Origin of the sequence: Comamonas sp. A23 (assembly GCF_004522605.1) — a bacterium.
GTDB classification, from domain to species: Bacteria; Pseudomonadota; Gammaproteobacteria; order Burkholderiales; family Burkholderiaceae_C; genus Comamonas; species Comamonas thiooxydans.
This window is the reverse complement of sequence record NZ_RSDT01000011.1, coordinates 57235-113444: the sequence shown is the minus strand read 5'-3', so window position 1 is coordinate 113444 and position 56210 is coordinate 57235. Positions and strand designations below refer to the sequence as shown.

The window sequence follows — 56210 nt, the reverse complement described above, 5'->3', positions numbered from 1 at the left end:
AAGCTAAGTGTGTTGCAGCCAGGTGCCCGGGCAGTCGGCACTGCTAGGCCAAAGAACCCACAAGCCTTACTGCCCCGTGCCACTCTCTGAAGTGGCCCCCCATTCCTCAAAACCCGCATGAATGATCTCTGCGGGTTTTGTCATTTGCTTAACCGAGTTTTCCGGTCGCAGCGCACAGTGCAAAACGAAGGGCATGAAAAAAAGGAGCCTGAGCTCCTTTTTTGCTGAATGCCTGAAAAGGCTTAGTGCATATGCAGGCCGCCGTTGACCGCAAAGTCCGCACCTGTGGAATAGCTGCCCTCTTCCGAAGCCAGCCAGGAGATGATGGAAGCGATCTCCGCAGGCTCGCCCAGACGCTTGACGGGCACGCCCGCCACGATCTTTTCGAGCACATCGGGACGAATGGCCTTGACCATATCGGTACCGATGTAACCAGGGCTGACTGTATTCACGGTCACACCCTTGGCAGCCAGCTCTTGAGCCAGCGCCATGGTGAAACCATGCATGCCGGCCTTGGCGGCCGAGTAGTTGGTCTGCCCGGCCTGTCCTTTGGCGCCGTTGACCGAGCTGATGTTGATGATGCGGCCCCAGCCCTTTTCCACCATGTCTGCCACCACCTGCTTGGTAACGTTGAACATGGAGTTGAGGTTGGTTTCGATGACCGACTTCCAGTCGTCCGGCGTCATCTTGACGAACATGCGGTCGCGGGTGATACCCGCGTTGTTCACCAGCACATCGATGTTGCCGTGCTCTGCCTTGGTCTGGTTGAAGGCTTCGACGGTGGATTCCCAATCCCCCACATTGCCAACCGAGGCATAAAACGTGTAACCCAATTGCGCCTGCTCGTCCAGCCACTTGCGGTAGTCGCGCGATGGTCCGCAACCCGCGATCACCTTGAAGCCATCCTTATGCAAACGCTGGCAGATTGCGGTACCGATACCGCCCATGCCCCCCGTGACGTACGCTACTTTCTGACCCATTCATCTCTCCTGTCAATCAATGGTTATTTCACGATCACACTATCAACGATAAGAATTCTTAGGAATTGCTTATCGTTTTGAACGCCACACACCCTGCACGCTGGCCATGCCAGTATGCAATCGAGTAGGTCCGAATGAGCCCGCTTTCGCCGTGGTTTACCTCGTGATCTTCCCTAGGGTCGACGGGAGGCTGGCATCAGCGGGCTTCCCAGACTGCGCCGATCTTCAGGAGCACCGGAGCAGTCTGCAATCCTGAAGCCTCAGCAGGCTTCCACAGCCATAGCAACACCCATGCCACCGCCAATGCACAGGCCGGCCAGGCCCTTCTTGGCACCGCTGCGCTGCATTTCATGCAGCAGCGTCACCAGAATGCGGCAGCCCGATGCACCAATGGGGTGACCGATGGCGATGGCACCACCGTTGACGTTGACCTTGGCGGTGTCAATGCCCAGATCCTGATTCACCGCGCAGGCCTGTGCAGCAAAGGCTTCGTTGAGTTCGAACAGATCCACATCGGCAGCCTTCCAGCCGGCGCGATCCAGCGCCTTGCGCGTGGCATAGACAGGACCCAGACCCATGACCTCTGGGGCCAGGCCGCTGGTGGCGTAAGACACGATCTTGGCCAAAGGCTTGAGGCCCAGTGCCTTGGCCTTGGCCGCCGTCATCACCACCACGGCGGCGGCGCCGTCGTTCAGACCCGAGGCATTGCCGGCCGTGACCGAACCTGCCTTGTCGAAAGCGGGCTTGAGGGTGGCCAGCACATCGGCATTGGTCTTGCGGTTGACGTATTCGTCACTGTCGAACACGATGGGGTCACCCTTGCGCTGGGGAATGCTCACGGGAACGATTTCGTCCTTGAACTTGCCAGCATCCTGCGCGGCCGCAGCCTTTTGCTGGCTGGCCAGCGCCAGCGCATCCTGCTGCGCGCGGCTGACGTTCTTTTCCTTGGCCACGTTCTCGGCAGTGATGCCCATGTGGTATTGGTTGTAGACATCCCACAGACCGTCCACGATCATGGTGTCCACCATCTTCCAGTCACCCATGCGCTGGCCGTCACGCGAATTGGGCACGGCATGGGGCGACAGGCTCATGTTTTCCTGGCCTCCGGCAACCACGATTTCGCTGTCTCCGGTTGCCACGGCCTGAGCTGCCAGCATAACGGCCTTAAGGCCGGAGCCGCAGACGGCATTGATCGTCAGCGCAGGGGTCTCCTTGGCAATGCCGGCCGCCATCATGGCCTGACGCGCAGGATTCTGCCCGGCCGCCGCCGTCAACACCTGACCCATGATGACTTCACCGACCTGGTCCTTGCCCACCTTGGCACGAGCCAGAGCCTCGGAAATCACGGTCGCCCCCAGCTGGGTTGCAGGAATCTTGGCCAGAGAGCCGCCGAACTTGCCGACCGCCGTACGCACGGCGGAAACGATAACGATGTCTTCCATTGCTGACGAACCTTTCTAGGTTTCTTACAAGTGATGCATGCGTGCGGGTTGCATCCTGTTCATCGTGCCACCCGCCGCTTCCTATCACGGTGCGAGCCTTGTTTGCTGCACCGCAATATGGAACTGATTGTGCCTCAGGCCTCGCTCAGGCTTTTGACAGAACGTAGCGACCCGGAGCATCTTCGATGGCTTCATAGGCACGTGCACGGCCATAGCTCTTGGGAGCCGCGAACTGCTTGCCTGCATGGCTGCCCAGCCAGGCACTCCAGTCCGTCCACCAACTGCCCGGATACTCCGTGGCCTCGGCCAGCCAATCGTTGAACGCCTCGGGAAACTCGCCATCCTCACGCAGCCAGTGGCTGCGTTTGTTCTTGGCCGGCGGGTTGATGACGCCGGCGATATGGCCGGAGGCACCCATCACGAAACGACGCTCGCCGCCCAGTACCTGCGACGAGGCATAGGCCGCAGCGACAGGAACGATGTGGTCCTCGCGCGAGCCGTAGATATAGACCGGCATCTTGAGCTGGCTCATGTCGATCTTCTCGCCGCACACGGTCAGCACGCCGGGCTTGATCAGATTGTTCTCGAGGTAGAGATTGCGCAGATACCAGGCGTAGAACGGGCCGGGAAGATTGGTGGAGTCGCTGTTCCAGTAAAGCAGATCGAATGGCGGAGGTGTCTCGCCCTTGAGGTAGTTGCCCACCACATAGTTCCAGACCAGATCGTTCGGGCGCAGAAAACTGAAGGTAGATGCCATGTCCTGGCCCTTCATCAGCCCGCCTTTGCCCATTTGCATCTCGCGCAGGCGCACCATGTTTTCATCGATGAAGATGTCCAGAATGCCTGTGTCGCGGAAGTCGATCAGCGTGGTCAGCAGCGTCATGCTGGCTACGGGAAAAGCGTGGGCCTCCACCTTGGCCGCAGCAGTTTTGCTGCCTGTCTTTGCAGCCGCAGCGCGGCTGCGGGGCTTGGCAGCTTGCGGCTGTCCATGCTCGCGGGCATGGCGCGCAGCCAGCACTGCCATCGCAGTGGAGAGCATGGTGCCGCCCACGCAGAAACCCAGCACATTGATCTGCGGCGCCTCGCAGATATCCTGAACCGTGCTCACAGCCTTGAGCACGCCATCTTCGATGTAGTCATCCCAGCTCTTGTGCGCCTGGCTTTCATCGGGATTGCGCCAACTGACCACGAAGGTGCGGTGCCCCTGGCTGACGGCATAGCGAATCACGGAATTGTCCGGCTGCAAGTCCAGAATGTAGAACTTGTTGATGCAGGGTGGCACCATCAGAAAAGGTTTCTCGAATACCTTGGCAGTCAGCGGCTTGTATTCGATGAGCTGGAACAGCTCGTTCTCGAAAACCACCGCGCCTTCGGTGGTCGCCACGTTCTTGCCCACGGTGAACAAGCTTTCGTCGGTCATGGAGACATGACCCTGGCGCATGTCGGCCAGCAGATTGGCAATGCCCTGAGCCAAGCTCTCGCCCTTGGTTTCAACAACCTTGTTGAGCGCATCGGCGTTCAGCGCCAGAAAATTGCTGGGCGCCATGGCTGCCACCCATTGCTCGACCGCAAAGCGCACGCGATTGCGTGTTTTCTCATCGCCCTGCACCGCCTCGGCCATACCGGTCAGCATGCGACTGCCCAGCAGGTAGTTGGCTGCGGCCATCGATGCAACGGGATTGGCGCTCCACTCTGGCTTGGCAAAGCGCTTGTCCCTGGACAGCAGGGCCTGAATCTGTTTTCCATCTGCCAACGACTGCACCGACTGCAGGTATTCCTGCTGCAGCCCCTGCAGTTTGGCCGCATCGAACTGCACCGCTTGAGCCGAACCCGTAGCCATCTGGGGCATTGCCGATTGCATGGCATCCATGATTCCTGCCCAAGGGTTGGGTGCGGCCCCCAGACCTGGCATGGCGCTGAGCCCCATGGGAGCACCGGACTGCATCTGCTGAAGCGTCTGGAGGCTCTTGCTCCACTGCTCCTGCCAGAATTGTTGAATGGATTGGCCAGCCTGGCCCCAGCTCGGGTCAAAATTCATGCTTACATCCTAGTCAAGGCAAGCGACCGGCGATCTCAGGGTCTGGGGACGCTTGCGGAATCTGCAATACGGCTCACACGGCGGCATTGTCACCTATGTGCCAGGCAGTTCCGACAAGAAGCGGCCTCATTTTGCCGTTATGAAGCTGTTTTGACACAAAACAACCCGGAGCCAGCATGCTTTCTGGCTCATTACAGAAACACCATGTACCTCATTGCCATCGCCTGGATGTACGTTGTCGTGATGATGACGATCGCCGAGGCTGCCAGCCCCGGCGGCACCCTGCTGGGTGCATTTTTCACCTTTGTGTTCTATGGTCTGCTGCCGCTTTCCATCGTGCTCTACATACTGGGCACGCCGGCCAGAAAGCGCCGCCTCAAAGCCCGGCAGGTACAGGAAGCGCTAGCTGCAGAACACGCGCTCCCCAGCCCCGGCTCAGGCGTCGCGCCAGATGCTGGCAGCCAGCCGCCCGCTGCCGCCCAGACGGGCGGCGTCGCGCCGGTGCGAGAAGAAACGTGATGCATTGCTGACCGTGCACCAGGGCAGACTGCCATCGTTGCCGAAGATTGCAGCAATGCCCAATGCAGCAAGCCTCTGGCGTGCCAGCTGAGCCAGATCGGCCAGATATTTGCCCTCACTGCCCGCTACCGGCACAAAATGCCGCGCAGCATCAGGGTCATGGGCCACAAAGATATCGCGTACCTCGGCCCCCACCTCGAAGGAATCGGGGCCTATACATGGGCCCAGCCAGGCCTGGGTGTGCGCGGCAATCCGGGAGCGCAATGTTTCGCCCCCTGAAAGCGATGGCTGCATCTGCACCTTGCGACAGAAAGCCTCGAAAAGTGTCTCCAGCACACCGCCGGGCAAGGGCCCGTCAGACAGCTTTCTACCGGGCGGCATGCCGGCCAGACCGCGCCAGCCCGCATGGGCCGCGCCCACGACCAGCCCCGAATCATGGGCCAGCAACACGGGCAGACAGTCTGCCACCATGACGGTACAGACCACGCCTGCATCGTCGGTCACGCAGGCATCGAAGGCTGCACCATTGGACTCGGCCACATTGCCTGCGTCCAGCGTCAGCACCTCCACACCATGTACCTGCTGCAAGAACGCCGTGCAGGCACCAGGGGTGCGGGCCTGCAGCGCCGCATTGAACAGTTCACGGTTTTGGCGCACGTGAGCGGGGTTGTCGCTCACGTGGTCGCCCAGGTTCATGCTGCCCCAGGGTGCCTGGCTGACGCCCCCCTCGCGCGAGGTGCAGATGGCATGCACCCCGGGCAGAGCCGGCCAGTCGGGGACCAGCCAGGAGTCAGGCCAGAGGTCCGGTGGACCCGGCCTATAGGTCTCGCTCATGACGCCCTCTTCACTCAGCATCCGGACAGGCCGAAGGATGGGCCTGCTGGAAAGCCGGCAAGGCGTTGCATCGCTCGACCACGTCCATCAGGCGCGGTAGAGCCTCGAGATTCACATTGAAGCGCTGGGCGTTGTAGATCTGCGGGACCAGGCAGCATTCGGCCAGCGTGGGCGCGTCACCCCAGCAAAACGCCGACGGCGCCAGGCCCATGGCCTTGCGTTCGGCATCCAGCAGCGCCAGCTGACGCTCGAAGGCTTCCAGGCCGGAGCGCACCCAGTGCGCATACCAGCCATTCTTGGCCTCGTCGCTGGCCCCCATTTGGTGCACCAGGTACTTGAGCACGCGCAGGTTGTTGAGCGGATGGATCTCGCAAGCCACCATCTGCGCCAATGCGCGCACATGGGCACGGCCCAGTGCATCCCTGGGCAGCAATGGTGTTTCAGCATGGGTCTCATCGAGATATTCGATGATGGCCATGGACTGCGTGAGCCAGTGCCCCTCGTCCGTCACCAGTGCGGGCACCAGCGCGTCACCCACATGGGAGGCATAGGCCGCAGCCTTTTGTTCGCCGCGCACCAGATGCACGGGCACGGAGTCATAGGACAGCCCCTTGAGTTGCAGCGCAATGCGCACACGATAAGAGGCGGAAGAACGGAAATAGGTATGCAGCTTCATGATGTGAGCAGCATAGCGCGAGCCGCGCGGACTGGCATTTTCCCTAGGGCCGGAATACGTAAAAGCCGTCATCAGCCACGCCGTCTCCGGGCCTGCATCGTGGCACACTGCTTGCCACATCAACCATTGCTGATTTCAGCGCGTGTTCCTGCCGAGGACTTCATGAGTTACGTGTTCAATCCCCCTGCCGTTGCCAGCCTGCCTGTTGTGGGCCGCGGCGAGCGCTTTCCCATTCACCGCATCTACTGCGTGGGCCGCAACTATGAGGATCACGCCAAGGAAATGGGCTTTACCGGCCGCGAGCCGCCGTTCTTCTTCATGAAGCCTGCGGACGCGACCGTGACAGTGGAAGCCGGCAGCACCACCACCGTGGCCTATCCCACGCTGACCCAGAATCTGCACCATGAAATCGAGCTGGTCGTTGCCATCGGCAAGGCCGGCAAGAACATCAAGGCAGCCGATGCACTGCAGTACATCTACGGCTATGCCGTGGGTCTGGACATGACACGTCGCGACCTGCAAAACGACATGAAGAAGCAAGGCCGCCCCTGGTGTATCGGCAAGGCTTTCGAGCAATCCGCCCCCATAGGCCCCATCACACCAGCCGATCAGGCGGGAGACATCGTCAACGCCGAGATTTCGCTGCAGGTCAATGGTGACTATCGCCAGCGCAGCCACATCCACAAGCTGATCTGGAATATCGCCGAAACCATTGAGCATCTCTCCAGCGCCTGGGAGCTGCAGCCCGGCGACCTGATCATGACCGGCACCCCCGAGGGCGTGGCCGCCGTGGTCAAGGGTGATGTGCTGGAAGGCGCAGTCACCGGACTTGAGTCCATCAAGATCCAGATCGCCTAAGAATCCCTGGCGCACAGGCAGTTTGCGCCGGCCAGGTACTCCGGGAGTCGCTCCGCAAGGTGTGACTCCCTTTTTCATAGCTGTTTGCGCATGTTGTACCTGCGCTAGCGGCCTGATTTGCTTATAGTTGCGGGATGATTTTTCGCAGCCCCATCAAGTTCTGCCGCAATTGCGGCACCGCAGTCACCTACCGCGTTCCTGACGATGGGGATACGCGCGAGCGTGCCGTTTGCCCGGCCTGCCACACCATTCACTATGAAAACCCGCTCAATGTGGTCGGCACCCTGCCCGTGATGGACGACGGGCGCGTGCTGCTGTGCAAGCGCAATATCGAGCCGCGCCGCGGCAAATGGACGCTGCCTGCAGGCTTCATGGAGCTGGCCGAAACCACCAGCCGCGGAGCCCAGCGCGAAACCGACGAGGAAGCCGGAGCCGACATCGAGCTGGGCAGGCTGTTCAGTCTCATCAACGTGCCCCAGGTAGGACAGGTCCATCTCTTCTATCTGGCCCGCCTCAGAAGTACGCAGTTCTACCCCGGGCCCGAGACCATGGAGGCCCAGTTGTTCGCCGAGGCAGACATCCCCTGGGAAGAAATCGCGTTTCGCACCGTCAAGCTCACCCTGGAACGCTTCTTTGCCGACCGCAGGGCCGGCGTGCTGGAGCAGCCGCAGGTGCACTGCATAGACCTGCTCTGAATCGGCCAGATTGGTTACCCACTTTCTCACAGAAAACACCGCTCTGTCTTGGGGGTACAGAGGAAGTTGTCCGACGCCAGGCTCACTTCTACAGGCCAAAAATTACCAATGAATACAAATTGCGTGTGATCTGACATACCTCCTACGCAATACCGTGAAAGGTCAAGCCATGAGAGCGGGCATCGTGACGGCGTTCTGATCGTCAGCAGGCACATTGCCTTCTGGCTGTTTCATACCAGTCTGCCTTGTCGATGCCCTGACTCATGCATTTACAGTCAATTTACTGGATGAGGCGTCATGAAGGCATCTTTGAGCCCCACACTGAAGTCTCAACAATTGCTGCAGCGCGTCTGGGCTTTTGCGCTCCTGGCACTGATCCTGATGCTCAGCGCCAGCTGCAGCCTCTATCTGCTCTCCGCCGTGCGAGCTTTTGTCAACGGAGAAAGTCTCTGGTCCAAGGCCCAGAAAGATGCGATTTACTCGCTTTCCCGCTACGCGGATGAAGGCAACCCGATCGACTTCGCCCACTATCAGCGGGCCTTGCAGGTGCCGCGTGGCGATGCCGAGGCACGTATTGCCCTCTACGACAAGCCTCTGCGCCTGGACCTGGCGCGCAAAGGCATAGAGCAAGGCCAAAACCACCCCGATGATGTCAGCTCCCTCATCTGGCTGCTGCGCACATTCCGCTATTTCAGCTGGGTGCAGGAACCCGTCGCGTACTGGAAGATGGGTGACGAATACCTGAATCAGCTCGACACACTGGCTCAGGAAATCCGGCAAGGATACGAGGTCGGCAACATCGGCCGCGAAAACATTGCCACCTGGAAGCGCGAGATCGACCTGATCAACCAGGGCGTGACGGCCCTGACCAGAGCCTTCAGCGACTCTCTGGGCCAGAGCTCGCGCAACATCGTCTGGCTACTGCTCGCCCTCAACGGCGCCCTGGCCATTGGCCTGGTGAGCCTGTGGGTCTGGAATACCTGGCGCCTGATCCTGCTGCGAGAGCAGGTTCAAGACGGCCTCAACAGCGAAAAAGAGCGCGCAGAGACCACGCTGGCAGCGCTCAGCGATGCGGTCATCACCACCAATGCCAAGGGCATGGTCAACTATGTCAACCCCGCCGCCATAGGCCTGCTGGGTCTGCAAAAGCAAAGCTATCTGGACAAGCCCATCAAGCAGGTGTTGCAGTTCTATACCATGGACGCCTCCATCACCAGCGAAGGCCTGCTCGCTCAGCTTGTCAATGACACCAGGGAGACCACCGTCGTGCGTGACGAGCAAACGCACTGGGTTCGCCGCACCGACCACAGCATCGTGCCAGTCAAGGTGCTGGGCTCCGCCATGCAGCGCGATGGCCAGGCATCAGGGGCGGTCTTCGTGCTACGCGATGTGTCGCGCGAGCAGCAGTACATGGACCAGATCTCCTGGAATGCACGCCATGACACGCTGACGGGGCTGGAAAATCGCGGGGAATTCGAGCGACGGCTGCAAAAAATGCTGACCCAGGGTCTGCACCAGGTCAAGCCCTACGCTCTTCTCTACATCGACCTGGACCAGTTCAAGCTCATCAACGAAACCAGCGGCCATGCCGCTGGCGATGAGGTGCTGTGTGAAGTCTCTCGCATGTTGCAGGCCAATCTGCGCGAAACCGATTGCCTGGCGCGCATGGGCGGTGACGAGTTTGCCGTGCTGCTGGAGAACTGCCCTCCTTCCAATGTCGCGAGCATTGCCGAGAAGCTGCGCCTGGCAGCCCAGCAACTGCAAACCACCTGGGGAGAGAAGATATTGCGCACCGGTTTTTCCATCGGTGCCGTGCATGTTCCCGGTGATGCGGTCAATGCCTCCGATCTGCTGCGCATGGTCGATATGGCCTGCTATCAGGCCAAGGAGCGCGGGCGCAACAAGGTCTTTTTCTACAAGGCCGAGGACGGAATCTACAGCCGCTATGTCAGCGAGATGGAATGGGCCACACGCATTCGTACCGCACTGGACGAAGACCGCTTCTGCCTCTATGCCCAGAGCATCGCACCGCTACAGGCCCGCAAGCACAGCCGCCACAGCGGCATGCACTTCGAAGTCCTGCTGCGCCTGCGCGATGAAAGCGGCCAGATCCTGGCCCCCGGACATTTCATACCCGCAGCCGAGCGCTACGGCCTGATGCCATCGCTTGACCGCTGGGTGATCACCAGGGCCCTGCAGACACTGGCGCAGCAGCCCGGACACGCCAAGCTGGTGGAAACCTGCGCCATCAACCTCTCCGGTCCCAGCCTAGATGACGACGGCCTGCTGGAATTTGTGAAGGAGCAGTTGCAGCAGCACGCAATTGCGCCGCAAAAGCTATGTTTCGAAATCATCGAAACCAGCGCCATTGGCAACCTCAGCAATGCCACACGGCTGATTCAGTCGCTGCGCGCCCTGGGTTGCCGTTTTGCCCTGGACGACTTCGGCGTCGGCATGTCGTCGCTGACCTATCTGAAGCAGTTGCCCGTCGACTATCTCAAGATCGACGGCGGCTTTGTGCGTGACATGCTCAAGGACAAGGGAGACCACGCCATGGTGGAGATGATCAATCGCATCGGCCAGACACTGGGCAAAAAGACCATTGCCGAGTTTGTCGAGAGCCGCGAGATTGCCGAGGAACTCATGACCATGGGCGTGGATTATGTGCAGGGCTACGCCATCGCCCGCCCCAAACCCATGACCAGCGAATACTTTGCCCCCACGCAGGAAAACCAGCTGCCGCAGTGGTGCGGGGCTCTGGCCATGGGCTGACAGCAGCGCACGCCAATACAAAAAACGACGCATCAAGCGTCGTTTTTTTGTCGGCGGCAGTCAGGCTTCAGCCATCAGCGCGGCTTGCGCGAACCCTGGCCCGCTGGCTTGGCGGGCTTTGCCGCAGTTTTGAAACCGGGCTTGACCTTGCCAGTCACACCCGCGCGCGGCGGCAGGCCGGTATGCTGGGTCAGCAGCTTGCCCGGTTGAGGCTGGCTGCTGCGGAAGCGCACATCGCCCTTGGGCTCCAGGCTCGCCTCTTCGCTGCGGCGTCGCACGGCCACGGCCTTGCCGTCCTTGTTGGTGGTGTAACCAATTCCGCCACCCGCCTTGGACGAGGTGCTGTTCTTCTTTCGTGCACTCTGATAGCTGCCGTCGACCAGGGGCTGGAAGGTCGGGATCAGGTGCTGCTTGCCGTTGCCGATCAGATCGGCGCGCCCCATGGTCTTGAGCGCCTCGCGCAGCAGCGGCCAGTTGTTCGGGTCGTGATAGCGCAGGAAAGCCTTGTGCAGACGGCGGCGCTTTTCACCGCGCACGATGTCCACGCGCTCCTCGGCCTCGTCGCGCATCTGGCGGCGCACCTTGGTCAGCGTGTTGCGGCCGCTGTGGTACATGGCCGTGGCCGTGGCCATGGGGCTCGGGTAGAAGGTCTGTACCTGATCGGCACGGAAGCCGTTCTTCTTGAGCCAGATGGCCAGATTCATCATGTCCTCATCGCTGGTGCCCGGGTGGGCGGCGATGAAATAAGGAATCAGAAACTGCTTCTTGCCGGCCTCTTCGCTGAACTTCTCGAACAGCTGCTTGAACTTGTCATAGCTGCCGATGCCCGGCTTCATCATCTTGGTCAGCGGACCTTGCTCGGTGTGCTCGGGCGCGATCTTGAGATAACCGCCCACATGGTGCTGAACCAGCTCCTTGACGTACTCTGGCGACTTCACCGCCAGGTCGTAGCGCAGGCCGGAGCCGATCAGAATCTTCTTGATGCCGGGCAGCTTGCGCGCGCGGCGGTAGATCTTGATCAGCGGACCGTGGTCGGTGTGCAGGTTCTGGCAGATGCCGGGGAAGACACAGCTGGGCTTGCGGCAGGCCGCTTCGATCTGCGGGCTCTTGCAGCCCAGGCGGTACATATTGGCCGTGGGCCCGCCCAGGTCGGAGATCGTGCCGGTAAAGCCCTTGACCTTGTCGCGGATCTCTTCGAGCTCCTGGATGATGGAGTCTTCGGAACGGCTCTGGATGATGCGACCCTCGTGCTCGGTGATGGAGCAGAAGGTGCAGCCGCCGAAACAGCCGCGCATGATGTTCACCGAGGTGCGAATCATCTCCCAGGCCGGAATCTTGGTGGCGCCCTCGTGGCTGCCGCTTTCGTCGGCATAGACAGGATGCGGGCTGCGCGCGTACGGCAGGCCGAAGACCCAGTCCATCTCGGCCGTTGTGAGAGGAATGGGCGGCGGGTTCATCCACACATCGCGGGCCGTGGTCCCCTCGCCGTGAGCCTGTACCAGCGCACGGGCATTGCCGGGGTTGGTTTCCAGGTGCAGCACGCGATTGGCGTGGGCATAGAGAATCGGATCGCTCTTGACCTCTTCGTAGCTGGGCAGACGCAGCACGGTGCGCTCGCGCGCAGGCAGCTTGGACTTGCTGCGCAGCGAGAGATTGGGCACGAACTGGATGGGCTGGACCTTGGCTACCGATGCGCCGTCATTAGGGCCGTCCGCTTCAGCTTTCGCAGCATCTTCCTTGGAGCAGCTCTGGCCCTGGGCCTCGGCCTGCTCGCTGGTCGTCATATAGGGGTTGATATGGGGCTCGACCTCGCCGGGCTCGTCCACCGTGGTGGAATCGACCTCGAACCAGCCCTCCTCCGAAGCGCGGCGAAAAAACGAAGTGCCGCGCACATCGGTGATCTGCTCCACCGGCTCGCGCGCCGCGATGCGGTGCGCCACTTCGACCAGGGCACGTTCTGCATTGCCGTAAAGCAGGATGTCGCACTTGCTGTCCACCACGATGGAGCGACGCACCTTGTCGCTCCAGTAGTCGTAGTGGGCAATGCGACGCAGCGAGCCCTCGATGCCGCCCAGCACGATGGGCACATCCTTGTAGGCCTCGCGGCAGCGCTGGCTGTAAACGATGGCCGCGCGGTCGGGGCGCTTGCCGGCCACATCGCCCGGGGTATAGGCATCGTCGCTGCGGATCTTGCGATCAGCCGTGTAACGGTTGATCATCGAGTCCATGTTGCCGGCCGTCACGCCCCAGAACAGATTGGGCTTGCCCAGGGCCTTGAAGGCCTCGGCGCTGGTCCAGTCGGGCTGGGCGATGATGCCCACGCGAAAGCCTTGCGCCTCCAGCACACGGCCGATGACGGCCATGCCGAAGCTGGGGTGATCCACATAGGCATCGCCCGTGACCAGAATGATGTCGCAGCTGTCCCAGCCGAGCTGATCCATCTCCGCACGGCTCATGGGCAGGAACGGCGCCGGACCGAAGCGCTTGGCCCAGTACGGCTTGTAGCTGGTCAGCGGCTTGGCATCGCGGTGGAAAAAGGAAACATCAACCGGGGCGTTCATGTGGATGGGCTTTATATGGCCTCATGGCCTATTCGGAGAAACAACCCGTCAGTGTACTTTTCCGCCCTCAGCCTTGCACGAGCAGGGTCTTGCAGAAACAGGGTTGAACTCTGAACTTCATAGCACCCAGCGCTTTCCTTCATTGAAATTCGATGCATAACACACCTTAAATCATTGAAATACAAGCGCCAGTCACTCACTTCTTAATAGCACCAGAATCCAGATAACGCGTCGACTCAGTCCTTTTCCTGCCTCGTCACAGCGCCGGTGGCAGGATCAAGCCTGAGCTTCATGACCGTCTGATCGGCGCGCAGCATCTTGACCTTGTAGCTGGTCTTGCCCCAGTCCGAATCCAGCTGGGCCTCCAGCGGCTTGCCGGGCAAGGTGGCAATAGCTGCATCGACGGCCTGTACCAGCGTGATCCGGGCATCGGCCAGGCGCTTGGCATGCTTGCCCTCGGCTCGCCCCTTGTTCTCCTCCACTGCGGCATCGCCCGTGTTGGCATTCACGCGCAGCTTGATTTCCTCATTCACGGGCGAGATCAGGGTGACCGAGTAATAAGGCACAGCGCCTTTCTTACCCTCTTCCAGCTCGACATCGATCGCTTTTCCGGGAGCAACGGCCTGGGCTTTTTCGACGGCCTGGCTCAAGCCGATCTGCACGGCACCTGTCAAGGCCAGCCATTCGGCAGCCGACTTGGCCAGGGCCGGAGCCGCACTCAATCCACTCAGGCTCAGGGCTGCAGATAGCAGCAAGGTGCTGGGACGCAATCTCATGGACCAATCCTCCTACAGTGGCAATGGCTCCAGTCTGCCTGGATTTCGTGGCACGGCCTTGTCGGATATCAAGCCATATCGATTTGTGGAAAATCCATCTCAAACTATTGATAGACAATGATTATCCGCTATGAAATCCGAGAGTCAGCACGCCGAGAACCCGCCAAGAACGAGCCTGGGCGGGTCGGGCTGACCGCCACGGACAAGCCTTTTGCTTACAGATCTTGCTGGGCCGCCGCAATCATTTCGCCAAACTGGCGGGCATCACCGAGCTGATTGGCGGCCAGCAGCGCCAGCTTGACCAGCAGCAGCTCGGACTTTTCGGCGCCCACGGCATCGATGGCGACAGCCAGCTGGTCGTACACGGTCTCCAGACCGGCGATATCAAGAGTGGTTTGGATCATTTGAATCTCTCCTCAGGCTGGCAAGGCAGCTTTGAATGCGGCTTGCAAACGATTGGCGTCCAGCGCCATCCAGCGCGCACAGACATGTTGATCGGGACGCAGCAGATAGGCAGCGCCGTCGGCCATCACGCCATAGCGTGCGCGGCAACGGCCTTCGGTGTCATCAAGTACCAGATCGGAACCTTCGATAGCGCTTGCAGCGTGGCTGCTGACGGCGATCAGGCGCACAGCAACACCGCGAGCTCTGACCCCGGCCACGACCGCCTGCAGTTCGGCGGGAATCGCCTGGCCGCTCGTGAAATACAGCAGATCGAAGCCGCCACCCAGGTGGTCTAGCAGATAGCTGTCCGGCGCAAAGCGCACGTTCAGAGGCGGCGCGCCGTGGGCGGGGCCGGCCTTGAACAGCAGGTTGTCGTCACCCACGCTGTTGAGTGGCGAGTTGCCGTACTCATGCGGGCGCGAGGTGCGCCAGTGGTAGAGCGGGCCGACAAAGGGCTGGCTCAGCGACAGGGACAGCACGGCATCGCGCAGCAGCCTGAAGCCTCTGCTCGGCGGCGCCATGAAACGTGTGCTCTTGCCGGCCTCTTCCACAATCTCGCGGGCCGCGCCCACTCGCTCGCTGCTATAGCTTTGCAGCAGCGCTGCGCTGGCCGCGCCCTTGGCGACGAGTGCCAGACGCCAGCCCAGGCCCTGAGCATCCTGAAAACCGGTGTTGGCGCCGCGCACGCCGAAGATGGGCAGCATATGGGCTGCATCACCCGCAAAGATCACATGGCCATGCACATAGTCGGGCAGGGTCAGCGCGCGGGCCGAGTAGACGGAGCTCCAGTCCATCTCCCAGGGCGTGCCGCCAAAGCCTATCATCTCCAGCTGCGCATCGATGCGCGCCTTCAGCGACTCGGGCCTGAGCGCATCCTCGGGATCTTCGCCAGCAGGCAGCTGGTAGTCCACACGCCAGATGCCGTGCGGCTCGCGGTGCATGAGGATGGTGTTGCCCGGGTTCCATGTGGGATCGAAGAATGCGAGACGTTCGGTGGGCAGAGGCAGGTCGATGCGGATATCGGCAATCACGAAGCGGCCTTCGTAGGAAGCGCCTTCCATCAACAGATTCATGGCCGTGCGAATCCCCGAACGCGCGCCGTCGCAGGCCACCAGCCAGTCGGCCCGCAGCTCGTAGCTGCCTTCCGGGGTATCCACCTCCACCAAAACCTGCTCGCCCTTTTGCTCGACCTTGTTCACGCGGTTGCCCCAGCGCAGCTCGATCAGCGGGTTGGCCTGCACTGCATCGACCAGGTATTCCTCCAGGTACTGCTGCTGCAGATTGATCATGGGAAAGAAGCGATCGTCGTCGGCCCGCGCGTTCTCCATGCGAAACACGCGCTGGCCGCGGTAAATGCTGTTGCCGTAGCACCAGGGCAGTCCGATCTCCGTCACGCGCTGGGCCACGCCCACCTGCTGCAGGATTTCCATGGAGCGCCGCGTGAACACAATGGCACGGCTGCCTTCGGACACCTGCAATTCGGATTCGAGCACCACGCAACGCTGGCCGTGGCGGGCAATCTCCAGCGCCGTGGTCAGGCCCACGGGGCCGGTGCCGACGATGACGATTGGGTGGCTTTGCTCGCCCGGCTTCCGGGACGCAAGCCAGGGCTGATGAACCTGGTACTGGTAGTAGATGGAGCGCCGTGGCTCGGCAAATGGCTGGTGCATGTTCTTGTCTCCTGGGGGCGCTGTCGTGGTCAAACCGGTGCGCTTTCATCCCCTTTCGGTCTGGCTTGAGATGCAGTGTAGAAAAGCAGCTCGAGGCCGATGTCACCAGATGGAGACAATGCCGGCCGGCAACCGATATTCAAGTCGAATCAGCCTCCAGCCTTTACAGATCAACCCCAAGCAGCTATCAAAGTTGACCATCGACAGCTTCAGCGGGCTCCATCAGCAACGCAAACAGCTCGCGCTGCCCCTGCACGCCCAGCTTGGCGCAGACGCGTTTGACATAGGTGCGCGCGCTGCTGACGGTAATGCCCAGGCGCTGCGCCAGCGCATCGGCATCCAGGCCCTGGGCCAGTGCCCGCACCACGTCGAGGTCGCGCGGCGTCAGCTGCTCGAAGCGCCTTGCCAGTCGCGCCAGCACCAACCCGACCAGGTCGTCCTGCAGCGTCTGCCCCGCGTAATGCAGACGCATGGCCTGCATGACCAGGGGCGCAAAGGCCTCGATCCGGGCAATGGCTGCGGCGTCGAAGCAGCCATGCTCCTCGCCCCGGTAGAGGTTCACGGAAAGCCAGCGCGCGTTTTCCTGCAGCATCAGCAGCGATAGCCGCTCGGCAATGCGCGGCAGCTCATAGCAGACATGGCGGTACTCGGGGTGCTGCACATCGTGCGGTCCCTGGCGATGCAGCCAGACGCGCGGCCTGGCATGTGGGTCCCTGGCAAGGCGCGCCAGCTCAGCCTGCATCACGCGCTGCGAACCATCGAGCGGATAGAAGCGCTCGCTGTAATCCTGGGAAATCATGGGCAGCGCCCCCGTGCGCGCCCTGTCGCCCATGCCCACCACACGAGGCCTGGCCATGCCCTGGAAGGAGAAGATCGTGCATTGGGCCAGCGGCACATGGCGCCCCAGCAGTTGCAGGATCTGCTCGGCCACGGCGTCGCTGCTGCTGCGCCCCACTCTTTCCATCATGGCCGTCACATCGGCCAGGGCCACGGGCAGCTGTGCTGCCTGTGCGGCAGCCGGCAGCAGCATCCAGTGCGAAGAATCGGGAAACGGCGCAGAGCTAGCAGTCATGGGCTGCGATTCTCGCCGCTGTATCGTGTCCGCGGACAGGAAAAACCGGCTCTCCCTTTCAGGAGCAGCCGGTCTGGCTTGAGACAGAAAGTGCGGCCGGGCCTACCACTCGCCCACATTGCGTATGCGCTGCAGCAACTCCCATTCATCTTCGGGTGCCGCAGCCTGCAGGGCCTGGGGCTCTGCCAGCTCCTGCGCCAGCGGAGGCGGCGTGAAATGCTCGCGGCCAAAAGTATGTTCGCTCAGGGACTGTGGATGCGGATTGTTCATGACGGCCTCCTTTGCGTAAAGCTTAAGGCTCGAGGCTTGCCGAAATTGTAGGAATTGGCTTAAGGACACTGTCGAGCAATCCCCACAAGCCGCGTCGTCATGTCATGGATAGGTCACAGCTGCCGCTACCCGGCCCATGTACCGCAACGCTGCTCGGCCCCGACTTTGCGGTTATGCTGCCGCCGCTATGCCTCAGACTCTTCGTGCTCCCGTCTCCAGTGAACTGATCATCAAGAAAAGCCGCTTCATCGGCTGCGTTCAGCCGATGACGGACCGCTCCAGCGCGCAGGCCGTGGTGGATGCACTCTGGCGCGAGCACCCGGGCGCCGCCCATGTCTGCTGGGCCTTGCTGGCGGGCGGTCAATCGGCGGCCGTGGATGATGGCGAGCCCAGTGGCACGGCCGGTCGCCCCATGCTGGACGTGCTGCGCCATCAGGACCTGGAGGGCGTGCTGGCCACCGTGGTGCGCTATTTTGGTGGCGTCAAGCTCGGTGCAGGCGGACTGGTGCGCGCCTATACCGACGCCGTGGCACAGGCCTTGCTGCAGGCCGAAAAAGTCGCCATTCAGCGCATGCAGATCCTGCAATGCACGGCTCCCTATCCGCTGGAGGGCCTGGTGCGGCGCATGGCCGATGCGGCGGGTGCCGAACTGCTGGAGGTCGATCACGGCAGTCTGGTGAGCTTCAAGCTGCAGATGCCTGAGCCCGACGCCGCCGAATTTGTCAGCGCACTCAATGAAAACGGTCAGGGCCGCATTGGCTGGCTCAAGCCGGACGAGCTGTAGAACGCAAAGAAAAACCCGCTTTTGGCGGGTTTCCGAGCGGGCAATTTCAGCAATTGCCTTTCTTGGCCTGGCCCGGTGGGCAGCCGTGGGGGTGAGGCTTTTTGTAGCCATCGTCGTAGTATCCGCCACGGCTGTCATAGACAGCGCAGCCGCTCAGCACAAACATGGCTGCGGCCAAAGCAAACATCGTTTTCATGGGGTGACCTTTTCAGATTTTTGAGGGCGTCAGTCTATAGGCGACCCCGCCCGCACTCTGTCAACAATCCTGTACGCGGCTTTCAATTGGCCGGCTGCTGCTGCTCGACCGCCACCTGCAGGTGCAGCAAGGTGAAATACAGGGTTACATCGCCCTGCTGGTCGATGAAGGTGCCTACGGCGCGCTGCAGGCGGGCAGCAATGCACATGCACTCCATGGCCTCTGGACGGCCGCCGGGAATCCGGGCCGTGGTCAGCAATGCCAGCTGGTTATGTCGGCCGAACTCATGCACCACTTCCAGCGCTTGGCCATGCTGCTTGGGAATGGCTTCGTTGGCCCAGCTCCAGACAAAGCTGCCGTCCTGCTCGCTGCTGGTGCCCACAAGGCAGACCGTAGCGATCACCTCATGCAGCGGAGCTTCCAGCGCCAGCAGGGCGCGCTCCAGATCCCAGCGGTAGCTGGGGCTGCCCTGCAAGCCAAATTCCTTGGGCCACTCTGCATTGCGGGCCTGCATCATTTCAACGGCCTCACGGCTCCAGGCAGCCCAGTCGGTGGTTTGTGCGTCGTTGCTCATCGCGTATCCATTGCTTTTCAACAGACCGCATTGTCAGGCAAGAAGCGGGCATGCCCGGGCCCGAAATCCTATGCCCCCGTCGGCCTGCGTTCAGCTCTTCATCTGCTGCTGAATCCAGTCGACCAGAAGCTGCTGCACCGAGCCCGCCTCCCAACTCTGTACGGCCAGCAGACAGTATTGCGAGCCATCGGGTACAAAGCCCAGCGGCGCCACCAGCCGGCCGGCGGCGATATCGTCCTCCACCAGCAGTTGCGGGCCCATGGCTACACCCAGGCCCGCAGCTGCGGCCTGCAAGCTCAGGTAGAAATGCTCAAGCACCAGATCACCGCCTGCTTGCGCCTGCCGGATCTGGGTGGGAGGCTGATCTGGCTGGGTTTTCCACCAATCCTCCCAGGCCTTGGGACGCGTCTTGCTATGCAAGAGCGTTGCATCGCCACGAAGCGCAAGGCCGCCATCGGACTGCAACGCAAAGAACTGCACCAGACTGTCCGGATGGCAGACCGGCCCCATGTGCTCTGCGCACAAGGGCTGCATTTGGACATTGGGCCCCCAGTCAAAGTCGTTGCGCCGAATGGCCAGATCGATGCCGCGCCCCCATTCCACGCTGCCACCGCCCGCAACCAGATGCACGGTGTGCTGCGGGTAGCGCGCCTGGAAGTCGCCCCAGCGCGGAATCAGCCAGCGCATCAGCAACGTGGGCTCGCAGGACAGCAGCAGCGGCCTGCCTGCCACCTGCTGCCGCACCGCCTCGGCAGCACGCGCCATCTGGCCCAGTCCGGCATGCACCCCGTCGAACAACAGCCTCCCCGCAGCATTGAGAAAGACACGGCGATTGCGGCGCTCAAACAGCTGCGCCCCCAAATCTTCCTCCACCGAGCGCACCGCGCGGCTGATGGCTCCATGGGTCAGGTGCAGCTCATCGGCAGCGCGGCTGAAGCTCTCCAGCCGCGCTGCCGCTTCAAAACAGCGTAAAGCGACCAGCGAAGGCATTCGTGGTGGACCGCCAGCAGAAATATGTGAGTTTGAATCACTATTTTCTTGAGAAATCATCGTTATTCAAAAAACTTTGACCGCCCTAGAGTTCACAGCTGTAGAGCACTGCTTGCCATTCTCGTGCAACAGAGCCATCTCACAAACAGATATTTAAACTCAAGCAATACACAGTATGAACGCCTGGCCCACCGTGATTCTCGTTACCTCTCTCGCCGTCATCAGCCCCGGCGCCGATTTCGCCATGGTCACCCGCACCAGCCTGATGGAATCGCGCCGTGCGGGTCTCTGGGTGGCGCTGGGCATCGGCTGTGGCGTTCTGATCCATGTGGCCTACACCCTGCTGGGACTGGGTATGGTCCTGCAAGGACTGCCCTGGCTTTTCAATCTGCTCAAATATGCGGGTGCAGCCTATCTGGTATGGCTCGGAATTTGTCTCTGGCGTGGCACCAGCCGTACAAATGACGATCTGCCAGATTCCCGGTCCAGCGCCGAACCCGGCCAGCGCAATGCACGCAAAGGCCATGCGCCAGGCCGCTCGCTTTTTGTCCTGGGCTTTCTGACCAATGCACTCAATCCCAAGACAGCGCTCTTCATCCTCAGCCTGTTCATGCAAATCGTCGGCCCTGCCGTGCCCATGCCCACCCAGTTGGCCTACGGCCTTTTCGTCGCCATGGCCCACGTGCTGTGGTTTGCGCTGGTAGCCTGTTTCTTCTCGGCCCCGGTGCTCCAGCCCAAGGTTCAAGCCATACGTCCCTGGGTAGATCGCAGTCTGGGCTGCGTGCTGCTTGTCCTGGGCCTGCTGCTGATCGCCACCGGCACACCGGCCACGTCGAATCTGATGGATGCCAGCATCTGACAGGAAAAGCCTGACAGGCCCAATGCCGCAATAGCAGCATCTGCAACGCAAACGACAGCTTTGGAGCGCCCACCCGTGCCATGCTTGTCATGGTTGGTACATATCAGCAAAACTCCAAAGGAGACAGGCACCATGAAAAGCCGCTACCCCTTTCCCGATCTGAACAGCCTGCCTGAAGACATCAGGCAGCGCATCGCCGAGGTACAGCAAAAGTCGGGCTTTATTCCCAATGTTTTTCTGGCCTTTGCTCGCCGGCCAGCCGAGTGGCGCGCCTTCTTTGCCTACCACGATGCGCTGATGCTCAAGGAGGACGGCAGTCTCAGCAAGGGCGAGCGCGAAATGATCGTCACCGCCACCAGCGCTGCCAATCAGTGCCTGTATTGCGTGGTGGCTCATGGCGCAATCTTGCGCATCTATGAGAAAAAGCCGCTGATTGCCGACCAGGTGGCGGTCAATTACCGCAAGGCCGACATCAGCCCGCGCGAGCGGGCCATGCTGGACTTTGCCATGAAGGTCTGTCTGCACAGCGCCGAAATCGACGATGCCGACTACGAAACCTTGTACCCTCACGGTTTTGACGACGAGGATATCTGGGACATTGCGGCCATTACCGCCTTCTTCGGACTGTCCAACCGGATGGCCAGCTTCGCGGGCATGCAGCCCAATCCCGAGTTCTATCTGATGGGCCGGGTGCCGCGCGAGAAAAAAGCCTGAAGCAACAAGCAGTAACTCGTGGGCTGCAATCGATGCAGCTTCCACGGGAATGACGCATCATCCCTCACAGAGCAGCGGCCAACCCGGCAAAACGCTGTTTGCCGGAGGTCATCCAGATGCGCAATACCGTTTGCTGCCTCGCCGCCCTGCTCGCCACGCTCTGCGCCACTGCAGCTCATGCCACCTCGTGGGAGCTCAAGCCCGGTGGTGATAACCGACTGGAATTCACCGCCACTTTCGAGCAAACGCCGGTCACCGGCGTGTTCAAAGACTTCCGGGTTCGCTTTGACTTCGACCCGCAAAAGCCAGACAGCAACAGGCTCAATGTCAGCATTCGCATCAGCAGCGCCGACATGGCCAACCCGGACATCAACCAGGCCATTGCCGGCAAGGACTGGTTTGACTTTGTGCGTTATCCCGAGGCAGTCTTTGATGCCAGGGAGATTCTTGACGCCCCCGGCGCAGCCGGTCATCGGGCACGCGGCACCCTGCTGCTGAAAGGCCGCAGGCAGCCGCTTGTGCTGCCGTTCAGCTGGAAGCCCGAGGAGCGCCGCATGGAAGGCGAATTCGTTACCCATCGCTCGATATTTGATATCGGCACAGGAGAGTGGAAGAGCAGCAATGCCGTGGGAGACGCCGTGACAGTGAAATTTCGCATCCAGCTGCGCGAGTTGCCATGACATTGCGCAGACAGCTGATTGCAGTCCTGCTGGCTCTGATCACAGGCTGCTCGCAACCAGGCATCGAGCCAGCCCAGCCTCCCGGCCCGACGGCAAGGCCTGCGGACTTTCCTGCGGCCTTCTATGCCGATGCTGCTGCACGGGGCCAGTCGGTGCTTCAGATCGATTCATCGCATTCCCTGGTCTCGATCACCGTTCGACGCGCTGGCGCTCTGGCCAGACTGGGGCACGACCATGTGATTGCCAGCCATGAGCTGCAAGGCTATGTGGCCCCCCGGCTTGGCCGGGCCGATCTCTATGTGGCGCTGGACAAGCTATCGGTCGACGAACCCGCTCTGCGCGCCAAGGCGGCTCTGGACACCCAGCCCAGCGCAGCCGATATTGAAGCGACCCGTGCCAATATGCTGAACAAGCTGCTGCAAACCTCGCTCCATCCATTTGCACTGATCCAGGCACATGCATCCCCCGAAGCGGACGGCGATGTATTGCTGGCCCTGGAACTCACTCTTCACGGAGTCACACGCAGCCTGAGCGTACCGGCCCGAATCAGGAGGACGCCGAGCGAATTCCATATCAGCGGCTCGCTGAGTATCGATCAATCGAGTTTTGGCATCACGCCTTTGTCCATCCTGGGCGGTGCAATCCAGGTCCGCGACAGGCTCGAGTTGAACTTCGAAGTACGCGCCGCTCCACCTTTGAAGCAGGAATCCCTGTCATGAGAACAGGGCTTGTCGCTGCCTGCGGCGCAGTTCTGACCCTGTTCTGCGGCGGTTTGCAGGTTTCGGCACAAGAGCTGCGCATAGAGACTGCCGAGCACAATGAGGCCATGACGGTGAACGCCTCGGCCGTCATGCAAGTCAGGCTGGCTACGGCCTGGAGCGTGATTTCCGACTACGAGCATCTGGCCGACTTTGTGCCGGATATGCAAAGTTCGCGCGTGCTGCAACGCGATGGCAACCAGGTGCTGCTGGAGCAAAAAGGCAGTCTGGGGTTTCTGTTTTTTCGCCAGGCAATCGAGGTCAGACTGGCTGTGACCGAATGGCCACAGCAGCGCATTGCCGCGCATGCAATAGGCGGCAATCTCAAGCAAATGGACGGCAGCTATACCCTGGAAACCCAAGCCGACGGCCGGGTACGCTTGGCTTACAGCGCTCGCCTGGTCCCGGCTTTCGCCATCCCGCCGCTGGTCGGGAAGCCAGTGCTGCGCCAGTTGTTGAAACGCCAGTTCAAGGCACTGGTGGATGAAATCCAGCGACGCGAAGCCCTGACGCTTCAAGAGCAGAAGCAGACACCAGGAAATTAGCAGCAGGCCATTACAAGGGCAAGATGGCATTGGACGCATGCAAGCCCGGCCCCTGTGCCTCGGGTTGCCGTCATGACTGCGCAAGCATCTGCAAGAACAAAGACTTAAATCGCAGAGGACCTGAGACGGCGCGTGAACTGCTCGAACTCTGCAGCCATGGGGGCAATGGCTGCCCTGGGCAGTACCAGAGCCTGCATAGCGTCGATGAACAGATAGTAGTTCACGTCATCTTCGGCAAGCGCCAGCACTCCTGACCACGGCAGTATCGTGTCACCTCGAACCGAGGCTACCCTGATGGCGTCCGACGAGAGCGTGACCGTTTGTGGCGACAGAAACGCTCCATCCGGCAGGAGCATGAGCTTGCGCATGGATGCCTGTGACAGGTATGGCATCGTCACGACGGCGATCAAAGCGACGACCAAAAGGCAGGCAACCACTCCCAGCGGGCGGGAGATCTCGGGGAACTCACGCATCAGTCGCGCGTAGGCTGCGCCAGCGAGGCCAATGCAGAGCCACACCACAACCCGCAAGAGGAACGGCCAGGAAAGCATCCCTGCCTTCTGATGCCAGCGCCGCGCAACCATTTTCTGCAGGCGAACGAAGTCGGCGGGAATGAGAGTAAAGCTGGCGGTCATGTTCATGGTTGGCTCATGTGGCAACAGGTATGAGCGACCTGCAGCAGCGAGTATTGATCGAAAGGTGACTGCGGCATCTCACACGGTCGCTGGCTCTGGTTCGTGAACGATTTCATTACCGGCACTGCAGCCTGCACTATAAGCCGGCGCACAGGGCATTACAGGGTGCGATCAGACCTGTGCATGCGATGCAAGCCCGACCCATGCAGCCCGCAAGATGTGAGATTGCAGCAAATCGAGACAGCCGTTGCAATGGCGTGACGGGCTCGATGCATTGATCTGATTGTCTCCCCCCATCAATTTCGCTCCACCTTCCTCGAACTCGCGAATAGTCAAACAGTCTTGCTGCCAGCACTTGGCCCTCAGGCGCTGGCAGCAACTTCAACCTCAAGCCTTGAAAGTCAGCCAAGGCTTCAACCGCACACTCGCACGGATCAGCCCCGCCTCTTCCTGCGCCTGCAGCACCGGCCCTACGGGTTTGTAGGCGCTGGGAGCTTCTTCGATCAGTCGCTCTTCACGCAAGGTGATGCATTGCCAGACGGATTCGACCAGCGGCTGCTTCATGCGCCGCGTGTCCTGCCTGCGCACCTGACGGCCCGCTCCGTGGCTGCAGGACCGCAGCCAGTCTTCATGGCCCAGACCTTTGACGAGAAAGGAGTAATCACCCATCGAGCCCGGAATCAGCGCCCACTGGCCGTCATGCGCGGGAGTGGAGCCCTTGCGGTGCACATTGAACTCGCCCTCGGTCATCACCACGTTGTGGGGCACATCCACAATCAGGCGCGATGCATCGGGCGCGGCAATGCCTGCCAGCTCTTTGCGCACCAGCTCCGCCAGCGCCATGCGGTTGAACCACGCATAGCGCGCAGCCACGCCCATGGCTTGCAGATAGTCCTGCGCCAGCACGCCGCTCAGGCCATACAGACCATGCTGAGGGTGTTTGATGCCTTGCGGCCATTGCTGCCTGGCCAGCTCCATCCAGCGGCGACCGACATAAAAACCGACATCGCGCGAGCCGGTGTGGATCATCACCGTGACATCGCCCTTCTTGAGCCCCGCGGCATAGGCGGCATGACGATCGTAGACTTCCTCGACCACGCAGAACTCCAGAAAGTGGTTGCCGCTTCCCAGATCGGCAGCAGATGGCGGGCGCAGCAGCTCGCGCGCCTGCAACAGGGCTTCAGGCGCGTAGCGACTCCGGCCCGCAAAGCCTTGCAGGCCCACGCACTCGGCCAGTTCGGCCTGCAGCCGGTCGCGGTTCACGCCCTGCCATAGACCCACGTCAGGCAACTGTTCAATAAAGGCCTGGGGGCCCTCATCAAACAGTGCCTTGAAGCCTGCGCTGCGCACGGGTACATCGCGCCCGTTCTGCAAGATGACGCGGGTCAACCGCTGCACGATGGTGCTTTTGTGCAGCTCGGCCTGCGCCTGCGTCAGGCCCGTGCTCAGCAGGCGTATGCCGCAGTTGATGTCCGTGCCGATGGCAGCAGGAATCACGAAGTCTGGCGACGTGGCCACCACCGCCCCCACAGGAGCAATGCTGCCGGGGTGAAAGTCCGGCGTGGCACAGGCTTTGCAGACCGCGCCATGGCCTTGCGGGTCGGCAACCGAGGCGAAGTCCAGCAATTGACTGACGGCTTTGTGCTCCAGCGGCAGGCTGTCGGGCAGCAAAATGGTGGCTGCTGCCTGCTCGTTATGGATTTGATAGATATTGTCTCGGTAGGAGACCTGGATGCCCTGACGTGACAGAGCTTTTTGCAGTCGGGAAAGCTTCCCGGAAGAGTGCGACATGATGCTGAGAAAAACAGGTACGCAACAGCACATCTCCGAATCTGGGAGATGCAACGCACCTTCGAGCAGCAGCATCAAGAAGGACTGATAAGCGGTCTATTCTAATGAGTAAGCGCCGGGCCGCCTAACCGGCGTTGCTAATATGCTGCAATGCGCAATGCAATTCGGTCCTTTCAGATTCCCGCACCGCTGCAGACTTTGTATGACGCAGCCGCGGCCATAGGCCCGCAGTTCGGCCTGTCGCCCGACGCCGTTTTTGGGGACTGCGGCCTGTGGCTGGAGATACCCCCCGTACCCAGCTACATCGGTTGGTGCACGCCGCGCAATGTGATGACGTTTGCGACCACGGGCTGCGACAGCGTTCATTACAGCTATCTGGTCGATGAGCGCCTGCCCGGTAACGTCAGCCCCATCGTCATGACACTGCCCTGCGTGAACGAATTGAGCTGGGTGATTGCCGAGAACTTTCAGGAGTTCTTTGACTACGGCTACTACGTGGGCTGGCGCGAACTGGAGCAGTTGTATTACGAAGATGAAAAAGGCGAAGCCTGCTTTCACGAGGCAAGCCAGTCGTTGAACAAGCTCGGCATGCAGCAGTTGCCGCTACTGCACGATGCATTGAATATGCAGGCTGTGCTGCCGACGCTGCAACGCTTTGGCGAGCTGCAGCAAAAGTACCAAGCCCTATTGAATATTCCGCCCATGCCGCCAGAGCATGCCTGATTGCGTATCCATCAATCGCATTGATCTCCATATTCGCTGAGCGATACCGGTTTTCATCCGAAATTCAGTCCAGAAAGCGGGCTGCCACAGCAGGGTCCGGCATCATGCACTGCTCGCTTTTGCCAAACCAGTGATAGCGGTTTCTGGCAATCATGCGGTAGAGCGCATCGCGCAATGCAGCGGGTATCAACCTGATCACTGCCGTCAGTCGCCACGGCCAGCCCAGTGCGTGCAGCACGCGCAGGATGGCCTCCGTGTGCTGCCAGGAGCTCTGGCCGTCCACCAGCAGCAGGGTCTGCAGACCTTCCATGCGCAAGCCTGCATCGGCCAACAGCTTGCCGCCGACCTCGCCCTGTATGGCAGCGAACAGAAAAATGCCCTGCTTGTCGTGCTTGAGCAAGAACTGCACCCAGCCGTTGCACAACAGACATTGCGCATCAAAGACCACAATCATGCTTTTTCCTCGGGCAGCAATAGATAGCCACGATAACTGGCCACCACGCCAATCAGGGGGACGGCCGCTTCGACATGAAATTGCATATGCTTTCCGGCTCCGGTTTCTTCGGCCACGATGCGCGGAGCCAGCCAGCCCGGGCATGGGAAGCCCAGAAAATACAGACGCTGCAGTCGCATGAGAAGCCGTCCATCCACCGCCTGCAAGGCAAAGCACAATCGCGCCAGGCCAAGGCGCTCGATCAGGCGACCATTGTGCAACTGCATGGTTGAGCGCATGAGCTGAGAGGGGAAGATGCGAATCCAGGTTTCCACCTCGGGACTGGCCTGCAGTTCGAAATGAATCGTCCCCTCGCTGGCCGCGCGTGGCGTGCCCAGCGCCAGCGCCAGCAGCTTGGCCGCCAGAGTCCGGGGGGCGCCGGTCTGCACCCTGCCCTGAAGCTCATGCTCACCCTGCAGGCCGTGAAAGCGCTGCAGGGCGACATCGAGCTTGCAGAACTCATCGCCCATGGCCTGCTGAAACAAAGAAGCACTCTGCATCATCAGGCAAGCTCCCGCATCTGAATATCCAGTCCCTGCGCTTCGGCTGCAAAGTCCTGCAGCGTCAGCAGCCCCATGCAAGACCTGGCGCCGGGCTCCAGCGGTACGCCCGCAGCCAGCTTGCGTACCAGTGCACTGGCGGCCAGCGTGGGAACATAAGGCCCGTCGCCCGAGCCCGCCATAAGCACCCAGCAGCGCTGGCAGGCTTGCGCCTTTGCATCCAGGCCACTGACTGTGACATGCATGGCCCCTGCATCGCTGCCCCAGTTCCTGAACCAATCCGCCATGCGCTTGAGCCTGCGCGCATGTGCAGACCAGTCCTGCACCAGCCCTCTGTGAGCCAGCCAGGCCATGGCATTCATCCCGCGCTGCAAGAACGACAGCTCAAGCCCGGCACCGAAGCTGATGGACGGACTGCCTTCATAGCGAAGCGGTAGCAGTGCGAGATCCGGCACATCGCAGGCCGACAGCAGCCGCCGCCCAACAGGGGCCGGATAGTCATACCCATAGCTGCGCAGCCAGCCAATCACGGCTTGCTGCCCGGAGCCAGGCAGCGGCTTGCCACAATAGCTGAGGATGGCAGCGACGGTGGACAGGCCTCTATCCGTACGATTGCCTGGGCTGATGCCTATGTCGATACGGCTGACGCGAGCCATGGCCGAAGCCAGCTCATCCACGACCGCCGAGGACAGCGCAGGCACCGAGCTGGCACCGCTGAGCAACAGCACGCCCGCAGCTTTGGCCTGCGGATCGAGCACATCGATGCCGCAGACAAAGTCACGCCCATCGGCCAGATCCACATAGTGGACGCCGGCACGGGCGCAGGCTAGCGCCACGCGGTAGTCCTGCCCCTGAAACGGACCCGAAGTGTGAATGAGCGCATCCACCTCCAGCATCTTGAGCCTGTCCTCCAGACCCTGCGCCATCACGTCCAGAACTGCGTGGCTCAGGCTTGAGTAAGCGCCCGGGGCCAGACTTTCAACCAGCGCCTGCGCCGCAGAGGCCGAGCGCCCTGCTAACACGATGCGCAAACCGCTTTGCCTGGCCAGCCTGGCAACCAGCCGGCTGCCAAAGAAGCCATAAGCACCGACGACCATGACCTTGAATTCACGCATGCCTCAGTGTAGCGGGACGCGGGTTTCGCTCCGGAGCGCAAGCCTGGCAACGGCGAGCCTGCTCTGCCGCGCTCATGGCTCGGTCACAGCCCGGTCACAGCCCGGTCACAGCCCGGTCACAGCCCGGTCACAGCCCGGTCACAGCCCGTACTTACGAATCTTGTCGTGCAGCGTTGTCTTGGGGGTGTGCAGCGCCTGGGCCGTGCGTGTCAGGCTGCCTTCGTTGTTGCGCAAGGCTTCGGAAATCAGGGAACGCTCTATGGACTCCATGGTTGCCGCCAACGAAGCCGCTGCCTCGGGCGCCTTACCGGACGGGGACAGGCCTGCATCCAGCCCCAGCGTGATGCGCTCGGCCGTGTTGCGCAGCTCGCGCACATTGCCTGGCCAGTCGTGGGCAAGCAGCGCCTGCAGGCGCGGCGGCGTCAGCTCTGCCACGGGGCGCTGGTGGCGGGCGGCAGCCTGCAACGCGAAATGCTCGAACAGCAGCGCAACATCCTCGCGGCGCTCGCGCAGCGGGGGCAGGTTCACGGTGACCACATTGAGACGGTAGTAAAGATCGGAGCGAAACAGGCCCTGACGGCTGAGTTCCAGCAAATCGACCTTGGTTGCGGCAATCACACGGCAGTCGACGGGAATGAGCGTATTCGAGCCCAGGCGCTCCAGCACTCTTTCCTGCAGCACGCGCAGCAGCTTGGCCTGCATGGGCAAGGGCATGCTTTCGATCTCGTCGAGAAACAAGGTACCGCCGCTGGCATGTTCGATCTTGCCGATGCGCTTTTTGCCCGCGCCGGTAAAGGCCCCGGCCTCGCTGCCGAACATTTCGCTGTCAAACAGCGTCTCCGGCAGGCCGCCGCAGTTGACGGCGACAAAATTGCCGCTCTTGCGCCGGCTGGATTCATGCAGGCTGCGCGCGACTCTTTCCTTGCCGGTGCCGGTTTCCCCCCAGATCAGCACATCAGCCTCGCTGGCCGCAAGGCTTTGCAATGTGCTGCGCAGCTGCTGCATGGGAAGCGAGCGCCCCAGCAACTGGTGCTGCAACACATCCCGACTTTGTAGCTGCTGGCGCAGGCTGCGCACCTCCAGCACCAGGCGACGGCGCTCCAGCGCTCGGCGCACGGCTTCCACAAGGCGCTCGGGCGCAAACGGCTTTTCCAGAAAATCGGCGGCGCCATCCTTCATGGCTTGCACGGCCATGGAGATATCGCCGTGCCCGGTAATGAGAATCACAGGCAGTTCGGCGTCCAGCACGCGCGTGGCGGCCAGCAGCCCAAGGCCGCTCATCTGCGGCAAGCGGATGTCGCTGACCACGATGCCGGCAAAATCCGGGGACAGGTGCTTTTGCGCCTGCTCGGCACTGCTCACGCAGATGCAGTCCAGACCTTCGAGGCGCATGGTCTGCTCGCAGGCCATGGCAACATCGGCATCGTCTTCAACGATCAGGACTTTGAGGGAAGGGTTCATGGGCTGCAGGCAATCAGGACAGCGGCCGAGTATCCACCAAGGGCAGGCTCAGCGTGAAGATGGCCCCGCCTTCCGGATGGTTGCCGCCCGTCAGGCTGCCGCCTGCGGCCTGGGCGATCTCGGCCGACAAAGGCAGGCCCAGACCCAGGCCCAGTCCCTCGGGCTTGGTCGTGAAGAAAGGCTCGAACAGTCGCGCTTGCGCCTGATCACTGAGTCCGGGGCCATGATCGCGCACCGTGATCTGCGCCCAGGCACCGCAACGGTTGCAGGCAATTTCCACGCACCGCGTATTGCCGCCCTGCACGGCGTCCAGCGCATTGCTCAAGAGATTGATCAACACCTGCTGTACGCGATTGGCATCGCACCAGGCGCTCAGCTCAAGATCCGAGGGCTGTCGCACGATCATGACGCCGCTTTGGGCAATGCGCGGCTCCATGAGGGACAGGGCGCCATCGACCACCTTGGCCAGTTCAACCTGCTCGGGCTGGCCTGCGGACTTGCGGGCAAAGTTGCGCAACTGTCCGGTAATACGCCCCATGCGCTCGGTCAGCTCGGCCATGCGCTGCAGATTGCTTTGCACCATCTCGCTCTGACCGCGTTCCAGAAAGCGCTGACTGTTGCCGGCCAGCGCCCGCAAGGCCGCCAGGGGCTGATTCAGCTCATGGGCCACTTCCGTGGAGAGCTGACCGATGACGGCCAGTTTGCCTGCCTGTACCAACTCGTCCTGCGCCGCGCGCAGCGTGGTCTCGGCCTGCATGCGCTCCATCACCTCCTGCTGCAGCGCCACATTGGCACTCTGCAGATCGGCTGTGCGCTGCTGCACCTTGTTTTCCAGCACCTCGTTGGCCTGTTTCAGAGCTTGCTGAGCCGCCAGTTGCTCACGCACATGTCTGCGCCGCTGGTACAGCAAAGCTCCCAGCAAAAGCATCAACGCAATCAACGCCCCCGTCACCCAGGCGCGACTGGCCGCCAACTGCAAGGCAACGCTCAGGGGGGAGAGCACGGTAATCTGCCAGGGCGTGCCGGCCATGGGTCTGGACTGGGCCAGAAAGCGGCCTGCGCTCTGGTCTGCCGCAGCGTCCTTGACATCGGGAATGCTCACCTGCCTGACGCCCGTGACACTGCTCATGCCACGCCAGCCCAGAGGCCGCAGGTTCAGGCGGTTGTATTTCTGCGAAGCTTCCAGCTCGGCACGCCTTGCCTCATCCAGCGGCAGCAAGGTGGCAAAGCGCCAGGCCGGCATGTTGCTGAGAATGACCACGGTATTTTCATCGCTGACCAATACCGGAGACTCTGCGCTGGCCCAGGATTGCTCGAGCTGCGCCAGCCCGACCTTGACCACCACCACGCCATGCATCTCGCCCTGCCCCAAGGTGGTGGTCAGGTAATAGCCGGGCTCGCCGCGCGTGGTGCCCACACCGAAGTAGCGCCCCCGCCCTTCTCGCAATGCCTGCTGGACATAGGGCCTGAAACCGAGGTTCTCGCCCACAAAACTGTCGGCGCGGCGCCAATTGCTGGCAGCCAGCACATGACCGTCGTGATCGAGCATGTAGACGCTGAGGGTGCCCGCACGACGGCTCAACTCCTCCAGATAGAGATTGGCGCGAAACTGCAGACTTTTGTCGCCCGGCGATTGCAGCAGCGACAGGATCTCGGGCTGCAGGGCCACTACATCGGGCAGAAAGGCAAATTTGTCGATCTCGCGCCGCAGGCTGGCAGCATAGAGATCGAGGCGGTTGTTGCCAGCAGCCACCACGGTCTCGAGACCGATCTTGACGAAGCCCTGATAGCCCAGCCAGCCGCCCATGCTGCTTGCAGCCAGCCAGAGCAGGATCAGCAAAGCAGCACGCAGGCGCGGGGGCAGGAAAGCTAACATGGTGCGAACCATGGTAGCAGCGCCCGGCACTGCAGGGGACAGGAATCCGGGCAAGGAGAAGATCAGGCTCGGATGCGAATGGGCTCGGGCATCAGCTGTGGCTCGACAGCCGGATCTGCGCACGACTCCTGCTCTTCGTTGCCTTCCCATTTGGCAACCACGGCCGTGGCAATGGCATTGCCCAGCACATTGGTCAATGTACGGCCCATGTCCAGGAAGTGGTCGATGCCCAGAATCAGCAGAATGCCCGCTTCCGGCAAACCGAACATGGGCAGCACGGCGGCAACCACCACCAGCGAGGCACGAGGCACGCCGGCAATGCCCTTGCTGGAGATCATCAGCACCAGCAGCATGGTCAGCTGCGCGGTCAGCGACATCTCGATGCCATAGGCCTGAGAGATGAAGATGGCCAGGAAGGTGGTGTAGATCATGGAGCCATCGAGGTTGAACGAGTAACCCAGAGGCAGCACAAAGCCTGTGATACGCGGCTTGATGCCGAATTTTTCCAGCTGCTCCATGAGCTTGGGCAGCGTGGATTCGCTGCTGGCCGTGAAAAAGCCCACCAGCACCGGGCCGCGAATCAGCGACAGCAGACGGAAGACATCCTTGCCCAGCACCAGATAGCCGGCACCGATGAGCAGCACCCACAGCGCGGCCAGCGCAATATAGAAGCCCAGCAGGAATTTGCCGAACACCAGCAGCATGCCCAGTCCGTGGGTGGCAATGGTGCCGGCGACAGAGCCGAACACGCCCACGGGCGCAAAGCGCATCACGTACTCGGTCACGCGCAGCATGACATGCGAGGTCTCTTCCATCAGATCGACCATCATGTGCTTTTTCTGGTGGTTCAGGTAGCCCAGGGCGATACCGAAGAACAGCGCAAACACAAGGATCTGCAACACCTCATTGGTGGCCATGGCCTCGAAGATGTTCTTGGGGAAGACGTGGGTGATGAAATCCTTGAAATTCAGCGCACCGGTCTTCAGACCCAGGCTCTCGGCATTCGTGGGAAGCTCCACCGTCAGGCCATGGCCGGGCTGCAACACATTGGCAAAAACCAGACCCAGAAACAGCGAGCAGAACGATGCCGCGATAAACCAGCCCAGCGCACGACCACCCACTCGGCCCACAGAGCCGGCATCGCCCATATTGGCCAGCCCCGCCACCAGCGTGGCAAACACCAGGGGCGCGATGATCATCTTGATCATGCGCAGAAATACGTCGGTGAGAATGCCGAAATAGCCGGCGATGTCTTTGGCTGTCTCCGGTGTCGCGGCGTTGGCGTGGACGAGATAGCCCACAACCACACCCAGAACCATGGCCAGCAGAACCATGATGGTCAGGCGGTTGGATTTCATTTCTTGGAATCTTGGTATGCGTTGTTTGAGCCGCTGCCTGAATCCGGGCCATGCAGGCACCGGGTTCCGGCTGCGACAACAAACCGAGACGGACCGCCGACGGAACCGAGGTTTCGTCAGCAAGGTCCAGCCCCAGTCTCACTTGGTCAGCCGCAGTGAAGCGGCGTGCCGTCCTTCAAGCACATACCGTGCCAGCCAAAAAATCACGTCCAAGTCTTTGATTTGCTTATATTCAAAATACTTTTTTGCATAACAACAATCGGATTTCCGGACGGTATCCGGATTAATGTACGGAATTCCGAACGGGAATCAGGCCGTTACTGCTGCACGTATCCAGTCCGGCAGCGCAGCGGCTTTCTGCCGGGGGAAATCCACCCAGATCACCGTGCCTCCGCCAGCGGCGCAGATGACTCCCGGCTGTGCCACACGCTCCATGGTGGCCCAGGTCTCAAAGGTGGTGCGTGCGGGATCGCTGACAAACATCTTGAGCAGCACCTCGTCGGGATAGGCAAGCTGCTGATAGAAATTGCAAAAGGCGTTGACGATGACCGGCCCCTGCCCTGCGGGGTCCGGATTCAGGCCCATGCCGCGCATCCAGTCGATACGCGCAGTTTCCAGATAGCGAAAGTACTGGGCGTTGTTCACATGCCCCATGGCGTCCATATCGCCCCAGCGTACGGGAAAGCGCGTTTCATAGACCTGCTTCTTCAGCTCTGGCAGCTCGATTTTCATGCCGGTATGTCTCCTGATTGAACGAGATTTGCAACTGCATCACCACCTTGTTCTAGTTTCTTTGAGGGATGGCACGCCCTGGGGCGATCACTAGCCTATGGACTTTGCCGCAACACCGATTGATGCGCTGTCGCCAAATCTGCACGGTCGTGCCGGGCTGTCAGCATAGAATCGCCCGCATCGCGGTTTTTGCAGACGCACCTGCCAAGGCCGCGCACGCCAGTTTTCCCAATCCAATATCAAGCGAGACTTTCCCGATGACAAACGAAGAGATCCTGGCCCAGTACGGCCCGCGAGAGGCCATGGAATATGACGTGGTGGTGGTGGGCGGTGGCCCCGGTGGCCTGGCCACTGCCATTCGCCTCAAGCAACTGGCGGCCGAAAAAGGTCAGGATGTCTCCGTAGTCGTGCTGGAAAAAGGCTCCGAGCCCGGCGCACACACGCTGTCTGGCGCCATCATGGATCCTCGCGCGCTGACCGAGCTGATCCCCGACTGGAAGGAAAAGGGTGCCCCCCTGAACCAGCCGGTGACCGAAGACGCCATGGTCTTCCTCGGCGAGAAGAGCTCCTTGCGCACGCCCAACTGGCTGCTGCCCAAGTGCTTCCATAACGAAGGCAACTACATCGTTCGCCTGGGCTTTGTCACCAAGTGGCTGGCAGAGCAGGCCGAAGCCCTGGGCGTGGAAATCTTCCCCGGCTTCACCGCAGCCGAAGTGCTCTACAACGAAGACGGCTCCGTCAAGGGCGTGGCCACCGGCAATATGGGCATCAGCAAGGAAGGCGAGCCCACGGGCGACTTCCAGCTGGGCATGGAGTTGCACGGCAAGTACACCATCTTTGCCGAAGGTGCGCGCGGCCACCTCGGCAAGCAGATCATCGCCAAGTACTCCCTGGACGCCAACCGCGACCCGCAGACTTACGGTCTGGGCATCAAGGAACTCTGGGAAATCGACCCCCAGCGTCACAAGCCCGGCATGGTGCTGCACACCGCAGGCTGGCCCATGAAGAGCGACACCTACGGCGGTGCCTTCCTCTATCACCTGGAAGACAATCTGGTCACACTGGGCTTCATCACCGGCCTGGATTACTCCAACCCCTATCTGTCTCCATTCGAGGAGATGCAGCGCTGGAAGACCCATCCCAATATCCGCTACTACCTGGAAGGCGACGAAGCCAATGGCATCAAGCCCGGCAAGCGTATCTCCTACGGTGCCCGTGCCATCACGGCCGGCGGCATCTCCAGCCTGCCCCGCTTTGTCTTCCCCGGCGGCGCGCTGGTGGGCTGCGAAGCCGGCTTCCTCAACGTCAGCCGCATCAAGGGCAGCCATGCCGCGATCAAGACCGGCATGCTGGCCGCAGAAGCTGCCTACGCCGCCATCGTCGCAGGTCGCCAGAGCGACGAACTGACCGCCTACACCTATGCGTTCGAGAACAGCTGGCTGTATGAGGAGCTGTGGAAGGCACGCAACTTCAAGGCATGGTTCAAGAAGGGCCTGACCACCGCCTCGATCATGAACGGCCTGGAGCAGTTCGTTCTGCGCGGCAACATCCCCTGGACGCTGCATCGCAACAAGCCCGACCATGCCTATCTGAAGCCTGCAGCCGATTGCACGCCCATCGAATATCCCAAGCCCGATGGCAAGCTGACCTTCGACCGTCTCTCCAGCGTGTTCATCAGCAGCACCAATCATGCAGAGAACCAACCAGCTCATCTGACACTCAAAGACGCCAGCGTTCCTGTCGACGTGAACCTGACCAAGTTCGCCGGTCCCGAGCAGCGCTACTGCCCCGCAGGCGTCTATGAATTCGTCGAGGACGAAGCCAATGCCGGCAAGCAGCGCCTGCAGATCAATGCACAGAACTGCGTGCACTGCAAGACCTGCGACATCAAGGACCCGACACAGAACATCGTCTGGGTGACACCCGAAGGCGGCGGCGGCCCCAACTACTCAGGCATGTAACACGTCCGCGATTGCATTCGGCAGCAGTTGCTCCGGATGCTGTGCCACAAAGCCTGCGCCAGCCATTGCTGGGCAGGCTTTTTTCATGGGCTGAATGTTTTTAGCAACGCAGGCCGCCAAATGCCCACAAATTTGCAGCATCACAGAAAAAACACATGCCACCGCAATCGCCGCGAATCACTCATTGAAGATCGCTTGCCGGCGCAGAAAGAACAATGTTCAAAAAACAGGCAGTTGCATCAATATGCCTGCCCATATCGCATCAGGCGCAGGAAAAATGCGGCACAAAACCGAAATCAGGCCCCGCTCAACGCAATATTGCGCGCCATAGCACTGCTTCTACACACACTAACTCCTGCCAATTAGCGCTTTGCGCAGCTTTCATGCCATTTTTTCGCGATCATCGTATAGGGATAAACAAGGTTATCTCAATCGCGAAGACAGCCAGATCGGTGCAGTAGACTTTGCCGCGAGGCGACGCGCATCACGCACTGCCGTCTTAATTCACCTGCAACACACAACAAACGCTGGAGATACACATGAAGCAGCTGTCCTTGGCCCGCATGGGCGCACTGGCCCTGGCAATTTCCGCCATGTCGGGTGCCTATGCCGCCGACACCAAGTCCGTGGCCGTGACCGCCATTGTTGAACACCCCGCCCTGGATGCGGTGCGCGACGGCGTCAAGGATGCCCTGAAGGCAGCCGGCTACGAAGAAGGCAAGTCCCTGAAGTGGCAATACCAGAGTGCACAGGGCAATACCGGTACGGCTGCCCAGATCGCGCGCAAGTTCGTGGGTGACAAGCCCGATGCCATCGTCGCCATCGCCACGCCTTCCGCCCAGGCCGTGATCGCGTCGACCAAGAGCGTGCCTGTCGTGTTCTCTGCCGTGACCGACCCCGTTGCCGCCAAGCTGGTCGCCAGCTGGGAACCCTCCAAGAACAATGTGACCGGCGTTTCCGACCTGCTGGCCCTGGACAAGCAGATGGATCTGGTCAAGCAGGTCGTGCCCAATGCCAAGCGCATCGGCATGGTCTACAACCCCGGTGAAGCCAACTCCGCCGTGGTCGTGAAGGAACTGCAGGCCCTGCTGCCCAAGATGGGCTGGACTCTGGTGACGGCTGCGGCTCCCCGCTCGGTGGACGTCTCCAGCGCCGCACGCTCGCTGGTAGGCAAGGTGGACGTGATCTACACCAACACCGACAACAACGTGGTGTCGGCCTATGAATCGCTGGTCAAGGTCGGCCAGGACGCCAAGATTCCTCTGGTGGCTTCTGACACCGACTCCGTCAAGCGCGGCGCCGTGGCCGCCTACGGCATCAACTACCGCGATCTGGGCGAGCAGACCGGCCGCATGGTTGTGCGCATTCTCAAGGGCGAGAAGCCCGGCGACATCAAGCCCGAAGTCTCTACCAAGATGGAGCTGTTCGTGAACCCCGGCGCCGCTGAAAAGCAAGGCGTGAAGCTGTCCGATGCGCTGATCAAGTCCGCCGCGACCGTGGTCAAGTAATCCACTCCCTGTCGCCAGCACTGCCACCAGGCAGTGCCAGCGCAGCGGCAGGTGCCGTGGCAACATGGCCCTGCCGATTTTTTTAGACGTTTGCCGCGCCTGTCGCTCTCTCTATGTCTCTATTTTCCATCCTCGGTGCCATTGAAATTGGCCTGATCTTCAGCCTGGTGGCGCTGGGCGTCTTCATCTCCTTTCGCTTGCTGCGTTTTCCCGATCTGACGGTCGACGGCAGCTTCCCCCTTGGCGGTGCGGTCTGCGCCATTCTGATTTCCACGGGCACCAATCCCTGGCTGGCCACGCTGGCCGGCACGGCAGCCGGTGCCGTGGCTGGCTTCATCACGGGCTGGCTCAACGTCAAGCTCAAGATCATGGACCTGCTGGCCTCCATCCTGATGATGATCGGCCTGTACTCGGTCAATCTGCGCATCATGGGCGGCCCCAATGTGCCGCTGATCAACGAACCCACGCTGTTCACCATGCTGCAGCCGGCGAACATTGACGACTATGTGATGCGTCCGCTGATCATGCTGGGCTTCGTCATCGTGGCCAAGCTGGCTCTGGACTGGTTCTTTGCCACCGAACGCGGTCTGGCCATCCGCTCCACGGGCTCCAACGCCCGCATGGCCCGCGCTCAGGGCGTCAATACCGGCGCCATGATTCTGCTGGGCATGGCAATTTCCAATGGCCTGGTCGGTCTGGCCGGAGCGCTGTTCGTGCAGACGCAGGGCGGCTCCGACATCTCCATGGGTATCGGCACCATCGTCATCGGTCTGGCCGCCGTGATCGTGGGCGAGACCATCCTGCCCTCGCGCAAGATCATCTGGGCCACGCTGGCCGTGGTGCTTGGCGCCGTGGTCTACCGCTTCTTCATCGCAGCGGCCCTCAATATCGATGCCATTGGCCTGAAGGCACAGGACTTGAATCTGGTGACGGCAGTGCTGGTGACCATCGCACTGGTGATTCCGCAAATCAAGAAAAAGCTGAGCAAGCGCAAGTAAGAAGAAGGACGGCGGAGAACACCATGCTGAACGCACAAAACCTCGAACTCACCTTCAATCCCGGCACGCCGATCGAAACCCGTGCCCTGCGCGGGCTGTCGCTGTCCATCCCCGACGGTCAGTTCGTGACCGTCATCGGCTCCAACGGCGCAGGCAAGTCCACATTTCTGAACTGCGTCTCGGGCGACCAGAGTGTGGACAAGGGCAAGATCGAAATTGCCGGCATCGACATGACGCGCATGCCGGTATGGTCTCGCTCCAAGCAGGTGGCCCGCGTGTTTCAGGACCCCATGGCCGGTACCTGTGAAGACCTTTCCATCGAAGAGAACATGGCGCTGGCGCACGAGCGCGGCAACCTCCGCGGCCTGTCCAAGGCAGTGAAGGCCAGCAATCGCGAGCTGTACCGCGACCGTCTGGCCACGCTGGGCCTGGGTCTGGAAAATCGCCTGACCGACCGCATCGGTCTGCTCTCGGGCGGACAGCGCCAGGCCGTGAGCCTGCTGATGGCGGCGCTGCAGCCTTCGCGCATTCTGCTGCTGGACGAACACACTGCCGCTCTTGACCCGCGCACCGCGGACTTTGTGCTGCAGCTGACGGCACGCATCGTGCAGGAAGCCAATCTGACCACCATGATGGTGACCCACAGCATGCGCCAGGCGCTGGATGTGGGCACGCGTACCGTCATGCTGCACCAGGGCAATGTGGTGCTGGACGTCAGCGGCGAAGAGCGCTCCAAAATGGACGTCCCCGACCTGCTGCATATGTTCGAGAAGGTGCGTGGCGAGAAGCTCGCGGATGACGCCTTGCTGCTGAGCTGATTGAGGCCGGACGGCCTGACCGCACACAGTTCACTATCAAAAAAGAAGCTGCCAGTCCTTGATAACCATTGGCTGGCGGCTTTTTTCATCTCAAGATAGAAACTATCGACAATCAACATTGACATTTCGGCATTTATTTTTGACGAAATTGACAAATAAACAATCAAATAGACAGAGCCCTGCCGAATGCAGGCCGAGCATGAAGCCACTCTCATCGACGATTTGACGAAGATATAAGGATATTTTTTGGAATTCCTGATCCAGTCATTAATTCTGAAATATCAAACACTTAGATATCGATTCAAGCCATGGCTGCCCTAATCCACAGCTCACGCTGTACGGCTCATGCGCAAATCGCTCACAATCTGCACCCTATCGGAAGCCACTGAGCACGATGCATGTCATCGCCGTTCACGCTGACCGCGTTGATACCCGGGGACTCCTGATATCAGGGCGCAACAAACGGGCATGGGGCCCAGGCTTTTACCAGCCAGGACCGCCAAGGCTTCATGATCCGCAAAAAACCAATATCTCTCATGAGCGATAGCCAAGCAAAAACTGACAACGGTGGCTTGCACCGTTCCCTCAAGGCCCGACATATGTCGATGATCGCCATCGGCGGCTCCATCGGCACCGGCCTTTTTGTCGCCTCTGGCGCAACCATCTCGCAAGCAGGCCCCGGCGGTGCATTGCTGGCCTACATGATTGTGGGCCTGATGGTCTATTTCCTGATGACCAGTCTGGGCGAGATGGCTGCACACATGCCAGTCTCCGGCTCTTTTGCCACCTATGGCGCCAAGTACGTGGATGAAGGCTTTGGCTTCGCCCTGGGCTGGAACTACTGGTACAACTGGGCCGTGACCATTGCCGTGGACCTGGTTGCGGCGCAGCTGGTGATGGCCTACTGGTTCCCCGGCACCAACGGCGTGCTGTGGAGCGCTCTGTTTCTGGCACTGATGTTCGGCCTGAACGCACTGTCCGCCAAGGGCTTTGGCGAATCCGAGTTCTGGTTTGCTGCCATCAAGGTCACAACGGTGCTGGTCTTCATCGCCATCGGCGTGCTGATGATCTTCGGTATTTTGCAAGGTGGCGCGCCCGACGGTATCTGGGGCAATATTGCCAACCTGAGCACAGGCGACGCGCCGTTTGCGGGTGGTTTTGCAGCCCTGATCGGCGTGGCCATGGTGGTGGGCTTTTCCTTCCAGGGCACGGAGCTGATCGGCATCGCTGCCGGCGAATCTGAAGATCCCGCCAAGAATGTGCCCAAGGCCGTGCGCAAGGTGTTCTGGCGCATTTTGCTGTTCTACGTCTTTGCCATCCTCATCATCGGCCTGCTGATTCCCTATACCGATCCCAAGTTGCTGCGCAACGATCTGGGCGATATCGCTGTCAGCCCCTTCACACTGGTGTTCGAACGTGCCGGCCTGCTGGGTGCCGCTGCCGTGATGAACGCCGTGGTGCTGACCTCCGTGCTGTCGGCCGGCAACTCCGGCATGTATGCCTCCACCCGTATGCTGTATGCGCTGGCCAAGCAGGGCATGGCGCCCAAGCTGTTTGCCCAGGTCAACACGCGCGGCGTGCCCGTGCTGGCATTGATCGCCACCACCGTGATTGCCGCCCTGTGCTTTCTGACCAATATCTTCAGCCCCGAAGTGGTCTACATCTGGCTGCTGAATCTGTCCGGCATGTGCGGCTTCGTCGCCTGGCTGGGCATTGCCATCAGCCACTACCGTTTCCGCAAGGGCTGCGAAGTGCAGAACTACGATATGAACCAGCTGCCTTACAAGGCAGCGGCCTTCCCCTTCGGCCCCATATTCGCCTTTGTGCTGTGCCTGATCATCACCTTGGGCCAGAACTATGAAAACCTGATCAAGGACCAGATCGACTGGGTCGGTGCCATCGCCACCTATATCGGCCTGCCTCTCTTCCTGGTCATCTGGTTTGGCTACAAATGGGTCAAGGGCACCAAGATCGTCAAATACTCGGAAATGGATCTGAACGGCTCGCGTTAATACCTAGTCATTTTTGATCCCACCCAAGGCAGCACCGGCAACGGCGCTGCCTTTTTTGCGTCCCGGGCTTGCCTCGGATGCTGTCGATTAGTCCCAACAGACGATTCATGTCATGACAAATATCTGAAGAATAAATGCTCACAGGCAACGGCCTGCAAGGTTTTTTCACTAGGAAAACAAGAGCAATGCAACAAAAGACGATGAGCACAGCGCTGATGCTGTGCATAGGTTTGCTGAGCGCAGGAGCCGCCTGTGCCAAGGTTCCCGCTGCGGAAGCCGACAAGCTGGGCAAGGAGCTGACCTGCACCGGCGCCATCAAAGCCGGCAATGCCGACGGCAGCATCCCACCATTCACGGGCAAGATCCTGGGCGTTCCTCCCGGCGTGAAGTTCACCAAGTCAGTGGGACAGTTCCAGCCCGATATCTACGCCAACGAAAAGCCGCTGTTCGAAATCACGGCCGCCAACATGGCGCAATATGGCGACAAGCTCAGCGCCGGCCAGAAGGCGCTACTCGCCAAGTTCCCCACCACCATGCGCATTCCCGTCTATCCGGGCCACCGCGACTTCCGTTATGACGACGACATCTGCGCCGTCATCAAGCGCAATGCACTGGAAGCCGAGGTAGTCAACGACGGCAATGGAGTCAAGGGCTTCATGGGTGCTCTGCCCTTCCCCATTCCCAAGACCGGCCTGGAACTGCTATGGAACAACCTCATGCCCAGCCGCGCCAGCACCGAAGAGGTGGAACGCGACATGGCACTGGTGGGCGCAAGCGGCGATATCGCCTGGGGCCGCACCAGCTATATCCAGCTCAGTCGTTATGACTCCAAGGAAAATCTGGGCAAGCCCAACGAAGGCAAATACGCCTATGTGACCAATTTCTCCATCCTGCCCGAGCGCGAAAAAGGCGGCGTGATTCTGTCCATCGAGCCCATGAACTTCGGCACGGACAAGCGTCTGGCCTGGAATTACGATCCCGGCACTCGCCGCGTGCGCCAACTGCCCGAGTTCGGCTATGACCAGCCCTCCCCCGGCACCAGCGGCAAGGCGACCATCGACTCCGAGCGCCTGTTCAACGGCGGCTCCGAGCGCTACGAGTGGACCATGCACGGCAAGCGCGAGATGTTCATTCCTGCGAACACCTTCCGTATCAACCAGCAGATGAAATACGCCGATCTGCTCAAGCCAGGTCATCCCAACCCGGCCTACACCCGCTATGAACTGCGCCGCGTCTGGGTGCTGGAGGGCAAGCTCAAGCCCGGCTTCCGTCACCTGTACTCCAAGCGTGTGATGTTCATCGACGAAGACACCGGTCACGCCGTCTCGGGCGACTTCTACGACGCACGCGGCCAGTTGTGGCAGCACGGTGAAATCAATTACTACTATGCCTACGACATCAAGAAATGGCATGCGGGCACATCGTTCTACTATGACCTGAATGCCGGCTCCTATGTGAGCATGAATCTGGTCCAGGAGCGCCCCAAGGCACCAATTCTGGGCAAGGACAACCTCAAGCCCAGCCAGTACACTCCCGAGGCGATTCGCAACCTGGGCAACTGATAGACAACAGGTGGCTCAGCCACCGCGCGCACCGCACCGCAAGGTGCAAAGAGAGGCCATGAGCCTCTCTTTTTTTATGGCCGCTGCCGCCCCGAAACTGGAGCGCACTCCAGCATATGCGCGGGCAGCGTGCTAGGATGAAACACGGTGCCAGCATTGAAAACCATAGCAGCTGGCGTCGTTTTTTCTGTCTTCGAGTCGATTTCAACGTGAACATCATTCACAAGCAGCCAACGACCCACCCGGTCGTATGGCAGGGCGCGGATCTGGCGGGCGACCCCTTCCGGACTCATCGGCCATCCGCCGACACCCTTGCCGCCATCGCTGCCATGCGGGTCCGGTTCGGACAACGCCTCGAGTCACTTTGGAGCAAGGCGTCCCACTCGGCCAAGGTCGCAGCCTCGTCCTGTTTTAATCCCTGCACAACAAAGCCCGACTAAGCTTGCAGACGATTTAGTTCGCCGCAATCATGACTTCCATGCAATCACTGGCCCGATGGCTGCCCTTTCTTAATTGGCCCAAACCGACTTTCGGCCTGCTGCGCGGCGAGTTCTGGGCCGGCTTGACCGTGGGCCTGATGTTGCTGCCCCAGGGCGTGGCTTACGCCGCGCTGGCGGGCATGCCGCTGATTACCGGCATCTATGCCTCCATCATTCCTGCTGCGGTGGCCATCCTCTTCAGTCCGTCGCCCCGCCTGGGCGTGGGACCAACGGCGCTGAGCGCCTTGCTGATCGGCGCCTCTCTGACCGGCATGGCCGAACCGGGCTCGGCTCAGTGGGTGGTGCTCGCTGCATGGATGGCCATTCTGTCGGGCCTGGTTCAATGGAGTCTGGGCGTGGTACGCGCGGGCTGGCTGCTCAATCTGGTCACCTCTCCTGTACTGGCAGGTTTTACCCAGGCTGCTGCACTGCTGATTCTGGCTTCGCAGCTGCCCACCCTGCTGGGCATGCGCGCTGACTGGTCCACCGTCTGGCATTCTCCGTCCATCTATCTGTTCAGCATCCAGTCCATCGCCTATGGCCTGGTCAGCATGGGCTTGCTGATGTTGGCCAAGAAATGGCGTCCTGCTTTTCCCTCGGCCATTTTCATCATCGGTTTGAGCGGGTTCATCAGCTGGCTCACGGGCTTCGCCGATGCGGGCGGAGCCGTGATCGGCCACCTGCCTGCGGGGCTGCCCAGCTTCCAATGGCCCGGCATGCTGGACTGGGAGCAGTTCGGCGCCCTGGTCATGCCCGTGCTGGTCATCTCCCTGGTCAGCTTTCTGGAAACCGCGTCCAGCGCTCAGGTCGAGCATCAGCAGGCCGGCACGCGCTGGAACGAGAACCAGGATTTGATCGCCCAGGGCCTGTCCAAGATCAGCGCCGGCCTGTTCGGCAGCTTTGCCACCAGCGCATCTTTCTCACGCTCTGCCGTCAATCTGCTCGCAGGTGCCAGGACCGGCTATGCCAACGTGTTTTCCATTTTGCTGGTGGTCGTGGTCGTGCTCTGGTTCATTCCCTGGCTCTACCATGTGCCGCAGGCAACGCTGGCTGCCATCGTGATCACCGCCGTGCTCAACCTGGTCAAGCCCAGCGCGATTCTCAAGCTTTTCAGGATCTCCAAGGTCGAAGCCAGCATCAGCGTCGCCACGCTGGTGCTGACCATCGTCACCGCCCCGCGCATGTACTGGGGTGTGTTCGCGGGCATCATGCTCAGCCAGGCTTACTACCTCTATCACCACCTGCACCCGCGCATCATCGAGGTCGGCGAGCATCCCGACGGCAGCCTGCGCAGCCGCCTGCTTTGGCAATTGCCGCCCCTGGCACCTGAAGTCGTGGCTCTGCGCATGGATGCAGACCTTGACTTTGCCACGGCCACGGCACTTGAGCGCTACGCGGCCGATGCCCTGCAGCAAACGCCCCAGGCCAAAGACCTGGCACTGCTGATGCAGTCCATCAACAGCATAGACATCACAGGAGTCGAAACATTTGCCCGACTGGAACGCCTGGTCGCATTGCGCGGCGGTCTGCTGCACGTGGTGGGATTGAAGTTGCCGGCCGAGCAAAGGCTGGAACGCGCCGGACTGCTGCACAAGGAAGGCAGCCCCATCAGGCTCTATCGAACGGATGCCGACTTTCTGCGAACGCTTGGCAATTTCCCCACAGAACTGACCCGGATCAACGCTGACGAAAAGCCTACATCCACAAAAAGCTAGGGGTCGCTGCTACACTGACGGTCATCATTGATAGTTTGTCGTGACTTCATCCGCCCCCCACCAATCCGTGTTTTTGCGCGATCTGCGCCTTGCCACCGCACACAATCTGGTGAATCGCGCGGGCGGTAGCGATAACCGTCTGCCCACTGACACTCCCACCCATTACCTGCAAGCACTCATTGATGGCTTGTGCGCACTGTCTTTGCGCGACCCCCTCACGGGGCTGGCCAACCGGCGCCATTTCCGCTCCGTGATCGAGCGCGAAATCGACCGCGTGGCCCGCTCCGGAGAAACCGCACTGCTGCTGATGCTGGACATCGACCATTTCAAGCAGATCAACGACGAGCACGGTCATATTGCTGGCGATATGGTGCTGCAATCCGTGGCACAGACGCTGTCCGAAATCATTCGCCCCATGGACACCCTTGCGCGCTTCGGTGGTGAAGAATTCGCCATAGTGCTTCCGGTGTGCCCTGCGCATCAGGGCCGCGCAGTCGCCGAGCGCTTGCGCCAGGCCATCGAAAGCAACTCCATCGCTTTGTCCTCGGGCCAGTCGCTGAAGATCACTGTGAGTATCGGCGGGGTCTACGCCCAGCAATGGATTCGCAGCACGGCGCAACTGTGGACCGAGCGTGCCGATCGCCAGCTCTATCTGGCCAAATCGGCAGGCCGCAACTGCGTCTGCGTGGAGGATCCGCCCGACAGTACGGTGAGTGCCGAGGAAAAAAGCCTGCTTTTCAGCCCTTTGCCTGCCGCTTCGTTAGAGGAAAATGTCTCTGACAATACAGCACCAGACGTAAACACCGACGCCGCAAGCCAGGTCATAACGCCTTGAGACGATGGACACCTTGGCCCCTCACCCTACTTTGCCCGCTCATATATCCATGGAAGATGCCCTGCGGGCGCCTGGCCGCAACAAGCAGGCCCACATCATTGCCGTCACCAGCGGCAAAGGCGGTGTCGGCAAGACTTTCGTCTCGGCCAATCTGGCTGCTGCGCTGACGCGCCATGGCTTCAACGTGCTGGTATTGGACGCGGACCTGGGCCTGGCCAATCTGGATGTGGTGCTCAACCTCTACCCCAAGGTCACGCTGCACGATGTGTTCACGGGTCGCTCCACGCTGGAAGATGCCATTCTGACCACGCCGGGCGGCTATTCCGTGCTGCTGGCAGGCTCGGGCATGATCGAGTACTCGCGCCTCACCCCCGAGATTCGTTCCCAGTTCATGCGCACGGTGGAGTTGCTGCGCCCGCGCTACGACATCATCCTGCTCGACACCGGCGCCGGCATCTCGGATGTGGTGCTGTTCTCCGTCTCTCTGGCAACCGAAGTGCTGGTCGTGGCCACGCCCGAGCCCACTTCGCTGACCGATGCCTACGCCGCCATCAAGGTGCTGGCCCTGCAGCAAAAGCGCCAGCAGATCCGTCTGGTCATCAACCAGGCGCAACGCCCCGGCGATGGCCGCGCCATCACTGGCCAGCTGCAGCAGGTGCTCAACCGCTTCGTGACCACCGAGTCCGGCCAGCCGCTGCAGCTGACCCACTGGGGCGATATTCCGGTCGACTCCGCCGTGCGGGAGGCCGTGATGCGCCGCCAGTTGCTGCTGCAGGCCATGCCCGGAGCACCCGCATCCCTCGCAGTGGCACAGCTGTCCAATAAAATCAAGGCAGAGCTGACGGCCCCGGTCTGAGCTGCATCACCGTCGATGCAGCAGCCGCGCGGCCGCCCCCGGATATCGACGTGGCCGACATACTCAACATCTCCTGCTACAAATTCACGCCCCTGCCCGACGCCGACCAGCTGCGCCAGACGCTGCTGGAGCGTGCACATGACCTGAGCCTCAAGGGCACGGTGCTGCTGGCCGAAGAAGGCATCAACTTTTTCCTGGCCGGCCCTGCCCAGGCCGTGCGCAGTTTTGTGGACCAGCTGAAGCAAGACCCGCGTTTTGCCGACCTGGCTCCCAAGGAAAGCTGGTCCGAGACCGTACCCTTTCGCAAAATGCTGGTCAAGGTCAAGAACGAGATCATCCGCATGGATCATCCCGCCATTCGACCCGCCCATGGCCGTGCGCCATCGGTCAGCCCGGCCACGCTGCGCCGCTGGCTGGAGCAAGGCCATGACGACGAGGGCCGCGAGGTGGTGACGCTGGACACGCGCAACGACTACGAAGTGGACGAAGGCGCGTTTGCCGGCACGATCGACTGGCGCCTGAGCAAGTTCACCGAATTCCCGCCCGCACTGCGCCAGCACAAGGACGAATTCGCCGGCAAGACCGTGGTCAGCTATTGCACTGGCGGCATCCGCTGCGAAAAGGCCGCCATCCTCATGCAGGACGAAGGCATCGAAAACGTCTACCAGCTCGAAGGCGGCATCCTCAAATATTTCGAGGAGACCGACGGCAAGTTCTACGACGGCGGCTGCTTCGTCTTTGACGGTCGCGACTCGCTGGGCACCGATCTGTCGCGCACCGAGCTGGTTCACCCCCGCCCCATCAAAAAGCATCTGATGGAACAGGACGCGGAGTAAGCAGCGCCAAGATGGCGCTCAATGCCACTATCAAAAACTAAGCAGCTAGCGCTGAATCAGGCTAAGTTTCAGAAGCATTCATCACTGAAACCTATGCAGGGCCAGCGCTATCCGCTTTGAATTGGATAGCACCCAACTTAGCTGAACGCTTATCTGGCCCAGCGTGCTGCGGCCTTGGCCACGCGCTCGCCAAACTGGCGTGCGGTTTCCAGGTCACCGCCGGCCATCTCGCCGGCCGATGAGTCAGAGGGCGACTGCGCCATGGCACCGCAGAAACTGCCCATCCAGTTCACATCGTTGCGCTGGGCGGCCTTGGTATTCGAAGGCAGCAGACCCAGTCCCACCCACACGCCGCCATGCTGCATGGCCAGGTGGTAGAAATAATCGAGCGTGACCTGCTTGTCGCCCTGCACGCTCGCGCTGTTGGTGAAGCCGGCAAACAGCTTGTCCTTCCAGGCCTGGGCAAACCAGGCCTTGGACGAGGCGTCGGCAAATTTCTTGAATTGCCAGCTCGGAGCGGCCATATAGGTCGGTGCGCCGAAGACGATGGCATCGGCCGCGGCCAGTTGCTCCCAGCCGCCCTCGGGCAAATTGCCATCGGCGTCGATGGCCATCAACTGTGCGCCCGCGCCCTGAGCCACGGATTGCGCCATGCGCTGGGTATGGCCGTAGCCTGAGTGGTAGACCACAACGATATTGCTCATGATTTCTTCTTTCCTGCTTGCATCGGCGCGGCCATCCGCCGCACCATCCTGTATCTGTGCCAAATAAAGGCCCGCCGGATTGACACCCGGCGGGCCTTGTCTTTCGAGAGCGCGCTAGCTTAACAAAGCTATGACCGCTTGCGCACTTTCAGCCTGTGCTGCCTCATGCTTCAGCCTTTGCGGCCGTCCATGCTCCAGGCGCCTGCTCCATGAGCCGCATAACCAAGCAGGCCGCCGACCACGGCGATGTTCTTCCAGAACAGCAGCTGCTGCATCATGGCGGCCTCTGCGGGAACGCCCCAGAAGTTATGGAAGAAGAAGCTGGCGATCAGCGTGAAAAATCCCAGGATCAAGGCCGCGCAGCGCGTGTGCCAGCCCAGCAATATGGCCAGACCGCCCACGATCTCGATCACCAGGCCCACCGCCACCGCGACCTGGGGCATGGGCATGCCCGCCGATGCGGCATAACCCACGGTGCCCGCAAAGCCACTGATTTTCTGAATGCCTGCTGGCAGAAACAGCAGGGCAATCAGCACACGGCCCACCAGGTCCAAAGGATTTCGCAATTGATTCAACATTTAAACTCCAGTCATTGCGACCCAGGGCCGCGTTGGTTCATATCAGCACAAGCCTTGAAATCGTCAGACTCAAGGTTCCAGGTCAAACACCAGAACTTCCGCAGCCCGGCCATTGGCAAGGCGCAGGCGCTCCTCATTTTCAATAAGTGCAGCGTCGCCGCTTGTCAGCTTTTGTCCATTCACGTCCAGCTCGCCACGCACCAGGTGCACATAGGTCTTGCGACCGGCTGGCAGGGCCACATCGGCAGCCTCTTCTGCATCGAACAGACCGGCATACAGGCGTGCATCGGCATTCATGGGAACCGAGCCCTCGGCACCGTCAGGTGAAGCCACCAGACACAGACGTCCACGCTTTTGCGCCTCGCTGAATGTCTTCTGGGCATAGCCTGGCTCGATACCTGTGCGTGCGGGCAGCAGCCAGATCTGCAGAAAGTGCGTGGTCTGCTCCTTGGCGTAGTTCTGCTCGCTGTGCACCACTCCCGAGCCCGCACTCATGCGCTGCACCTCTCCAGGCAGGATGGGGGTTTCATTGCCCATGCTGTCCTTGTGCGAGAGCGCACCTTCGAGCACATAGCTGATGATTTCCATATCGCGGTGGCCGTGCGAGCCAAAGCCTGTGCCAGGGGCAATCCGGTCTTCGTTGATCACGCGCAGATTGCCGAACCCCATATGGCGCGGGTCGTAATAACCGGCAAACGAAAAGCTGTGATAGGACTTGAGCCAGCCGTGGTCGGCGTAGCCGCGTTCCTGGGATTTGCGCAGAGTCATCATGGTGTGCTTCCTTTCGTTCAAGTGACTGTCTCTATGGGCTCTACTGTAGAAGTCACCTGCCAGGCTGTGGCTGAACGGCGTTGATGGCATCATTCAAACTGTTTGAATCATCAATCTCACCATGCCCAGCTCCCGCGATGTGCTCACCCCCGACAGCCTGGCCATGCTGCAGGCCATTGCCGAAACCGGCAGCTTTGCCGCCGCTGCGCGCTCCCTGGGCCTGGTGCCCAGTGCGCTGACCTACCGCGTGCGCCAGATCGAAGATGCGCTCGATGTGCTGCTGTTTGACCGCAGCTCGCGCCACGCCCAGGCCACTGAGGCAGGTCAGGCCCTGCTGCACGAAGGCGCCCGCCTGCTGCAGGAGATCGATGCCGTCGCGCACCGCGTCAAGCGCGTGGCCACGGGCTGGGAGCCGCAGCTGACCATCGTCATCGACGGGGCCGTGGCCCGCACGCCCATCTTCGAGCTGGTCGAAGCTTTTTATGCGCTGACCCCGCCCACCACACTCAAGCTGCGTGACGGCATTCTCAATGGCACGCTGGAAGTGCTGACCAGCGGCCATGCCGATCTGGCCATTGGCGTGGCGGTCAACACCAGCAATGTCTCCGAGCTGCAGACGCGCGAAATCGGGGAGATGGATTTCGTCTTCGCCGTCGCGCCGCACCACCCACTGGCCGGACTCGATGAGCCGCTTTCCGACGAGTTGCTGCTGCGCCATCGCATGGTGGCCGTGGCCGACTCGGGCGTGCGCAGCAACACCAGCTTTGGACTGGTCAACGGCCAGGACGTGCTCACCGTGGACAGCATGCAGGCCAAGCTGGAGGCCCAGATACGCGGCATTGGCGCCGGCTTTCTGCCACGTGGCATGGTGCAGGCCTATCTCGATGCCGGCCTGCTGGTCACAAAACAGGTGCAGCGCGCCAGTCGCAATCTGCGCCTGCACTATGCATGGCCCGGCCCCGCCCACCGCACGCCTGGACGCGCCCTTCAGTGGTGGCTGACGCAACTGGAAAGCCCCGCCACGCGCAAGGCGCTTATGGAAAACCATCACCGTCAATAAGCTGCTGCGCGTCGCAGCCGCCACGCGGGAGGTGTAGAGTGAGTTGCGCTGCAACAATTCAGCACAAGCAGCACTTGCTATCTTTTGGATAGCTGGCTACGCTAGAACTCAAACGGTGTCGAAAAGGCTTTTTCATGAATGCTTCCCGCACTCGCGCGTCCGCAACTGCCTCCGCTTCTTCCCCTTCCCCGCATACCGGTGGCAAGCGCATTGCCGTCATCGGCGCGGGCATTGCCGGTCTGGCCTGTGCCCGCACGCTGATGCAGGCCGGGCATGACGTCCATGTCTATGAGCGTCTGACCCAGGCCGGCGGACGCATGCGCTCGGTCAGCGGCCCCTACGGCAGCTTTGACATCGGCGCCCAGTTCTTCACCGTACGCGATCCGCGCTTTCAGCAAGTGCTGGACACCACGCCCGGCAATCTGCGCGCCTGGAGCCTGAACAGCGTGCAGACCCGCAACGCCCAGGGCCGCAGAGTCGACAAGCACACGCCGGTGCGCGAGACCCACTGGGTCGGCATGCCCGATATGCAATCGCTGCCACTGGCCTGGGCAGCGCCGCTATGGGATGCCGGGCGCCTGCATCTGGGCCAGTCCCTGCGCGCCATGAGCCACCACATTGCCAGCGGCAGCAGCCACAGCCGCCACCAATGGTCCCTGATGCTGGATACCGAAGACCACGGCCCGCAGATTGCTGCCGACTTCGATGCCGTGGTGCTGGCCGTGCCGGCGCCCGTGGCCGCGCAGCTGCTGCAGACCGCGCCTCAGGGTGCGGCCCTGGCCAGGACACTGGCCCCTGTGGAAATGGCCCCCTGCTGGGCCATGACGCTGTCCTACCCCATGGCTGCTCAGGCCGGCCTGACCACACTGGGCCCGCAGTGGAATGCCGCACGCAGCACGCATGAGCGCGTTACCTGGGTGGCCCGCGAGTCCTCCAAACCCGGCCGCGCCCAGACCGAGCGCTGGACGATTCATGCCAACCCGCTGTGGTCCAACGAGCACCGCCACGACGACGCCACGCGCGTGCTTGCCAAGCTGCAAAAGGCCTTCGGCGAGATCACCGGCATCCGCGTTGCGCCGCGCCATGCCAGCGTCTACCTCTGGCAGCATGCCCAGACGCTGGCGCCCCTGGGCAGGCCGTTCAGCCACGACCCCTCGGTCGGCCTGGGCCTGTGCGGGGACTGGTGCATAGGCATGCGGGTGGAAGACGCTTTTGTCTCGGGTCTGGAAATGGGGCTGGCCCTGGCCTGAGCCAACTGCGCGCAGTCAAGGGGCGTAAGATGGCGTCCCTCATGACTGCGGCCCTTTCCCGTTCCTCCTCCAGCGCTCCCTGCACGGGGCCATATATCGGGCGCTTTGCGCCCTCTCCCACCGGGCCGCTGCATGCAGGCTCTCTGGTCGCGGCGCTGGCCAGCTGGCTGGATGCACGCGCCCACCACGGACGCTGGCTGATTCGCATCGAAGACATCGATCCGCCACGCTGCCAAGCTGGCGCCGACCAGGAAATCCTGCGCCAGCTGGCCGCCTGCGGCCTGCACTCCGATGCCCCCGTGGTCTGGCAGTCGCAGCGTCATGCACTCTATGAAAAGGCGCTGCAGCAACTACAGGCGCAAAAAATGGCCTACCCCTGCGGCTGCACGCGCAAGGACATCGAAGCCGCCTGGCTGGCACAGGGACTGGCTCACGAGCGCCATGTGGAGCGACCCTACCCCGGAACCTGCCGTCATGGCCTGCAAGGCAAGCCTGCCAGAGCCTGGCGCTTTGCGCTGGAGCAGCAGGTACATGACTTACAAGAGCATCAACCCGAAACACCCTACCAACAAGCGCAAGCAGCTACGCAAAGCATAGCAATCGGGCGCTCTTGCCTCGAAAGCAAGCGCCCCGTGCTGCACTGGCAGGACCGGCGTCTGGGCGCGCAGCAGCAAGACCTGCTCGCCAGCGTGGGCGACTTTGTACTGCGCCGCGCGGACGGGCTCTGGGCCTACCAGCTGGCCGTGGTCGTCGACGATGCCGAGCAAGCCATCACCGACGTGGTGCGCGGCGAAGACCTGGCCGACAACACCCCTCGCCAGATCGTGCTGCAACACGCCCTGGGCCTGACCCAGCCGCGCTATCTGCACACGCCCCTGGTCTGCATGGAAAACGGAGAAAAACTCTCCAAACAGCACGGCGCACCCGCCGTGGATGTCAGCCAGCCGCTGACCGTGCTTTCTGGCGCCGCGCAGCAGCTCGGCCTGCCACAAGCGCCCGCAGCCGCATCCTGCAGCAGCGAAAGCCCCGCAAGCGCCTTGCCTTTGGCGCTGGACTTCTGGGTCCGGTGCTGGCGCCAAACCTACAATATCGCCCCGTGACTTCTTCAAATCCAACACCTACCACCGATATGGCCGAAAACGTGCCAGCCGCTGACGCATCCGCAGCATCCCAAGGCCAGGCGCCCGAAGGCGTGGCCTATCCCAAGACCATCAAAAGCTATGTACGCCGCGCCGGCCGCACCACCACGGGCCAGGCCAAGGCTTTTGAAGAACTGGGTCCGCGCTTCCTGCTGCAATACCAGAAGGCTACTCTGGACGCCGCTGCCGCCTATGGCCGCGGCGGCAAGCTGATTCTGGAAATCGGCTTCGGCATGGGTGAAGCCACCGCCCATATCGCCCGCGTGCGCCCCGACGATAATTTTCTGTGCTGCGAAGTGCACGAGCCCGGCGTGGGCGCGCTGCTCAAGCGCATTGGCGAGCAGGAGATCGAGAACATCCGCATCCTGCAGCACGATGCCGTGGAAGTCATCGACAACATGCTGCCCGAAGCCTCGATCGACGGCGTGCACATCTTCTTCCCCGACCCCTGGCACAAGAAAAAGCACAACAAGCGCCGCCTGATCCAGAGCCCGCTGATCACCAAGCTGGCTGCTCGCATCAAGCCCGGCGGCTACATCCACTGCGCCACCGACTGGGAACCCTATGCGGTGCAGATTCTGGAAGTACTGAACGCAGAACCCATGCTGCAGAACACGGCCGAGAACTACGCCGAAAAGCCCGACTACCGTCCGCTGACCAAATTCGAGAACCGCGGCATTCGCCTCGGTCATGGCGTCTGGGATCTGGTGTTCAGGAAAAAGTAACACCCCCTGAGCGGCTTTGCCTAGGCGGCCCCGCCGCTTCCCCCTCTCTGCTTCGCGGAGGGGGACGACAGCCTCGCTGCGGGGCGGCCCTTGCTTGCTGTCTCTGATTTGAGTCAGCGCCAGCTATTTGGATAGCGCCAGTTGCAAGGACTTGGCTCCAAGCCATAAAAAACGCTCCTCATTGAGGAGCGTTTTGTTTTTGGGCAAGGCAGCCCCAGCTGCCTTTTCCGATGCGCTTACAGACGCTCGGCCGCCCAGGCTTGCACGCTGGCCAGTGCTGCGGGCACGGCTGCGGCATCGGTGCCGCCAGCCATGGCCATATCGGGCTTGCCACCACCCTTGCCGCCCACTTGCTGGGCCACAAAGTTCACCAGTTCGCCGGCCTTGACCTTGGCAGTTTCAGCCTTGGTCACGCCTGCAGCCAGTTGCACCTTGTCGCCATCCACGGCAGCCAGCACGATCACGGCTGCGCCCAGCTTGTCCTTGAGCTTGTCCATGGTGTCGCGCAAGGTCTTGGCATCGGCGCCTTCGAGCTTGGCTGCCAGCACCTTGACGCCATTGACGTCGGCAGCCTGCGTGGCCAGCTCGTCGCCCTGGCTGGAAGCCAGCTTGCCCTTGAGCGCAGCGATTTCCTTTTCCAGTGCCTTGATCTGATCCAGCGCACCGCCGATGCGGTTGGTCAGCTCGGCCACAGGGGCCTTGAAAGCGGCCGCGGCCTGGTCCACGGTGGACTCCAGCGACTGCAGATAGGCCAGCGCGTTCTCGCCGGTAATGCCTTCGATACGGCGCACGCCAGCGGCCACGCCGGATTCGCCCACCACCTTGAACAGGCCGATGTCGCCGGTACGGCTGACGTGAGTGCCGCCGCACAGCTCGCGGCTGGAGCCGATGTCCAGCACGCGCACGGTTTCGCCGTACTTCTCGCCGAACAGCATCATCGCGCCGGTCTTCTGAGCCGACTCGATATCCATCACGCGGGCGTCGGTGGCTGTGTTGGCCAGCACCTCGGCATTGACGCGTGCTTCGATCTCGCGGATCTGCTCGGCAGTCACCGGGGCGTTGTGCGCAAAGTCGAAGCGGGTGCGCTCGGCATTGACCAGCGAGCCCTTTTGCTGCACATGGCCGCCCAGCACTTCGCGCAAGGCCTTGTGCATGATGTGTGTGACCGAGTGGTTGCGCATGGTCGCTGCGCGCACGGCCGTATCAACCTGTGCTTCAACCGCATCGCCCACCTTCAGGCTGCCGGCTTCCAGCACGCCGTGGTGGCCGAATACATCGGCCTTGATCTTGAGTGTGTCTTCCACGGCAAAGCGGTTGCCGCCTGCGGCAATCACGCCCTGGTCACCGACCTGGCCGCCGGATTCGGCGTAGAAGGGGGTCGTATCCAGCACCACGACACCGTTTTGGCCGGCCTGGAGCTCGTTCACGCTCACGCCATCGGCGTACAGCGCGACGATCTTGGCAGCCTCGGCCAGCTTGTCGTAGCCGGTGAACACATTGGCGTCCCCCGTGTATTCAAGCGCACGGTCCATCTTGAACTTGCCGGCTGCGCGGGCAGTTTCCTTCTGGTGTTGCATGGCGGCGTTGAAGCCTGCCTCGTCCACCGTCACGCCACGCTCGCGCGCCACGTCGTTGGACAGGTCCAGCGGGAAGCCGTAGGTGTCGTGCAGCTTGAAGGCCACATCGCCGGGCAGCACCTTGACGTCACCGGCCAGCGCGCTGTCCAGGATTTCCATGCCGTTGGCCAGGGTCTCGAAGAAACGCTCTTCCTCGGCCTTGAGCACGCTGGTGATATGCGCTTCCTGCTCCTTGAGCTTGGGATAGGCATCGCCCATCTGCACCACCAGGTCGGCCACCAGCTTGTGGAAGAAGGGAGTCTTCTGGCCCAGCTTGTAGCCGTGACGGATGGCGCGGCGGATGATGCGGCGCTGCACATAGCCGCGACCTTCGTTGGAAGGGATCACGCCGTCGGACACCAGGAAGGAGGTGGCACGGATATGGTCGGCAATCAC

At 61.3% G+C, this 56210-nt stretch carries 53 protein-coding genes (1 of these 53 running past the window's edge); 25 read left to right on the top strand and 28 right to left on the bottom strand.

The features are described 5' to 3' along the window. Positions 1-242 precede the first annotated feature (242 nt). From phbB to EIC84_RS21070, 3 genes are all read right to left on the bottom strand, one after another. Positions 243-980, bottom strand: a complete 738-nt coding sequence (gene phbB / locus EIC84_RS21080; protein ID WP_003064980.1) for an acetoacetyl-CoA reductase — start codon at positions 978-980, stop codon at positions 243-245. A gap of 260 nt (positions 981-1240) precedes the next feature. Further along, entirely contained in the window at positions 1241-2422 is a 1182-nt protein-coding gene (locus tag EIC84_RS21075) for an acetyl-CoA C-acetyltransferase (protein WP_003064978.1), read from the bottom strand. A 145-nt stretch (positions 2423-2567) separates the two neighbouring features. Beyond that, on the bottom strand, positions 2568-4460 hold the full coding sequence (locus tag EIC84_RS21070; RefSeq protein ID WP_003064976.1) for an alpha/beta hydrolase: 1893 nt from the start codon (positions 4458-4460) through the stop codon (positions 2568-2570). Positions 4461-4664: 204 nt separating this feature from the next. On the opposite strand from EIC84_RS21070, the gene EIC84_RS21065 reads away from it, so the two are divergent. Beyond that, on the top strand, positions 4665-4979 hold the full coding sequence (locus tag EIC84_RS21065; RefSeq protein WP_003064974.1) for a hypothetical protein: 315 nt from the start codon (positions 4665-4667) through the stop codon (positions 4977-4979). On the opposite strand, the gene EIC84_RS21060 is transcribed toward EIC84_RS21065, so the two are convergent. After that, positions 4896-5813, bottom strand: coding sequence for a polyphenol oxidase family protein (locus EIC84_RS21060; protein ID WP_003064971.1), 918 nt, complete (start codon positions 5811-5813; stop codon positions 4896-4898). The two genes, EIC84_RS21065 and EIC84_RS21060, sit on opposite strands and share 84 nt — an antisense overlap. A 10-nt stretch (positions 5814-5823) precedes the next feature. Further along, positions 5824-6489, bottom strand: coding sequence for a maleylacetoacetate isomerase (gene maiA / locus EIC84_RS21055; protein WP_003064969.1), 666 nt, complete (start codon positions 6487-6489; stop codon positions 5824-5826). A 162-nt stretch (positions 6490-6651) separates the two neighbouring features. Here maiA and EIC84_RS21050 point away from each other — a divergent pair, with 162 nt between their 5' ends. The 3 genes from EIC84_RS21050 (at position 6652) to EIC84_RS21040 (ending at position 10814) form a co-directional block, all read left to right on the top strand. Beyond that, positions 6652-7347, top strand: coding sequence for a fumarylacetoacetate hydrolase family protein (locus tag EIC84_RS21050; protein WP_003064967.1), 696 nt, complete (start codon positions 6652-6654; stop codon positions 7345-7347). A 134-nt stretch (positions 7348-7481) separates the two neighbouring features. After that, positions 7482-8042 carry an NUDIX hydrolase gene (locus EIC84_RS21045; RefSeq protein WP_003064965.1) on the top strand — a complete coding sequence of 187 codons (561 nt, stop codon included), beginning with the start codon at positions 7482-7484 and terminating at the stop codon, positions 8040-8042. A gap of 297 nt (positions 8043-8339) precedes the next feature. Then, on the top strand, positions 8340-10814 hold the full coding sequence (locus EIC84_RS21040) for a bifunctional diguanylate cyclase/phosphodiesterase (RefSeq protein ID WP_034361981.1): 2475 nt from the start codon (positions 8340-8342) through the stop codon (positions 10812-10814). A 74-nt stretch (positions 10815-10888) separates the two neighbouring features. On the opposite strand, the gene EIC84_RS21035 is transcribed toward EIC84_RS21040, so the two are convergent. The 6 genes from EIC84_RS21035 to EIC84_RS26050 form a co-directional block, all read right to left on the bottom strand. Beyond that, entirely contained in the window at positions 10889-13375 is a 2487-nt protein-coding gene (locus EIC84_RS21035; protein ID WP_003064962.1) for a YgiQ family radical SAM protein, read from the bottom strand. A 236-nt stretch (positions 13376-13611) separates the two neighbouring features. Beyond that, the gene (locus EIC84_RS21030) at positions 13612-14151 is read right to left on the bottom strand and encodes a PepSY domain-containing protein (protein ID WP_003064959.1); all 540 of its coding nucleotides are present in this window, start codon (positions 14149-14151) and stop codon (positions 13612-13614) included. 215 nt (positions 14152-14366) lie between these two features. Beyond that, complete coding sequence (locus EIC84_RS21025) at positions 14367-14555, bottom strand: DUF2783 domain-containing protein (protein ID WP_003064957.1); 189 nt, start codon at positions 14553-14555, stop codon at positions 14367-14369. Positions 14556-14567: 12 nt separating this feature from the next. Further along, entirely contained in the window at positions 14568-16265 is a 1698-nt protein-coding gene (locus tag EIC84_RS21020; protein ID WP_003064955.1) for an FAD-dependent monooxygenase, read from the bottom strand. A 187-nt stretch (positions 16266-16452) separates the two neighbouring features. Continuing rightward, on the bottom strand, positions 16453-17337 hold the full coding sequence (locus EIC84_RS21015) for a helix-turn-helix transcriptional regulator (RefSeq protein ID WP_003064953.1): 885 nt from the start codon (positions 17335-17337) through the stop codon (positions 16453-16455). 102 nt (positions 17338-17439) lie between these two features. Then, positions 17440-17607 (bottom strand): hypothetical protein, encoded by a 168-nt coding sequence (locus EIC84_RS26050; RefSeq protein ID WP_003064951.1) that lies wholly within the window; start codon positions 17605-17607, stop codon positions 17440-17442. A gap of 187 nt (positions 17608-17794) precedes the next feature. Between EIC84_RS26050 and EIC84_RS21010 the strand changes: the two genes are divergently transcribed. Then, the gene (locus EIC84_RS21010) at positions 17795-18391 is read left to right on the top strand and encodes a YigZ family protein (protein ID WP_003064949.1); all 597 of its coding nucleotides are present in this window, start codon (positions 17795-17797) and stop codon (positions 18389-18391) included. A gap of 46 nt (positions 18392-18437) precedes the next feature. Here the strand turns inward: EIC84_RS21010 and EIC84_RS26045 are convergent, their stop codons facing one another. From EIC84_RS26045 to EIC84_RS21000, 3 genes are all read right to left on the bottom strand, one after another. Beyond that, positions 18438-18587, bottom strand: coding sequence for a hypothetical protein (locus EIC84_RS26045; protein ID WP_003064948.1), 150 nt, complete (start codon positions 18585-18587; stop codon positions 18438-18440). A gap of 82 nt (positions 18588-18669) precedes the next feature. Next, positions 18670-19161 carry a DUF6882 domain-containing protein gene (locus EIC84_RS21005; RefSeq protein ID WP_003064947.1) on the bottom strand — a complete coding sequence of 164 codons (492 nt, stop codon included), beginning with the start codon at positions 19159-19161 and terminating at the stop codon, positions 18670-18672. Between the two features lie 90 nt (positions 19162-19251). Beyond that, positions 19252-20151 (bottom strand): LysR substrate-binding domain-containing protein, encoded by a 900-nt coding sequence (locus EIC84_RS21000; RefSeq protein ID WP_003064944.1) that lies wholly within the window; start codon positions 20149-20151, stop codon positions 19252-19254. Positions 20152-20326: 175 nt separating this feature from the next. On the opposite strand from EIC84_RS21000, the gene EIC84_RS20995 reads away from it, so the two are divergent. The 5 genes from EIC84_RS20995 (at position 20327) to EIC84_RS20975 (ending at position 23707) form a co-directional block, all read left to right on the top strand. Beyond that, positions 20327-21010: a LysE family translocator gene (locus EIC84_RS20995; RefSeq protein ID WP_003064943.1), complete on the top strand. Its 684-nt coding sequence runs from the start codon at positions 20327-20329 to the stop codon at positions 21008-21010. 132 nt (positions 21011-21142) lie between these two features. Further along, positions 21143-21724: a peroxidase-related enzyme gene (locus tag EIC84_RS20990; protein WP_003064942.1), complete on the top strand. Its 582-nt coding sequence runs from the start codon at positions 21143-21145 to the stop codon at positions 21722-21724. A gap of 116 nt (positions 21725-21840) precedes the next feature. Beyond that, positions 21841-22404 carry a YceI family protein gene (locus tag EIC84_RS20985; protein ID WP_034361977.1) on the top strand — a complete coding sequence of 188 codons (564 nt, stop codon included), beginning with the start codon at positions 21841-21843 and terminating at the stop codon, positions 22402-22404. Beyond that, positions 22401-23123 (top strand): YceI family protein, encoded by a 723-nt coding sequence (locus EIC84_RS20980; RefSeq protein ID WP_003064938.1) that lies wholly within the window; start codon positions 22401-22403, stop codon positions 23121-23123. Before EIC84_RS20985 ends, EIC84_RS20980 begins: the two co-directional genes overlap by 4 nt. Further along, positions 23120-23707: an SRPBCC family protein gene (locus tag EIC84_RS20975; RefSeq protein ID WP_003064936.1), complete on the top strand. Its 588-nt coding sequence runs from the start codon at positions 23120-23122 to the stop codon at positions 23705-23707. Before EIC84_RS20980 ends, EIC84_RS20975 begins: the two co-directional genes overlap by 4 nt. A 104-nt stretch (positions 23708-23811) precedes the next feature. Here the strand turns inward: EIC84_RS20975 and EIC84_RS20970 are convergent, their stop codons facing one another. Continuing rightward, positions 23812-24348, bottom strand: coding sequence for a YcxB family protein (locus EIC84_RS20970; protein WP_003064934.1), 537 nt, complete (start codon positions 24346-24348; stop codon positions 23812-23814). Between the two features lie 381 nt (positions 24349-24729). Further along, entirely contained in the window at positions 24730-26208 is a 1479-nt protein-coding gene (locus EIC84_RS20965) for an RtcB family protein (RefSeq protein ID WP_003064932.1), read from the bottom strand. A 75-nt stretch (positions 26209-26283) separates the two neighbouring features. Between EIC84_RS20965 and EIC84_RS20960 the strand changes: the two genes are divergently transcribed. Then, entirely contained in the window at positions 26284-26856 is a 573-nt protein-coding gene (locus tag EIC84_RS20960; protein WP_003064925.1) for a hypothetical protein, read from the top strand. Positions 26857-26920: 64 nt separating this feature from the next. Here EIC84_RS20960 and EIC84_RS20955 read toward each other — a convergent pair whose 3' ends face one another. From EIC84_RS20955 to EIC84_RS20925, 7 genes are all read right to left on the bottom strand, one after another. After that, a complete protein-coding gene (locus EIC84_RS20955; protein ID WP_003064924.1) occupies positions 26921-27310 on the bottom strand; it encodes a thiol-disulfide oxidoreductase DCC family protein in 390 nt (129 codons plus the stop codon). Continuing rightward, positions 27307-27852, bottom strand: coding sequence for a DUF4166 domain-containing protein (locus EIC84_RS20950; RefSeq protein WP_003064921.1), 546 nt, complete (start codon positions 27850-27852; stop codon positions 27307-27309). Before EIC84_RS20950 ends, EIC84_RS20955 begins: the two co-directional genes overlap by 4 nt. Beyond that, on the bottom strand, positions 27852-28964 hold the full coding sequence (locus tag EIC84_RS20945; RefSeq protein ID WP_003064918.1) for a saccharopine dehydrogenase family protein: 1113 nt from the start codon (positions 28962-28964) through the stop codon (positions 27852-27854). The genes EIC84_RS20950 and EIC84_RS20945 overlap by 1 nt, the downstream gene beginning before the upstream one ends. A gap of 138 nt (positions 28965-29102) precedes the next feature. Continuing rightward, positions 29103-30425, bottom strand: coding sequence for a sigma-54 dependent transcriptional regulator (locus tag EIC84_RS20940; protein WP_003064917.1), 1323 nt, complete (start codon positions 30423-30425; stop codon positions 29103-29105). 13 nt (positions 30426-30438) lie between these two features. Continuing rightward, complete coding sequence (locus EIC84_RS20935; protein ID WP_237704439.1) at positions 30439-32301, bottom strand: ATP-binding protein; 1863 nt, start codon at positions 32299-32301, stop codon at positions 30439-30441. Between the two features lie 62 nt (positions 32302-32363). Beyond that, positions 32364-33659, bottom strand: coding sequence for a dicarboxylate/amino acid:cation symporter (locus EIC84_RS20930; protein ID WP_003064914.1), 1296 nt, complete (start codon positions 33657-33659; stop codon positions 32364-32366). A gap of 309 nt (positions 33660-33968) precedes the next feature. Then, the gene (locus EIC84_RS20925; protein ID WP_003064912.1) at positions 33969-34391 is read right to left on the bottom strand and encodes a thioesterase family protein; all 423 of its coding nucleotides are present in this window, start codon (positions 34389-34391) and stop codon (positions 33969-33971) included. 257 nt (positions 34392-34648) lie between these two features. Between EIC84_RS20925 and EIC84_RS20920 the strand changes: the two genes are divergently transcribed. Next, the gene (locus EIC84_RS20920) at positions 34649-36352 is read left to right on the top strand and encodes an electron transfer flavoprotein-ubiquinone oxidoreductase (protein ID WP_003064910.1); all 1704 of its coding nucleotides are present in this window, start codon (positions 34649-34651) and stop codon (positions 36350-36352) included. Here the strand turns inward: EIC84_RS20920 and EIC84_RS26040 are convergent. Then, positions 36341-36496: a hypothetical protein gene (locus EIC84_RS26040; protein ID WP_160162810.1), complete on the bottom strand. Its 156-nt coding sequence runs from the start codon at positions 36494-36496 to the stop codon at positions 36341-36343. The two genes, EIC84_RS20920 and EIC84_RS26040, sit on opposite strands and share 12 nt — an antisense overlap. 395 nt (positions 36497-36891) lie before the next feature. Here EIC84_RS26040 and EIC84_RS20915 point away from each other — a divergent pair, with 395 nt between their 5' ends. From EIC84_RS20915 to EIC84_RS20875, 9 genes are all read left to right on the top strand, one after another. Beyond that, on the top strand, positions 36892-37860 hold the full coding sequence (locus EIC84_RS20915; RefSeq protein ID WP_003064908.1) for an ABC transporter substrate-binding protein: 969 nt from the start codon (positions 36892-36894) through the stop codon (positions 37858-37860). A 113-nt stretch (positions 37861-37973) separates the two neighbouring features. Then, positions 37974-38858, top strand: a complete 885-nt coding sequence (locus EIC84_RS20910) for an ABC transporter permease (protein WP_003054767.1) — start codon at positions 37974-37976, stop codon at positions 38856-38858. Positions 38859-38881: 23 nt separating this feature from the next. Beyond that, positions 38882-39676: an ABC transporter ATP-binding protein gene (locus tag EIC84_RS20905; RefSeq protein ID WP_003064901.1), complete on the top strand. Its 795-nt coding sequence runs from the start codon at positions 38882-38884 to the stop codon at positions 39674-39676. A 599-nt stretch (positions 39677-40275) separates the two neighbouring features. Further along, positions 40276-41688 (top strand): amino acid permease, encoded by a 1413-nt coding sequence (locus tag EIC84_RS20900; protein WP_003064899.1) that lies wholly within the window; start codon positions 40276-40278, stop codon positions 41686-41688. A 185-nt stretch (positions 41689-41873) separates the two neighbouring features. Next, positions 41874-43250: a DUF1329 domain-containing protein gene (locus tag EIC84_RS20895; protein WP_003064898.1), complete on the top strand. Its 1377-nt coding sequence runs from the start codon at positions 41874-41876 to the stop codon at positions 43248-43250. A gap of 478 nt (positions 43251-43728) precedes the next feature. Continuing rightward, a complete protein-coding gene (locus EIC84_RS20890) occupies positions 43729-45444 on the top strand; it encodes a SulP family inorganic anion transporter (protein ID WP_034362034.1) in 1716 nt (571 codons plus the stop codon). Positions 45445-45484: 40 nt separating this feature from the next. Further along, positions 45485-46279 carry a GGDEF domain-containing protein gene (locus EIC84_RS20885; protein ID WP_050788958.1) on the top strand — a complete coding sequence of 265 codons (795 nt, stop codon included), beginning with the start codon at positions 45485-45487 and terminating at the stop codon, positions 46277-46279. A gap of 4 nt (positions 46280-46283) precedes the next feature. Next, positions 46284-47135 carry a MinD/ParA family protein gene (locus EIC84_RS20880; RefSeq protein WP_042438298.1) on the top strand — a complete coding sequence of 284 codons (852 nt, stop codon included), beginning with the start codon at positions 46284-46286 and terminating at the stop codon, positions 47133-47135. A gap of 50 nt (positions 47136-47185) precedes the next feature. Continuing rightward, positions 47186-47971 (top strand): sulfurtransferase, encoded by a 786-nt coding sequence (locus tag EIC84_RS20875; protein WP_003064888.1) that lies wholly within the window; start codon positions 47186-47188, stop codon positions 47969-47971. Between the two features lie 149 nt (positions 47972-48120). Here the strand turns inward: EIC84_RS20875 and EIC84_RS20870 are convergent, their stop codons facing one another. The 3 genes from EIC84_RS20870 to EIC84_RS20860 form a co-directional block, all read right to left on the bottom strand. Beyond that, positions 48121-48675 carry a flavodoxin family protein gene (locus EIC84_RS20870; protein WP_003064886.1) on the bottom strand — a complete coding sequence of 185 codons (555 nt, stop codon included), beginning with the start codon at positions 48673-48675 and terminating at the stop codon, positions 48121-48123. Positions 48676-48845: 170 nt separating this feature from the next. Then, on the bottom strand, positions 48846-49253 hold the full coding sequence (locus EIC84_RS20865) for a DoxX family protein (protein ID WP_003064883.1): 408 nt from the start codon (positions 49251-49253) through the stop codon (positions 48846-48848). A gap of 69 nt (positions 49254-49322) precedes the next feature. Further along, complete coding sequence (locus EIC84_RS20860; RefSeq protein WP_003064881.1) at positions 49323-50024, bottom strand: pirin family protein; 702 nt, start codon at positions 50022-50024, stop codon at positions 49323-49325. Positions 50025-50145: 121 nt separating this feature from the next. Here EIC84_RS20860 and EIC84_RS20855 point away from each other — a divergent pair, with 121 nt between their 5' ends. The 4 genes from EIC84_RS20855 to trmB all read left to right on the top strand — a co-directional run bounded on the left by EIC84_RS20855 (position 50146) and on the right by trmB (position 54198). Further along, complete coding sequence (locus EIC84_RS20855) at positions 50146-51084, top strand: LysR family transcriptional regulator (RefSeq protein ID WP_003064879.1); 939 nt, start codon at positions 50146-50148, stop codon at positions 51082-51084. Between the two features lie 134 nt (positions 51085-51218). Continuing rightward, positions 51219-52334 carry an NAD(P)/FAD-dependent oxidoreductase gene (locus EIC84_RS20850; protein ID WP_003064877.1) on the top strand — a complete coding sequence of 372 codons (1116 nt, stop codon included), beginning with the start codon at positions 51219-51221 and terminating at the stop codon, positions 52332-52334. A 41-nt stretch (positions 52335-52375) separates the two neighbouring features. After that, positions 52376-53434, top strand: a complete 1059-nt coding sequence (gluQRS, locus tag EIC84_RS20845; protein WP_003064876.1) for a tRNA glutamyl-Q(34) synthetase GluQRS — start codon at positions 52376-52378, stop codon at positions 53432-53434. 29 nt (positions 53435-53463) lie between these two features. Then, positions 53464-54198: a tRNA (guanosine(46)-N7)-methyltransferase TrmB gene (gene trmB / locus EIC84_RS20840; RefSeq protein ID WP_003064874.1), complete on the top strand. Its 735-nt coding sequence runs from the start codon at positions 53464-53466 to the stop codon at positions 54196-54198. A gap of 236 nt (positions 54199-54434) precedes the next feature. Here the strand turns inward: trmB and alaS are convergent, their stop codons facing one another. Beyond that, on the bottom strand, positions 54435-56210 hold the 3' portion of the coding sequence (gene alaS / locus EIC84_RS20835) for an alanine--tRNA ligase (RefSeq protein ID WP_003064872.1). 849 nt of this gene lie beyond the right edge of the window; the window shows 1776 of its 2625 coding nt (coding positions 850-2625); the start codon falls outside the window, past its right edge; it ends in the stop codon at positions 54435-54437.

Excerpts from the sequence above, each read along its gene's own strand:
- EIC84_RS21065 (WP_003064974.1), top strand. The coding sequence starts at position 4,665 with ATGTACCTCATTGCCATCGCCTGGATGTACGTTGTCGTGATGATGACG.
- EIC84_RS20945 (WP_003064918.1), bottom strand. The coding sequence starts at position 28,964 with ATGCGTGAATTCAAGGTCATGGTCGTCGGTGCTTATGGCTTCTTTGGC.
- EIC84_RS20900 (WP_003064899.1), top strand. The coding sequence starts at position 40,276 with ATGTCGATGATCGCCATCGGCGGCTCCATCGGCACCGGCCTTTTTGTC.
- EIC84_RS26045 (WP_003064948.1), bottom strand. The coding sequence starts at position 18,587 with ATGAAAACGATGTTTGCTTTGGCCGCAGCCATGTTTGTGCTGAGCGGC.
- EIC84_RS20925 (WP_003064912.1), bottom strand. The coding sequence starts at position 34,391 with ATGAAAATCGAGCTGCCAGAGCTGAAGAAGCAGGTCTATGAAACGCGC.
- EIC84_RS21030 (WP_003064959.1), bottom strand. The coding sequence starts at position 14,151 with ATGAGATTGCGTCCCAGCACCTTGCTGCTATCTGCAGCCCTGAGCCTG.
- EIC84_RS20865 (WP_003064883.1), bottom strand. The coding sequence starts at position 49,253 with ATGTTGAATCAATTGCGAAATCCTTTGGACCTGGTGGGCCGTGTGCTG.
- EIC84_RS21075 (WP_003064978.1), bottom strand. The coding sequence starts at position 2,422 with ATGGAAGACATCGTTATCGTTTCCGCCGTGCGTACGGCGGTCGGCAAG.
- EIC84_RS21015 (WP_003064953.1), bottom strand. The coding sequence starts at position 17,337 with ATGACTGCTAGCTCTGCGCCGTTTCCCGATTCTTCGCACTGGATGCTG.
- EIC84_RS21040 (WP_034361981.1), top strand. The coding sequence starts at position 8,340 with ATGAAGGCATCTTTGAGCCCCACACTGAAGTCTCAACAATTGCTGCAG.
- EIC84_RS20915 (WP_003064908.1), top strand. The coding sequence starts at position 36,892 with ATGAAGCAGCTGTCCTTGGCCCGCATGGGCGCACTGGCCCTGGCAATT.
- EIC84_RS20890 (WP_034362034.1), top strand. The coding sequence starts at position 43,729 with ATGCAATCACTGGCCCGATGGCTGCCCTTTCTTAATTGGCCCAAACCG.
- EIC84_RS20970 (WP_003064934.1), bottom strand. The coding sequence starts at position 24,348 with ATGAACATGACCGCCAGCTTTACTCTCATTCCCGCCGACTTCGTTCGC.
- EIC84_RS26050 (WP_003064951.1), bottom strand. The coding sequence starts at position 17,607 with ATGAACAATCCGCATCCACAGTCCCTGAGCGAACATACTTTTGGCCGC.
- EIC84_RS20980 (WP_003064938.1), top strand. The coding sequence starts at position 22,401 with ATGACATTGCGCAGACAGCTGATTGCAGTCCTGCTGGCTCTGATCACA.
- gluQRS (WP_003064876.1), top strand. The coding sequence starts at position 52,376 with ATGACTGCGGCCCTTTCCCGTTCCTCCTCCAGCGCTCCCTGCACGGGG.
- EIC84_RS20955 (WP_003064924.1), bottom strand. The coding sequence starts at position 27,310 with ATGATTGTGGTCTTTGATGCGCAATGTCTGTTGTGCAACGGCTGGGTG.
- EIC84_RS20995 (WP_003064943.1), top strand. The coding sequence starts at position 20,327 with ATGAACGCCTGGCCCACCGTGATTCTCGTTACCTCTCTCGCCGTCATC.
- EIC84_RS20985 (WP_034361977.1), top strand. The coding sequence starts at position 21,841 with ATGCGCAATACCGTTTGCTGCCTCGCCGCCCTGCTCGCCACGCTCTGC.
- EIC84_RS21060 (WP_003064971.1), bottom strand. The coding sequence starts at position 5,813 with ATGAGCGAGACCTATAGGCCGGGTCCACCGGACCTCTGGCCTGACTCC.
- trmB (WP_003064874.1), top strand. The coding sequence starts at position 53,464 with ATGGCCGAAAACGTGCCAGCCGCTGACGCATCCGCAGCATCCCAAGGC.
- EIC84_RS20855 (WP_003064879.1), top strand. The coding sequence starts at position 50,146 with ATGCCCAGCTCCCGCGATGTGCTCACCCCCGACAGCCTGGCCATGCTG.
- EIC84_RS20975 (WP_003064936.1), top strand. The coding sequence starts at position 23,120 with ATGAGAACAGGGCTTGTCGCTGCCTGCGGCGCAGTTCTGACCCTGTTC.
- EIC84_RS20850 (WP_003064877.1), top strand. The coding sequence starts at position 51,219 with ATGAATGCTTCCCGCACTCGCGCGTCCGCAACTGCCTCCGCTTCTTCC.
- EIC84_RS21025 (WP_003064957.1), bottom strand. The coding sequence starts at position 14,555 with ATGATCCAAACCACTCTTGATATCGCCGGTCTGGAGACCGTGTACGAC.
- EIC84_RS20935 (WP_237704439.1), bottom strand. The coding sequence starts at position 32,301 with ATGTTAGCTTTCCTGCCCCCGCGCCTGCGTGCTGCTTTGCTGATCCTG.
- EIC84_RS20910 (WP_003054767.1), top strand. The coding sequence starts at position 37,974 with ATGTCTCTATTTTCCATCCTCGGTGCCATTGAAATTGGCCTGATCTTC.
- EIC84_RS20940 (WP_003064917.1), bottom strand. The coding sequence starts at position 30,425 with ATGAACCCTTCCCTCAAAGTCCTGATCGTTGAAGACGATGCCGATGTT.
- EIC84_RS21070 (WP_003064976.1), bottom strand. The coding sequence starts at position 4,460 with ATGAATTTTGACCCGAGCTGGGGCCAGGCTGGCCAATCCATTCAACAA.
- EIC84_RS21045 (WP_003064965.1), top strand. The coding sequence starts at position 7,482 with ATGATTTTTCGCAGCCCCATCAAGTTCTGCCGCAATTGCGGCACCGCA.
- maiA (WP_003064969.1), bottom strand. The coding sequence starts at position 6,489 with ATGAAGCTGCATACCTATTTCCGTTCTTCCGCCTCTTATCGTGTGCGC.
- EIC84_RS20880 (WP_042438298.1), top strand. The coding sequence starts at position 46,284 with ATGGACACCTTGGCCCCTCACCCTACTTTGCCCGCTCATATATCCATG.
- EIC84_RS20895 (WP_003064898.1), top strand. The coding sequence starts at position 41,874 with ATGCAACAAAAGACGATGAGCACAGCGCTGATGCTGTGCATAGGTTTG.
- EIC84_RS21000 (WP_003064944.1), bottom strand. The coding sequence starts at position 20,151 with ATGCCTTCGCTGGTCGCTTTACGCTGTTTTGAAGCGGCAGCGCGGCTG.
- EIC84_RS21050 (WP_003064967.1), top strand. The coding sequence starts at position 6,652 with ATGAGTTACGTGTTCAATCCCCCTGCCGTTGCCAGCCTGCCTGTTGTG.
- EIC84_RS20920 (WP_003064910.1), top strand. The coding sequence starts at position 34,649 with ATGACAAACGAAGAGATCCTGGCCCAGTACGGCCCGCGAGAGGCCATG.
- EIC84_RS20990 (WP_003064942.1), top strand. The coding sequence starts at position 21,143 with ATGAAAAGCCGCTACCCCTTTCCCGATCTGAACAGCCTGCCTGAAGAC.
- EIC84_RS20960 (WP_003064925.1), top strand. The coding sequence starts at position 26,284 with ATGCGCAATGCAATTCGGTCCTTTCAGATTCCCGCACCGCTGCAGACT.
- EIC84_RS21010 (WP_003064949.1), top strand. The coding sequence starts at position 17,795 with ATGCCTCAGACTCTTCGTGCTCCCGTCTCCAGTGAACTGATCATCAAG.
- EIC84_RS20930 (WP_003064914.1), bottom strand. The coding sequence starts at position 33,659 with ATGAAATCCAACCGCCTGACCATCATGGTTCTGCTGGCCATGGTTCTG.
- EIC84_RS20965 (WP_003064932.1), bottom strand. The coding sequence starts at position 26,208 with ATGCTGCTGCTCGAAGGTGCGTTGCATCTCCCAGATTCGGAGATGTGC.
- EIC84_RS21005 (WP_003064947.1), bottom strand. The coding sequence starts at position 19,161 with ATGAGCAACGACGCACAAACCACCGACTGGGCTGCCTGGAGCCGTGAG.
- EIC84_RS20905 (WP_003064901.1), top strand. The coding sequence starts at position 38,882 with ATGCTGAACGCACAAAACCTCGAACTCACCTTCAATCCCGGCACGCCG.
- phbB (WP_003064980.1), bottom strand. The coding sequence starts at position 980 with ATGGGTCAGAAAGTAGCGTACGTCACGGGGGGCATGGGCGGTATCGGT.
- EIC84_RS20950 (WP_003064921.1), bottom strand. The coding sequence starts at position 27,852 with ATGATGCAGAGTGCTTCTTTGTTTCAGCAGGCCATGGGCGATGAGTTC.
- EIC84_RS21020 (WP_003064955.1), bottom strand. The coding sequence starts at position 16,265 with ATGCACCAGCCATTTGCCGAGCCACGGCGCTCCATCTACTACCAGTAC.
- EIC84_RS21035 (WP_003064962.1), bottom strand. The coding sequence starts at position 13,375 with ATGAACGCCCCGGTTGATGTTTCCTTTTTCCACCGCGATGCCAAGCCG.
- EIC84_RS20870 (WP_003064886.1), bottom strand. The coding sequence starts at position 48,675 with ATGAGCAATATCGTTGTGGTCTACCACTCAGGCTACGGCCATACCCAG.
- EIC84_RS20860 (WP_003064881.1), bottom strand. The coding sequence starts at position 50,024 with ATGATGACTCTGCGCAAATCCCAGGAACGCGGCTACGCCGACCACGGC.